Source organism: Methylobacterium sp. WL6 (genome assembly GCF_008040095.1).
Taxonomy (GTDB): Bacteria; Pseudomonadota; Alphaproteobacteria; order Rhizobiales; family Beijerinckiaceae; genus Methylobacterium.
The window spans coordinates 1-57,287 of record NZ_VRVH01000005.1; the positions used below are offsets into that span (position 1 = coordinate 1).

Annotated in this window: 51 protein-coding genes and 4 pseudogenes (1 of these 55 running past the window's edge); 21 read left to right on the top strand and 34 right to left on the bottom strand. The window is 66.5% G+C overall.

Annotation, left to right across the window (positions count from 1 at the left end; translation table 11 throughout):
- Positions 1–142: pseudogene (locus tag FV230_RS30470) on the top strand (amidase); the annotation flags it as partial.
- Positions 143–969: 827 nt separating this feature from the next.
- Positions 970–1,362: a response regulator gene (locus FV230_RS01405; RefSeq protein ID WP_147840939.1), complete on the top strand. Its 393-nt coding sequence runs from the start codon at positions 970–972 to the stop codon at positions 1,360–1,362.
- Positions 1,363–1,410: 48 nt separating this feature from the next.
- On the opposite strand, the gene FV230_RS01410 is transcribed toward FV230_RS01405, so the two are convergent.
- Positions 1,411–1,806: a MucR family transcriptional regulator gene (locus FV230_RS01410; protein ID WP_147840978.1), complete on the bottom strand. Its 396-nt coding sequence runs from the start codon at positions 1,804–1,806 to the stop codon at positions 1,411–1,413.
- 375 nt (positions 1,807–2,181) lie between these two features.
- Positions 2,182–2,592 carry a hypothetical protein gene (locus tag FV230_RS01415; RefSeq protein ID WP_147840940.1) on the bottom strand — a complete coding sequence of 137 codons (411 nt, stop codon included), beginning with the start codon at positions 2,590–2,592 and terminating at the stop codon, positions 2,182–2,184.
- A 413-nt stretch (positions 2,593–3,005) separates the two neighbouring features.
- Here FV230_RS01415 and FV230_RS01420 point away from each other — a divergent pair, with 413 nt between their 5' ends.
- Positions 3,006–3,572, top strand: coding sequence for a MucR family transcriptional regulator (locus FV230_RS01420; RefSeq protein WP_147840941.1), 567 nt, complete (start codon positions 3,006–3,008; stop codon positions 3,570–3,572).
- A gap of 424 nt (positions 3,573–3,996) precedes the next feature.
- Here the strand turns inward: FV230_RS01420 and FV230_RS01425 are convergent, their stop codons facing one another.
- Entirely contained in the window at positions 3,997–4,239 is a 243-nt protein-coding gene (locus FV230_RS01425) for a hypothetical protein (RefSeq protein WP_147840942.1), read from the bottom strand.
- 11 nt (positions 4,240–4,250) lie between these two features.
- Positions 4,251–4,502: a hypothetical protein gene (locus tag FV230_RS01430; protein ID WP_147725128.1), complete on the bottom strand. Its 252-nt coding sequence runs from the start codon at positions 4,500–4,502 to the stop codon at positions 4,251–4,253.
- A 123-nt stretch (positions 4,503–4,625) separates the two neighbouring features.
- Here FV230_RS01430 and FV230_RS01435 point away from each other — a divergent pair, with 123 nt between their 5' ends.
- The 3 genes from FV230_RS01435 to FV230_RS01445 are packed head-to-tail and all read left to right on the top strand — an operon-like array spanning position 4,626 to position 6,642.
- Positions 4,626–4,865 (top strand): hypothetical protein, encoded by a 240-nt coding sequence (locus FV230_RS01435; RefSeq protein ID WP_147840943.1) that lies wholly within the window; start codon positions 4,626–4,628, stop codon positions 4,863–4,865.
- Positions 4,862–5,314: a S24 family peptidase gene (locus FV230_RS01440; protein WP_147840944.1), complete on the top strand. Its 453-nt coding sequence runs from the start codon at positions 4,862–4,864 to the stop codon at positions 5,312–5,314. Before FV230_RS01435 ends, FV230_RS01440 begins: the two co-directional genes overlap by 4 nt.
- The gene (locus FV230_RS01445; RefSeq protein WP_147840945.1) at positions 5,311–6,642 is read left to right on the top strand and encodes a Y-family DNA polymerase; all 1,332 of its coding nucleotides are present in this window, start codon (positions 5,311–5,313) and stop codon (positions 6,640–6,642) included. Before FV230_RS01440 ends, FV230_RS01445 begins: the two co-directional genes overlap by 4 nt.
- Here the strand turns inward: FV230_RS01445 and FV230_RS29330 are convergent.
- The 3 genes from FV230_RS29330 to FV230_RS01465 form a co-directional block, all read right to left on the bottom strand.
- Entirely contained in the window at positions 6,597–7,103 is a 507-nt protein-coding gene (locus tag FV230_RS29330; protein ID WP_187275341.1) for a hypothetical protein, read from the bottom strand. The two genes, FV230_RS01445 and FV230_RS29330, sit on opposite strands and share 46 nt — an antisense overlap.
- 253 nt (positions 7,104–7,356) lie before the next feature.
- Positions 7,357–7,896 (bottom strand): hypothetical protein, encoded by a 540-nt coding sequence (locus tag FV230_RS01460; RefSeq protein ID WP_147725139.1) that lies wholly within the window; start codon positions 7,894–7,896, stop codon positions 7,357–7,359.
- Positions 7,896–8,384 (bottom strand): hypothetical protein, encoded by a 489-nt coding sequence (locus FV230_RS01465; protein WP_147840948.1) that lies wholly within the window; start codon positions 8,382–8,384, stop codon positions 7,896–7,898. Before FV230_RS01465 ends, FV230_RS01460 begins: the two co-directional genes overlap by 1 nt.
- 809 nt (positions 8,385–9,193) lie before the next feature.
- Between FV230_RS01465 and FV230_RS01470 the strand changes: the two genes are divergently transcribed.
- From FV230_RS01470 to FV230_RS01480, 3 genes are all read left to right on the top strand, one after another.
- Entirely contained in the window at positions 9,194–10,738 is a 1,545-nt protein-coding gene (locus tag FV230_RS01470; RefSeq protein ID WP_147840949.1) for a chromosome partitioning protein ParA, read from the top strand.
- 33 nt (positions 10,739–10,771) lie between these two features.
- Positions 10,772–11,266 carry a hypothetical protein gene (locus FV230_RS01475; RefSeq protein ID WP_147725143.1) on the top strand — a complete coding sequence of 165 codons (495 nt, stop codon included), beginning with the start codon at positions 10,772–10,774 and terminating at the stop codon, positions 11,264–11,266.
- 72 nt (positions 11,267–11,338) lie between these two features.
- Positions 11,339–11,785: a hypothetical protein gene (locus tag FV230_RS01480; protein ID WP_147725144.1), complete on the top strand. Its 447-nt coding sequence runs from the start codon at positions 11,339–11,341 to the stop codon at positions 11,783–11,785.
- 79 nt (positions 11,786–11,864) lie between these two features.
- Here the strand turns inward: FV230_RS01480 and FV230_RS01485 are convergent, their stop codons facing one another.
- Positions 11,865–12,110, bottom strand: coding sequence for a hypothetical protein (locus FV230_RS01485; RefSeq protein ID WP_147840950.1), 246 nt, complete (start codon positions 12,108–12,110; stop codon positions 11,865–11,867).
- 470 nt (positions 12,111–12,580) lie between these two features.
- On the opposite strand from FV230_RS01485, the pseudogene FV230_RS01490 reads away from it, so the two are divergent.
- Positions 12,581–12,790, top strand: a pseudogene (locus tag FV230_RS01490) (DUF4113 domain-containing protein); the annotation flags it as partial.
- An 86-nt stretch (positions 12,791–12,876) separates the two neighbouring features.
- Here FV230_RS01490 and uvsE read toward each other — a convergent pair.
- From uvsE to FV230_RS01505, 3 genes are all read right to left on the bottom strand, one after another.
- Positions 12,877–14,031: a UV DNA damage repair endonuclease UvsE gene (gene uvsE / locus FV230_RS01495; protein WP_187275342.1), complete on the bottom strand. Its 1,155-nt coding sequence runs from the start codon at positions 14,029–14,031 to the stop codon at positions 12,877–12,879.
- Positions 14,028–15,044: a DHH family phosphoesterase gene (locus tag FV230_RS01500; protein ID WP_210248607.1), complete on the bottom strand. Its 1,017-nt coding sequence runs from the start codon at positions 15,042–15,044 to the stop codon at positions 14,028–14,030. Before FV230_RS01500 ends, uvsE begins: the two co-directional genes overlap by 4 nt.
- Before the next feature lie 650 nt (positions 15,045–15,694).
- Positions 15,695–16,603, bottom strand: a complete 909-nt coding sequence (locus tag FV230_RS01505) for a Ku protein (RefSeq protein ID WP_187275343.1) — start codon at positions 16,601–16,603, stop codon at positions 15,695–15,697.
- Positions 16,604–16,808: 205 nt separating this feature from the next.
- Here FV230_RS01505 and ligD point away from each other — a divergent pair, with 205 nt between their 5' ends.
- Together ligD and FV230_RS01515 are read left to right on the top strand one after the other, a co-directional pair.
- Positions 16,809–19,316: a DNA ligase D gene (gene ligD / locus FV230_RS01510; protein WP_147840953.1), complete on the top strand. Its 2,508-nt coding sequence runs from the start codon at positions 16,809–16,811 to the stop codon at positions 19,314–19,316.
- Positions 19,317–20,119: 803 nt separating this feature from the next.
- Complete coding sequence (locus tag FV230_RS01515) at positions 20,120–22,771, top strand: EAL domain-containing protein (RefSeq protein WP_147840954.1); 2,652 nt, start codon at positions 20,120–20,122, stop codon at positions 22,769–22,771.
- A 666-nt stretch (positions 22,772–23,437) separates the two neighbouring features.
- Here the strand turns inward: FV230_RS01515 and FV230_RS01520 are convergent.
- A complete protein-coding gene (locus tag FV230_RS01520) occupies positions 23,438–24,460 on the bottom strand; it encodes a zinc-binding alcohol dehydrogenase family protein (RefSeq protein ID WP_147840955.1) in 1,023 nt (340 codons plus the stop codon).
- A 94-nt stretch (positions 24,461–24,554) separates the two neighbouring features.
- On the opposite strand from FV230_RS01520, the gene FV230_RS01525 reads away from it, so the two are divergent.
- Complete coding sequence (locus FV230_RS01525) at positions 24,555–24,809, top strand: hypothetical protein (protein WP_147840956.1); 255 nt, start codon at positions 24,555–24,557, stop codon at positions 24,807–24,809.
- A gap of 68 nt (positions 24,810–24,877) precedes the next feature.
- On the opposite strand, the gene FV230_RS01530 is transcribed toward FV230_RS01525, so the two are convergent.
- The 10 genes from FV230_RS01530 to FV230_RS01575 form a co-directional block, all read right to left on the bottom strand.
- The gene (locus FV230_RS01530) at positions 24,878–25,231 is read right to left on the bottom strand and encodes a Rieske (2Fe-2S) protein (protein WP_348642117.1); all 354 of its coding nucleotides are present in this window, start codon (positions 25,229–25,231) and stop codon (positions 24,878–24,880) included.
- Positions 25,203–25,907 (bottom strand): ABC transporter ATP-binding protein, encoded by a 705-nt coding sequence (locus tag FV230_RS01535; protein WP_147840957.1) that lies wholly within the window; start codon positions 25,905–25,907, stop codon positions 25,203–25,205. Before FV230_RS01535 ends, FV230_RS01530 begins: the two co-directional genes overlap by 29 nt.
- Positions 25,900–26,727 carry an ABC transporter ATP-binding protein gene (locus tag FV230_RS01540; RefSeq protein ID WP_147840958.1) on the bottom strand — a complete coding sequence of 276 codons (828 nt, stop codon included), beginning with the start codon at positions 26,725–26,727 and terminating at the stop codon, positions 25,900–25,902. Before FV230_RS01540 ends, FV230_RS01535 begins: the two co-directional genes overlap by 8 nt.
- Positions 26,724–27,752, bottom strand: coding sequence for a branched-chain amino acid ABC transporter permease (locus FV230_RS01545; protein WP_147840959.1), 1,029 nt, complete (start codon positions 27,750–27,752; stop codon positions 26,724–26,726). Before FV230_RS01545 ends, FV230_RS01540 begins: the two co-directional genes overlap by 4 nt.
- Positions 27,749–28,621, bottom strand: coding sequence for a branched-chain amino acid ABC transporter permease (locus FV230_RS01550; RefSeq protein ID WP_147725164.1), 873 nt, complete (start codon positions 28,619–28,621; stop codon positions 27,749–27,751). The genes FV230_RS01545 and FV230_RS01550 overlap by 4 nt, the downstream gene beginning before the upstream one ends.
- 73 nt (positions 28,622–28,694) lie before the next feature.
- Positions 28,695–29,858 (bottom strand): ABC transporter substrate-binding protein, encoded by a 1,164-nt coding sequence (locus FV230_RS01555; RefSeq protein ID WP_147840960.1) that lies wholly within the window; start codon positions 29,856–29,858, stop codon positions 28,695–28,697.
- A gap of 37 nt (positions 29,859–29,895) precedes the next feature.
- Positions 29,896–31,119, bottom strand: coding sequence for a 2Fe-2S iron-sulfur cluster-binding protein (locus FV230_RS01560; protein ID WP_147840961.1), 1,224 nt, complete (start codon positions 31,117–31,119; stop codon positions 29,896–29,898).
- Positions 31,116–31,982 (bottom strand): FAD binding domain-containing protein, encoded by an 867-nt coding sequence (locus FV230_RS01565; RefSeq protein ID WP_147840962.1) that lies wholly within the window; start codon positions 31,980–31,982, stop codon positions 31,116–31,118. Before FV230_RS01565 ends, FV230_RS01560 begins: the two co-directional genes overlap by 4 nt.
- Positions 31,979–34,282 carry a xanthine dehydrogenase family protein molybdopterin-binding subunit gene (locus FV230_RS01570; protein WP_147840981.1) on the bottom strand — a complete coding sequence of 768 codons (2,304 nt, stop codon included), beginning with the start codon at positions 34,280–34,282 and terminating at the stop codon, positions 31,979–31,981. Before FV230_RS01570 ends, FV230_RS01565 begins: the two co-directional genes overlap by 4 nt.
- A gap of 65 nt (positions 34,283–34,347) precedes the next feature.
- Positions 34,348–35,622 (bottom strand): amidohydrolase/deacetylase family metallohydrolase, encoded by a 1,275-nt coding sequence (locus tag FV230_RS01575; protein ID WP_147840963.1) that lies wholly within the window; start codon positions 35,620–35,622, stop codon positions 34,348–34,350.
- A gap of 122 nt (positions 35,623–35,744) precedes the next feature.
- Here FV230_RS01575 and FV230_RS01580 point away from each other — a divergent pair, with 122 nt between their 5' ends.
- Complete coding sequence (locus tag FV230_RS01580; RefSeq protein ID WP_147840964.1) at positions 35,745–36,266, top strand: MarR family transcriptional regulator; 522 nt, start codon at positions 35,745–35,747, stop codon at positions 36,264–36,266.
- A 38-nt stretch (positions 36,267–36,304) separates the two neighbouring features.
- On the opposite strand, the pseudogene FV230_RS01585 reads toward FV230_RS01580, so the two are convergent.
- From FV230_RS01585 to FV230_RS01595, 3 genes and pseudogenes are all read right to left on the bottom strand, one after another.
- Positions 36,305–37,464: pseudogene (locus tag FV230_RS01585) on the bottom strand (M20 family metallopeptidase).
- 66 nt (positions 37,465–37,530) lie between these two features.
- Positions 37,531–37,788, bottom strand: a pseudogene (locus FV230_RS01590) (class II aldolase/adducin family protein); the annotation flags it as partial.
- Between the two features lie 150 nt (positions 37,789–37,938).
- Positions 37,939–38,919: a LysR family transcriptional regulator gene (locus FV230_RS01595; protein ID WP_147840982.1), complete on the bottom strand. Its 981-nt coding sequence runs from the start codon at positions 38,917–38,919 to the stop codon at positions 37,939–37,941.
- A gap of 100 nt (positions 38,920–39,019) precedes the next feature.
- Between FV230_RS01595 and FV230_RS01600 the strand changes: the two genes are divergently transcribed.
- Entirely contained in the window at positions 39,020–39,763 is a 744-nt protein-coding gene (locus FV230_RS01600; protein ID WP_147840966.1) for an SDR family oxidoreductase, read from the top strand.
- A 453-nt stretch (positions 39,764–40,216) separates the two neighbouring features.
- Here the strand turns inward: FV230_RS01600 and FV230_RS01605 are convergent, their stop codons facing one another.
- The 9 genes from FV230_RS01605 to FV230_RS01645 all read right to left on the bottom strand — a co-directional run bounded on the left by FV230_RS01605 (position 40,217) and on the right by FV230_RS01645 (position 49,656).
- Positions 40,217–40,921 (bottom strand): FAD-dependent oxidoreductase, encoded by a 705-nt coding sequence (locus tag FV230_RS01605; RefSeq protein ID WP_246694682.1) that lies wholly within the window; start codon positions 40,919–40,921, stop codon positions 40,217–40,219.
- Positions 40,922–41,557: 636 nt separating this feature from the next.
- On the bottom strand, positions 41,558–43,039 hold the full coding sequence (locus FV230_RS01610) for a PAS domain-containing protein (RefSeq protein WP_147840967.1): 1,482 nt from the start codon (positions 43,037–43,039) through the stop codon (positions 41,558–41,560).
- A 460-nt stretch (positions 43,040–43,499) separates the two neighbouring features.
- Positions 43,500–43,682, bottom strand: coding sequence for a hypothetical protein (locus FV230_RS01615; RefSeq protein ID WP_147840968.1), 183 nt, complete (start codon positions 43,680–43,682; stop codon positions 43,500–43,502).
- A 564-nt stretch (positions 43,683–44,246) separates the two neighbouring features.
- The gene (locus FV230_RS01620; protein ID WP_147840969.1) at positions 44,247–44,999 is read right to left on the bottom strand and encodes an amino acid ABC transporter ATP-binding protein; all 753 of its coding nucleotides are present in this window, start codon (positions 44,997–44,999) and stop codon (positions 44,247–44,249) included.
- Positions 45,000–45,028: 29 nt separating this feature from the next.
- Positions 45,029–45,877 (bottom strand): amino acid ABC transporter permease, encoded by an 849-nt coding sequence (locus FV230_RS01625; RefSeq protein ID WP_147840970.1) that lies wholly within the window; start codon positions 45,875–45,877, stop codon positions 45,029–45,031.
- The gene (locus FV230_RS01630; protein WP_147840971.1) at positions 45,874–46,620 is read right to left on the bottom strand and encodes an amino acid ABC transporter permease; all 747 of its coding nucleotides are present in this window, start codon (positions 46,618–46,620) and stop codon (positions 45,874–45,876) included. Before FV230_RS01630 ends, FV230_RS01625 begins: the two co-directional genes overlap by 4 nt.
- 40 nt (positions 46,621–46,660) lie before the next feature.
- On the bottom strand, positions 46,661–47,491 hold the full coding sequence (locus FV230_RS01635) for a transporter substrate-binding domain-containing protein (protein WP_246694683.1): 831 nt from the start codon (positions 47,489–47,491) through the stop codon (positions 46,661–46,663).
- Between the two features lie 130 nt (positions 47,492–47,621).
- On the bottom strand, positions 47,622–48,791 hold the full coding sequence (gene solA / locus FV230_RS01640; protein WP_147840984.1) for an N-methyl-L-tryptophan oxidase: 1,170 nt from the start codon (positions 48,789–48,791) through the stop codon (positions 47,622–47,624).
- A gap of 319 nt (positions 48,792–49,110) precedes the next feature.
- Positions 49,111–49,656, bottom strand: a complete 546-nt coding sequence (locus FV230_RS01645; protein ID WP_246686458.1) for an XRE family transcriptional regulator — start codon at positions 49,654–49,656, stop codon at positions 49,111–49,113.
- A 353-nt stretch (positions 49,657–50,009) separates the two neighbouring features.
- Here FV230_RS01645 and FV230_RS01650 point away from each other — a divergent pair, with 353 nt between their 5' ends.
- The 6 genes from FV230_RS01650 to FV230_RS01675 all read left to right on the top strand — a co-directional run.
- Positions 50,010–51,317, top strand: coding sequence for an MFS transporter (locus tag FV230_RS01650; protein WP_243983876.1), 1,308 nt, complete (start codon positions 50,010–50,012; stop codon positions 51,315–51,317).
- 120 nt (positions 51,318–51,437) lie between these two features.
- Positions 51,438–51,836, top strand: a complete 399-nt coding sequence (locus FV230_RS01655) for a Rid family detoxifying hydrolase (protein WP_147840973.1) — start codon at positions 51,438–51,440, stop codon at positions 51,834–51,836.
- A complete protein-coding gene (locus FV230_RS01660; protein ID WP_147840974.1) occupies positions 51,833–52,402 on the top strand; it encodes an MOSC domain-containing protein in 570 nt (189 codons plus the stop codon). Before FV230_RS01655 ends, FV230_RS01660 begins: the two co-directional genes overlap by 4 nt.
- Before the next feature lie 3 nt (positions 52,403–52,405).
- Positions 52,406–53,353 (top strand): PDR/VanB family oxidoreductase, encoded by a 948-nt coding sequence (locus FV230_RS01665; RefSeq protein ID WP_147840975.1) that lies wholly within the window; start codon positions 52,406–52,408, stop codon positions 53,351–53,353.
- A gap of 50 nt (positions 53,354–53,403) precedes the next feature.
- Entirely contained in the window at positions 53,404–54,606 is a 1,203-nt protein-coding gene (locus FV230_RS01670) for a Zn-dependent hydrolase (RefSeq protein ID WP_147840976.1), read from the top strand.
- A 1,013-nt stretch (positions 54,607–55,619) separates the two neighbouring features.
- A protein-coding gene (locus tag FV230_RS01675) for an efflux RND transporter permease subunit (RefSeq protein ID WP_147840977.1) crosses the window boundary here: on the top strand, positions 55,620–57,287 show its 5' portion. The gene runs 1,530 nt beyond the window's last position; 1,668 of the gene's 3,198 nt are visible here — the first part of the coding sequence; it begins with the start codon at positions 55,620–55,622; its stop codon lies off the right edge, out of view.

Consider the following 57,287-nt stretch of genomic DNA (forward strand, 5'->3'; position numbering starts at 1 on the left):
CTGCGCCCGCACCGGGCTGACCCGCAACCAGGCCTACATGCTGTGCTCGCTCGCCGGAAACCTGCGCATCACCCAGACGGTCGACGGCAACAAGGGCGTCCACATGCTCATGCCCAAGACCGCCCTGACGACCAAGGCCTGAACGGGGCCATCACCGCGCGACCCGCGCGGGCGACCGTCACGGTGCGGGTCGTCCGCGCAGGTCGTCCGCGCAGGTCTTGCGTGGAGATCTTCCGCGCAGGTTGATCGCCGATCACAGGCCGGGTCCGCTCGCGACCGATCGGGGTCGAGAACCTCGAAACGCGGGGACCGTGCCGCGTCGGCCGGATCGCGCCGACGGTGGGAGGCGGGCGTTCTCCGGAGGTTCCCGCGTGCGGTCGCGAGGTAGATGCGGGTCCGACGTCCCGCGCTCGCGATCTCCGCGGCTGCCGGCTGCCGGCTGCGCCGCGAGCTGCCGGCCGAGGTCGCAGCTCCGGGCGCCCGACACCCGACATCCGACGCGAGCATCCCACCGTTCGCCGTCCTTCTCGAAGGTGAAGAGGGGGAGCTGTGGAAGTCGAGGTGCGATTGGTCGCAGAGATCTGCCACACCGCCGGAACTCCTGTGGCCTGCGCGCCTTCAGACAGGACACGAGCGAGGGCACCATGAGTGACGACACAGCGACCAAGACGGAGGCCACCGGCGCCCAGCCGCCCGGTCATCCGCTCGATCCCTCAAAGGCACCGCCGCCCCTGGCTGAGAGCGCGGGACCAACCTCGCCCGGGTTGCCCGATCCAAAGCCAGACCGCACGCCTGAGAGCGGCGGTTACGACGGCAAGCCGCCGTCCACTAGCTCGAGCAACTCGAAGGGCGGCTATGGGGCAGGTTGAGGCACGGAGCAGGTTCGCGACTCAAAGTCGTGAACCTGGCAGGTGAGGCGAGATCCGCGTCAGTTGCGTTCCTGAGAATTGGAGCACGGGAACGCAGCCCATGGTAGAGTCTAAGGCGCGAGCAGCCGTGTTGGTCGTGGAGGACGAACCAGTCCAGCTCATGGCGATGGTCGCGGCACTGGGTGATGCCGGCTTCGAGGTGGCCGAGGCAACAGGCGTAGATGCTGCGGTTGCTCATCTCGACGCTCGACCCGAGATTGTCGCGATGATTGCGGACGTGGATCTGGCCGGCGAGCCGTTGACCGGGTTCACGTTAGCGAAAGCGGTCGCGGCACGATGGCCGGAGGTCGCGATCCTCATCGTATCCGGGTTGGCGTCGCCGACCGAGGATCAGCTGCCGATGGCTGCACAGTTTATGCGCAAGCCGTTCTCAGACGAAATGTTGGTCAAAGCCACGCGACGGATCATATCGGCGCGCGGCATGGAGCTTTGAGGGTCGCCTCGTCGGTTCGCCGATCGAGGCGACATCGAGCTACGCTGCTCAGGCGGCTGCGCGACCTGGCCGGCCCAAACCAATATTTTTTGCGAGAGCAGACCGGGCCTCCGAGTACGAGGCGGCCGTCGTCGGATAATCGTCCGGCAGTCCGAACTTCGCACGGTAGCCGCGCGGGTCGAGCCCATGCTTCGTGAGGTGTCGCTTCAACGTCTTGTATGATTTTCCGTCGATGAAGCTGACGAGCCCGTCGGGCCGGATCGACTTGCGGATCTGTGCCGCGGTGGGCTTCTCAACTTCTTCGTCCGGAGTGCTGACACCACCAGCCGCTGTCACGCTCGCGATGCCGTTGAGGGTCGCATGAACGGTGCGGATCAAAGCGGGAAGTTCAGTTGCCGGCACGCGGTTGTTGGACACGTAAGCCGCTACCAGTTCGCCCGCCATTGCGAGCATGTCAGGGTTTAACCCCAGGTTTTCTTGCGTCACTTCGATTGTCCTGTATGTACGCTACTGGCGTGAGATCTACCGATCTCTCGTCCAAATCAAGGCATGACTCGCACAAGATCGTGCGATCCTGCCGTGACCTGTACGCATGATCGACGGATAAGGTTTCCAGGAGAAGGCAGCCTGGCGCCCCATCGGGGCGGCCCCAGCTGCTTTCACCACGCTTCGCAGCAGCGCGGCGTCACTCAAGGTGCAGCCGTGGAGAAAGACTTCATCCGGAAAATGGGGTCAGCCGGGGCCGATGCGCATTAAAAAAAGCCCCGGCCGCGTCTGCGGTCCGGGGCTCATTATCATGCGCAAGCCTGCCGCTGCAGTTCAGTACCCGTAGCCGTAGTACCCGCCGCACGAGCCTGGGCCATACCCATAGGCGCCGTACCCGTACGTGCCACCGTAACCGCAGTTTCCATAGTAGCCGCTTAGGCCGTAGCCGACGCCCAAGCCAAGACCGACGCCCGCCAGACCGTAGCCAAGTCCCCGACCATATCCGCCGCGACCGTAGCCACCCGCGAAGCCGCGGCCGGCAAACCCACGTCCGACAAAACCGCCGCGGGGTGTGCCTATACCGCTGCGAAAGCCGCCGCCGCCGCCGCCGAAGCCGCCACGGAAACCACCGCCACCGCCGTGGAAGCCGCCACCGCCACCGCCGAAGCCGCGGGCATCAGCGGTCACCGGCGTGAAAGCCAAGGCTGCAATCAGAGCCGTTGACGCAAAAGCAATTTTCTTCATTCCGTGAACTCCATAGCCGACCCATCAGAATCGGCCTGTTATAAAGGAGCAACTGCTAGACCTTGCGATAGTTCTCGCGACAGCGTGTCCTACGACACACGAAAATGTATCGGAGTGTTTCTTAGGGCTTCGCTTGGCTTTGGCGTTCAAAGCTTGGTCTTAGAGCCTGATGGTGTCGCGGTTGGCTCCACCGTCGGGTGCGCGATCCGTAATCGGGTTGGGATGGCACCCAAATGAGGAGATGCATAACGCTCAAGCGACGGGAGTTCCTTTGGCACGACATAGTCCCCCCGCCGATGCGCTCAGCTCGGATATGACAGTGAGTTCGACCGGAATTTCGTAAAGCGGAGGTGCGTTTCCTATGCGTATGCTTTGACGATCTACCTCATCGGGTGGAGCGGTGGATCCTCTTGATGGAAGGGATCGTCGTGGACGAAAAACTCGAAGCTCAACCCTATAACTTCATCGAACTCGCCGCCGACCTCGTCGCGGCTTACGTGTCGAACAACAACGTGCCGGTGTCGGAGTTGCACAATGTGATCGCCAGCGTGCATGCGGCTTTGTCCGGTCTCAGCAATGGGGCGGCTGCTGAACCTGCCGGCCCCGAGAAGCCGACCGCGGCACAGATCCGTAAGTCGATCACGCCGGACGCGCTGATCTCCTTCCTCGACGGCAAGCCCTACAAGACGCTGAAGCGTCACCTGACCGTGGCCGGCCTGACGTTGGAGCAGTACCGTGCACGCTACGGTCTGCCGTCGGACTACCCGTCGACCGCCGCAAGCTATTCCGCTCAGCGGTCCGAGCTGGCGCGCTCGCTTGGCCTTGGCCAGCAGAGGCGTAAAGCAGCTCCCAAGGCTGCCGCGGCCGACGAGACAGTCTCCGAGGCGCCCAAGACCCGTGGTCGGAAGCCCAAGGCCGCAGGGGCGTCCGGGGCGGCTCCGAAGGCACGCGGGCATAGGAAGGCCGCCGAGACGGCCTGAGGCCGCTCAGCGCCTCGTTCCGGCACACCGCGGAATCCGTCGCGGTGATGTGCTTCTAACCGAGTGCTGCCATCCTACACCCGGGCCACGTTGCGTATCAGCCTCGCTGGTGAGATCCGGGGTTCCCCCGTCCCGTGAACCGATCGGGGCGGGGCTGAACCGTCTGCTCCCGTGTGAAGGCTCGAAGTCTTCAACAGCATTGTCTTGCAAGGCAGCCCTTCCGTGCGCGCAGGCAACTGCGCGAAGCCTTGCACGTTGGGAATGGCGCTCTGTGGCGCTTGAGGCATCCCATGTTGTTGATCGCGTCCCTTGTCGCCGGCACCTTCGTGCTCGCGAGTTCCTTTTCCCTGATCGCCGTCCTGACGGACTGAAGACACACTTGCGCCGCTCGGGATCAGGCGGCCGGGCAGAGTCGGCTCACACCTCAACTGCCCTGCAAGCTTTCCGCAAAATCGTCCGGCACCTCGCCGAACTGGCCAAGGATCGTCGCGCTCTCCAACTCCCCGGTCTCATCGTCGGCGACGATCTTCAGTGCCGCGATGCCGGACATCGCCTCGGCCTTCTTTACCGCGCCGTTCTCTGTCGGCGCCACCTCGCGGTCGCCGGGCACCAGGCGCTTCCGCTCGATGATGAAGGCCTGCCCCACGGACGTCGTCTTCGCGCAGATGGTGCGTCCCCTCAGCCTTGTCTCGGCGGTCGATTGTCGAGCACGTCCCTAAACGGCTTCGAGAGAACGTGCCGGCCCGTTCCATCGTAGACCTCAACCGTCCAAGTCGACCAATCGCGTCGCGTGCTGCCAAGCATCACGTCCAGGACGACGCGCTCGGCATGCGCGCGCATCAGCGCCCAGGTCGGCAGCCGCTTGCCCAGCCGATCGGCGATGAGGTCGTGCCCGTCCGTGCAGTGGAAGCGGTAAAGCGGTGTCGGCATTGGCCTTCTACCCCGCCCTCCACAGCATCCCACCGCTTCGCGCCCGGCTGTGATCGCCATGGTTGAACCGTCGATCCGCTTGCTGTCTGTTCCTTGTATGTTCTTGGACAACTCGGAGCACCGATGCACCCCCAGCCCTACGAACCGCCTGTGGAGATCCGTTCAACCGAGGCCGAGGCGATCGCATGGGCCTACCGGCTGGTTGCATGCGGCGACGCCTGGGCCGCGCTGGTCCGGGCGATCGAGGACGCGCTGTCCGACCTTGCGGAGGCCGAGCGCCGGACCGAGCAACGCGACCGGCTGATCTCGTACGGCTACGTCCGAGCTGGCGTGGCCGCGGCGCCGGCGAGCGACGCCGCGTGAGCCCCTACGCGGTCGATGAAGTGATCCTCGGCAGCACGGATGCCGTCCGCGTGCCGGTCATCGGGCAAGCACTCTGCGCCGGCTTCCCGTCGCCCGCCGACGACTTCCTCGAAGGCGCGCTCGAGCTGCCGCGCTGGCTCGTGCCGAACCCGCCGGCGACCTTCCTGATGCAGATCCGCGGCGAGAGCATGCGCGGCGCCGGCATCCACGACCGAGACCTCGCCTGCATCGACCGCAGCCTCCGGGCCGAGGACGGCAGCGTCGTCGTCGCGGTGGTCGACGGGCAGCTCTCGTGCAAGCGCTACCGGATGGCGGGCAACCGGGCCCGCCTCGACTTCGACAACCCGGAGATGCCGGCGTTTGCCGTCGACGAGTACGGCGAGGTCGAGATCTGGGGCGTGCTGCGCTTCTCGATCCGCTGGCACCTCGCCCGCGGGCGGCTGTCGTGAGTGGTCCGGCGCCGCGGCTGCGCGACCGGATCGGCGGCGGCCGCGCCATCGCGCTCATCGACGGCAACAGCTTCTACTGCTCGTGCGAGCGCGTGTTCGACCCGAAGCTCGCTGGCATTCCGGTGATCGTGCTGTCCAACAATGACGGATGCGCCATCGCGCGCACCAGCGAGGCCAAGGCTCTCGGGATCAAGATGGGCGATCCCTACTTCAAGATCCGCGAGCGCTGCCAGGCCCAGGGGGTGCGAGTGTTCTCCTCGAACTACACCCTCTACGGCGACATGAGCGCCCGGGCGAACGCGATCTACCGGGACTTCTCGCCGACCATCGAGATCTACTCGATCGACGAGAGCTTCCTCGACCTCTCGGACGTGCGGGCCGATCGCCGCGTCGCGCTGGCCCGCGACCTGCGCGCCACGGTGCGCGCCTGGACCGGCATCCCGACCTGCGTCGGCATCGGCCCGACCAAGACCCTGGCCAAGCTCGCCAACCACATCGCCAAGCGCATCGCGCCGCTCGACGGCGTCTGCGACCTCACCGATCCGGCCGAGTACGACCACTGGCTTTGCCGCATCCCAGCCGGCGAGGTCTGGGGCATCGGCCGCGCCTCGCTCGCCAAGCTCGAAGCCATGGGCGTCGACAGCGTAGCCGATCTCGCCGACCTCGACCCCCGCCCGGTGCGCAAGGCGCTGACGGTGGTGGGCGAGCGCATCATCCACGAGCTGCGCGGCCTGTCCTGCCTGCCGCTCGGCGCGCTGCCGGCCCAGCGCAAGGGCTGCGCGGTGACCCGCTCGTTCTCGACCCGGATCGAGGACCGCGCCACGCTGGAGCAGGCGGTCTCGGCGCACGCCACGCGGCTCGGCGAGAAGCTCCGGCGCGAAGGGCTCGGCACGAACCACGTCTCGGTGTTCTACCATACGAGCGAGCACGACCGGGGCGCACCGATGCGCTCGGTCTCGACCACGGTGACGTTGCCGGAGGCCACGAACGACACGCTGGCGCTCATCAAAGCCGCCCGCCTCGGCGTGGCGAGGACTTGGCGCGAGCCCGGCGACCGGCCGTGGCGGTTCAGCAAGGCCGGGATCGTGACCACCGACCTGATGCTGCTCGACGCCAGCCCGCGTGCGCTGATCGGGCAGCTCGACCGCGCGCGCTCCGGGCCGCTGATGGCGGCGATCGACGCTTGCAACGCCCGCTTCGGCCGCGGCAGCGTCGTTCCGGCCCGCGCCGGCCTCGTCGGGAAGCGGACCTGGAGCACGAAGTTCGAGATGCGCACGCCGCGCTACACGACGCAGGTCGGCGAGCTGCCGATCGCGGTGGCCGGCTGATGGAGCGCCTGTGTGACTTGCGCGGGCGCCGGCTCGTCGTCGAGTGCCCGCCGTGCAAGCGGCGCGGCACTTACGACTTGGCGCGTCTCCGGCAGCGGTTCGGCGAGCACGCCGACCTCTACGACGTGTATCTCCGCCTGACCCAGACGTGCGGTCATCAGCAGGCGGCAGGCACCCGGCAGCCGAACCAGTATGGCCGGACGTGTCGCGCTGCGATCGGCGTCGAGGGCGGGGACGGGCGCACGGGCTTGCCGTCGCGCACCTGAGCAACGCCCTATGCCGGGATGTGCAACCTCGACCGCCTCGCGGTTGGCAGCTACGATCTCGTCCTCGACGGCGTGATCGTCGGCAATGTGGTCCGGGAGGTCTCGGCCGATGGCGGTCATCGTGCCTGGCACGTGGAGCTGCTCGACGACCCGCCGCCTGATCGCCGCCCGAGCCCATTTCGTGAGATCGAGCACACCTCTCCTACGCTTGATGCCGCGACGGCATAGCTCGGCGGCGCGGTGGTCTCAGGTTCTCTTGAGGCAGCGTAGCGCACGAAGGGGAGGATCGGGCTGAGCCTCGGCATCGTCCTCTCGGCGGTCTTGCGCAACGCCGGGGTGCAGCGCGATCCAACTTCCAAAGGATGAGACCCCTTTGCCTCGTTCTTCCCCGGCTAGGCCCCGCTGGGCCCGGCCGAGGCGGGATCATCACGTCGCAGCCACAGCGTTGCTAGGCAAGGTCAACGACGATATCGCCCAGTTCGTCCTTGAGGCAGGCGTGGACGCGACGCAGCCATAGCTGGGCTTCAGCTTCGCCGGCTCTGGCCTCCTCGGCTTGCTTCTCCGCGAGCTTGGCTCGGGCTTCCGACAGACGGGCGAGTTCGTCGGCCTTGTCGGCTCGCAGTGTCGCAGCCTTGGCTGCCGCCTCCGCAGCTTGCGCACGCCGCTCGGCATCCTCGGTCTGCTTCACGCTCCGTCGGATGATCGACTGGGAGCGAAGCGAGACTTCCTGAGCAAAATCGCGTGCCCGGCGTACACGCGCTCCAACATCTCGGATTAGGTCGAGCGCGGCGGGCCAATCGACGACTGTCGGCTCGGCGAACGTCTCCTGCGAACCCGGCATGCTGGGCTCGGCGAAAAGGGGCACGACCTTCTTGCCCGACGTCACGTCGGCAGCCCATTTCGTGCTGCTGCGTGCAGCATCGCTGGGTTCGGCCTCGTCTCCGTCCTGGCGCGCATCGACGGTCCGGCGCTGAGCGTTGATCGACATCAGGCGGTCCGCTTCGCAGACGCTTCGACACTGAACTCGTTCGCGATCGTGTCGTAGACCCGCGACAGCCACTCTTCCGCAATGCGCGCGCGCTCCTCCGCCGCCTTCACACGCTCGTCGGCGGCATTGAGCAACACGTCGGCGCGGCTCTGGATGTCGGCGGTTCGCGCTTCGGCGGCGCGAACCCGTTCAGCGGCCAGCTTGAGATCCTCGCGGGCGCGTTCCAGCAGCTCCTGGACCCGCTGCTCTTGTTCCTGCGCCTGGGCCTCGACCTCGCGCGCATGGGTCGCCGCATGCCGAACGCGGTCGATCAGCAGCGACCAGTCCTGCGGCGACGACCGGCGCGTCGGCGGCTGGCCGCCGCCGATGTCATCGAGGGGGCCGACCAGCCGCAACACCTTCGAGAGCTGAGCGTCGGACCCCGGTTCGCCGACCGGGACGTCCAGCGGCGAGAGGCTTTCCCATGAGAACTTCTTCGCCGGGTCCATTGGACTATCTCACTATTTGCTTAGGCTCGGACCACGCCAGCCTGCTCAGTTAACAGATCGTTCGCAATGGTTAACAGAAGCTTAACGCAGTGGCTATCGCTGATGTCGCGGGCGTTCGCGCCGTCGGCGTTGTCAACTTAGTCGAAGGCGACCGCCATCCACTGCAGCAAAGCGTTCTCGACGGCTCGCTCCAGCCGGCCTGCGTGAAGTCGCTATGCTTAGGATGGCTTGGTACTGAGCGCCCCTCGAAGGCATTCACAGAACCGAAACATAGAGGCAGAAGCCTTCGCCTTGCTGTGTCGGGTTTGCCACAAAGCGGGCTTAAGTGGATCGGTCCGTTTCGAGGGCCGCCGCCGGCGCCCGTGGCATCCGCTTGCGGGCGTCCGTTCAGCCGGCCGCCCCGGTGACCTCGACGGGGGCTCTGCGTCGCTTGGGACGGCTGACAGCCGGCGCCTGCTCACCATCAACGGCAGCTCCCTTGTGGCCGAGATCGTCATCGCGCGACGTGGGCGCCGCCGCCGCAGATGTCAGCGCGATCGCCCACTGTACATCGGAAAGCATTCAACGTTCCTTATAGGAAAAAAACGAACAACCCATCCATGAGAGGACGCATTCTCATCCGAAAATTTCTGCGCGCATTCGACTAGACGCCGAAACTGGACGTTTGAACGAGCTTGAATCAAAAAACAACGCTCGATGTCGATCCGAATGTCCCCGCCGCATTTGGGATTCGCCTTTGATAGATTTGCGTGATATAAATCTACTTATGCCTATAATAGGCATTTAATGCGTATAGGATCGTCTTCGCGATGGCATGGTCATCTTTTCGGAACGTGCTGGCCTCGCCGTCGTCTGGCTCGTTGCTGAAGGATGCGCCGGTCGATGAGGTATCGAGACAGCCCAAGCCTGACATCGCCCTGCCCAAAGCGAACCTCGATGCGTTCGATAGCGCAATGAAACGGACGAGCGCCGCGCGCGCAGAGAAGCCATTGTCTCTCGACTCGATCGGCCAGCGCGATGAGGTCGTAAGGCAGCGCATCAATGCGATGATGGATCGCCTGGAGGACTTGAGGACATTGGAGGAAGATTTCTCCTCCATTCTCGAGCCGATCATCAGTATTAGCGATGAGCTGCCTCGCGCAAGCATGCGCATCGCCGAACTCGAGACGTCGCTTGCGCAGGAATTCCAATCGAGCCGAACGATCAGGCTCGAAGTCGCGGAGCTTCTCACCCGGTCGGCCGGTCTGGCCACCGAGCTCTCCGATGCCCTCGCGCGAGCCGATCGATCTGAGAACCAGTTGCGCGCCGCGGACGCTACGATCGCCGACCAGCGTGTCGAGATCCGCGACAAAGCGCTCTCCATCGAAAACATGGAGCGGCAACTCTTCGCTGAAGCCGAACAGGTGAAGGCTTTGAGCGGCGAGAACAAAGCCCTGCGGCTGGAAGCACAGGCCGCCGACAGCGCGCTCGCACGATCGGAGCATGAGCTGCTCGGCGCCCGCGAGAGCCTTGGTGTCCTCGATGCGGACAACCGCCGCATGACGACGCTCAACGAGGAGCAGGCCGTCCAGCTCTCGGAACTGGAGAGCCGCCATCGAAGCTTGGAGGCTCTGGCTGACGTGGAGCGCCATCGCTTACGGGCGGCCGAGAGCCAGCTCGCGAGCGAGGTCGCCGCGCGAGAAAGGAACGAGGCTCAACACGAGACGGACCTCAGCTTCTTGCGCACCGAGCGCTCAGGATTGGCCATGAAGCTCGAAGCCGCGACCAATCGAGCGGAATCGAACGAGCAGCTGCTCGGCCAGGCACGCAACCAACTCCGTGAGAAAGATGAGGCGCACAGGATCGCGGATCGCAATTTCAAAGAGGCTAGCATCGCGCGTACCACTGCGGAGAGGCGCTTGGACTCCCTTCAGACCGATCTGGCGCGTCAGACCGAACGGTTCCTCGACATGCAGCGGTTGCGCGGTGAGCTCGAATCGCGCTGCGACATGCTCGGCAAGGCGCTGGCGGCCCGAGAGGCGGCGGTCGAGCAAGCCGGCATTCGCAACGCTGCCCTCGTCGAGCGCATCGAGCAGATGACCCATCGTCAGGAAGCGGCGCGCACCGAGTTCGAGTTGGCAAACCGGCGGTTGACGGAGGACTTGCAGAACGAGCGCTCGGAGCGCGCTCTGGTCCAAGGCGCCTTGGACATCGCCCGGGAAACGCGTGTATCGCTTCAGAAGCAGTACGAAGTCCTCAAACGCTCGGGCCGAGGATGGCGGGCCGGGGAAGAGGATGCGTCTCCGGTTGGTGCCGAGCCAACGTCGGAGCCCGTCAGCAACGTCCGGCCGTTCAACGCAGCCGTTCAAAATTAACGATCAAATATTCATTGCGGAACAAGGTTTAGGATGAGCGATCCCGCCTCCAAAGACATGCCGTTCTCTACGGGTCAGTCGATGATGCTTCGTGCATGGCAATCGAACGCGACGAAGCCTGGAGAAAAGGTCGTCAGCTTCCTCCCCTCATCGGAAGGTGGGTCTGGAGCAATGTCGGCAAACCCGGAGAATGCAGGAGGGCCGCCCCTGAGGGAGTGGTCGGCCGCCGTCGATCTCATCGAAGAGGCGAGCGAAGCGATCCGCATCGGTGAGCAGCGAGCTGCGGAATTGGAAGCCCAGCTTACGCATGTCACCACCCAGGCATCGGAGGAGATGCGCCGTCTGAATCAGCAGATCTCGCTCACGGAGCAGAAGCTTTCTCGTGCCGAGGAGCGCGCGCGTCTGGCCGAAAGCCGGGCCCACGAAGCTGAGGCGTGGCTCGTCCGGCTTCACGACGCGGCAATCACGGCTTTCGGATCGAGGGCCGCACAGAAAGCCGCGTCCCTCAATGGCGAACCCTCTGACTGAAACGGACTCGGTGCAGTGTTCAGGTCGGACCCGACGTCCTCGTTTACGGCTACTTCCGCCGATCATGCTCAGGTGGGCTCGTCGAGCCTTGCTACACCGTTGCATTTTGCCAAGGTCAACCCGGGTGTCGTCCTTGAACTGATTGCGCAGGCCGAGACAGAAATTACCAGTTTCGAGCTTTGGCGCAACAAGATCCATTCCGATGCGTGCCTGCTGCTCGCTCGCATCAAGCAGGAACGCCTGGACTACGCCACGCAAATCAGGAACCTGGACCATGAGGTCAGGGTTTTACAGGAGAAATCCACCGAGGCAGAGCGTGTCGCCTATATGGCGCTCGTTGAGCTGGACGGCGCACTCCGTCTCTGCGAGATGGCAAATGCAAGAATTCTAGAAGCTGAAGAAAGGGCAGAAGCTGCCGAGAGGCGCGCTGAAAGCGCCGAAGGTTGGCTCGAGAAGGTACAGGCCGCCATTACGTTCGAATTAATAGATCAGCCGCGCGAGCGCCATGGCGGCGAATGAACGCTTCATAAAATTAAGATATTTATACAAAAACTATCATTCGCCTCTGTCTTGCCTGTGGCCACTTTGAAGGCCGACATCAGATAACGTGTTTTAAGGCTGGCTTCTCTGAAAATTCTGCCACGATAGTTTCGTGGACCCGCGCCAGCCACTCCTCGGAGATACGCGCACGCTCCTCGGCCGCCAGCAGTTTTTCGTCGGCAGCCTTTAGCAAGGCGTCGGCACGGCTCTGGATATCGGCAGAGCGTGCCTCGGCAGCCCGGACACGCTCAGCGGCATCCCGGACATCCTGCCGGACACGGTCGAGCAATGCCTGAACGCGCAATTCCTGTTCCTGAGCCTGCGCCTAAATATCACGAGCATGCTGGGCCGCCTGACGAACCCGATCGATTAGTTTTGACCAATCCTCAGGTGGCGAACGAGGGTCAGAGGTAATCTCCGTTCCAACGCTGTCGAAGTGACCGACAAGCGGTAGCACCTTCGCGATATGAGTGCCGACAGCATCCCCTTGATTAGACGCATCAAGAGCTGAGAGGTATCCGAAAGGGAATCTCTTTACCGGTTTCATGGATCTCCTTGGCGCGACGCGGGCGCCATTTAGATAGGCCGCGATTATTGATGATAGTAAATTTAAACTATCTAGTGTCCGGTTTGCAAGTCACGGCGTCCTAGCTCCGGCCGATCTCCACACAGCTCTCCCAGCCTTGCGCCGTACCAAGGCCTTCCGCTGCCGACGGAGCTTGACCTCTAGCATGGGACCCCAGCGCCACGCGTTCTCGATACCGCGCAAGACCCTCTCCTGTTCGCGCATCGATCGGCCAACTCGACCGCGAGCGCTCCCGGCCGCTAATGGCGGCGATCGACGCCTGCAACGCCCGCTTCGGCCGCGGCAGCGTCGTCCCCGCCCGGGCTAGACTCGTGAGGAAACGGACATGGAGCACGAAGTTTGAGATGCGGACGCCGCGCTACACGAGCCAGGTCGGCAAGTTGGCGATGGCGTACGCGCGACCGGCGGTATGGCGGGCCGTCGCAGCAGGGTCGTCTTGTCGTGAAGTGCGCACCTTTGAGGTGGCGTCCCGGGATTTCCGGGGTCATTCCGCGGCTTCAGCGCGCCCCTCGTCGACATCCGCCTCATCGTCGGCGTCGACGCCTTCCTCCAGCTGCTCCTCGTCGTCCGTCGCTGCCTGCGGGGTGATCCCAAACCGGGCGGCGACATCGGGTGCGAAGCGCAGCAAATCGGGGCGAAGACGCAGGAGGCTGAGGTCCTTGGATTTCCCTTCCAGCATCACGTCGAAAACCAATCCCTCGGCCATCCGCATGAACGTCGCGAACTCGAAGGGGTTGGTGAAGTCGGCGTGACCCGTCCAGACCGGGGGCCGCAACACCGTCTTCACCCGTGCCGTCGCCTTGATCGGCGCCTTCAACACCTCCTTCGACTTACCCCTGGCTTTTCCGGCCTTGGCCGCCTCTCGTTGCTTGGGGGTGATCTTTTGCTTGATCTCGCGCAACTCGGTGCGCGGCGAGGAGAAATGCATTTTCGGGCGGACGCCAGCGGGCCACGTCGCAAGGAAGCGCTCGAAGGTCTCGCGCATGTCCAGCCGCTCGGGATTGAGGCACCAGAAATGCTGGTAGTCGAAAATCAACCGCACACCGGTACGCTCGTGGATCCAGAGCACGTCCGCCGCCGAGAAGCGCAGATCATCATTCTCCAGCACCAGACGGCGCTTCACGTGCTCCGGGCAGAGGTTCCAGCCGTCGACCCAACGCGCCCGGCTCGCCTCGTGGTCGTCGTAGACGCCACCGACATGGGTGATCATCACCGCCTCGTCGTCCAGCTCCATCCGGTCCAGCATCTCGGCTTGGCTGGAGAGATCCCAGATGCTCTTCTTCGTGAGCTCGGGGTTCGGAGCGTTCAGCAGCACGTACTGCGAGGGATGGAACGACAGCCGGATGTCGTAGGCTCGGGCCTTTGCGCCGAACGCCCGCAGCTCGGCATCGCTCTCCGCCACCATGTTGTGAAACCGGGGCATGTCCGGGTGGGTCGCATAAGGCGCGATGTCCGACGACATCCGGTACATGTCGAGGTTCTTGGACTTGAGGTAGTCCAGGACGTGGTCCAGCAGTTCGAGGGAGCACCTGAGGTGCGGATCCTTCTGCCAGCGCCGGGTGTCCTGCGACTTTAGGTCTGGCCGCCCCATCACCTTGACGGGAAAGCCCAGCCGCAAGGGACGATCATTGCCGGTCATGCCTGCACCTGTGCCTGGGGAAACCCGAGTCCCTGGATGAAGTCGTTCCAGTCGGCGTTGCGCAGCGCCCCGCCTGTCGCCTGGGCGTGGCCGTTGCCGTAGCGCCCGTCGGCGTTGGCCGGACGATGCTCGGCGAGGAAGGCGATGAGATCGCGCCCGCTGGCCGACCGAGCGGCGAAATGCACCCAGCCGGGGCGATAGCCCGCGTTCGCGGCGATCACGATCTTGTCCTTCAGGCGCCCCCGCCATTGCTGGGCGATCAGGGGATGGATCTGGCACGGGGAGTCGAGCGATATCAGCGCGACGTCGCCGCCGATGGCGGGCGGCACGCGCTTGGCCGTGTCCATGGCCGCCCGGACCTCGGTCTTGGCCGCGTGCAAGGCTAACGCATCGGCATCGTCGCCCTTGGTGATGCGTTTTGGGCCGTCCGATGCCAGCAGAAGTCGTAACGCCGGCCCTGCGTCGGCCGCCGCGGTTCGGCGGGGGGCGTTGACGAGCGACGTGGCATCGCGAAGGGCCGTCTTGCCCCAACGAGCCTGGGCCTCGGCGATCTCCGGGAAGTCGAGACCCTCGGCCATGTCGCCGATCAGGCCCACCGCCGCCAGCCATAGCAGGTCGGCCTGGTCCCCCATGGCGCCAACGGCCCACCAGGCAAGCAGGGCGGTGGTCGGCTCAGGGGCGAGGCCGTTCCCGCTGATCGTGATCGCGGCCCTCGGTTCGCCGGTCGGGACGTGGTGGTCGATGACGAGTGTCGGGCAGCCCGACAGCACGGGGTCGGCTCGGGTGCCGAGGTCGGCCAGGATCAGTCCGCCGGGCTCGTGCTCGCCCAGCCGGTCGGCGACCTGGGGGTCCCACGGTGACTCCCCCTTACCGACAACGACCGATACCGCCTCCCATCCCGCTTGCCGGAGGGCTCGGACCAGTATGGCGGCCGCGGTCAGACCGTCCGCATCGAAATGGCTGACGATCAGGATGGGTTTCTCTTTGTTGAACTTGGCGAGGGCGGCCTTCATCGCGTCCCGTGCCGACCCTCGTGTATCGCCATGCGATGACAGGCTTCCGACCATTCGAGACCTCACTGACCCACCCGTCATTTCATACCCCGTGGCCCCGTTCGAAGGCCGGCCCCGAAATCCTTTGATGCAAGCCAGAGATGCGCATCGCCCGGCGAGGCAACGTCCGAGTTTCGGAACCGATGGCAGGCCAATCAGAGAATTCTGTTCAAAGATTCCATTGCCCGGGGTGCAAGCGCACAGGCGATCGGCCGTCGGCACCATACGGCCTCCCAAACGGCATCGGCCTGCTGATGTCCGGGGTCGGAGGATGTTAGGATCTGGTCGGAATCACGTCGAAGGGCTCTGGGAGCCATGCCTGGTTCGCCCTGCCGGTTTTCCGGCAGCTGCGATGCCCTTGGACCGGGAAAGCCCTGTCGCCACTGTATCGCGGCCGCGATTGCGCAACGTGCCGCCAGTCTCCGTGAACGCATCGCCGCGAACCGAATGGAAGGACGGCCGCCATACGCCAACCGACCGGAACAACTGTCGAATCCAGATCGATCGCTTCATGGTTCGCGCATCGGGTTAGCAACCGCAGCGAAAGCGGCCGCCGGAGAGTCGGATTGTCGGTCAAGAGCGTCGACCGGCGAGGTCGGTCACACGCCGGGTCAAGCGGCCTTCCGGGTTTTGCCGGCCAAAGCCTTGCCCGAAATGCGCTTCCTTGAAGCCGTCGAGGCCTTCGCCTTGGTCTTCCGCGGCTGCACCTTCGCTGATCCCTCCCCATTCTCGGACCTGATGCTGCGCTTAAGGGCCTCCATCAGGTTCACGACGTTACCGGAGTTCGGCGCACCGGCCTTCGCCTTGCCTTTGCCCTTGCCCTTCGCCGGCTTCGGTGCCTTGCCCTTCACCAGGGCGATCAGCGCCTCCTCGTAGCGGTCCTCGAACTTCGACGGATCGAACTTTCGGGTGGAGCGCGCGATCAGCTCCTCGGCGAGCGCCCGCATCTCGGCCGTGGGATCGCCGTCGGGCATGTCCTCGAAGTAGGCCGTCGGCGAGCGGACCTCGTCCTCGTATCGCAGCAGCGTCGCGAGCAGGCCCTTGCCGTACGGTTCGAGCAGGACCACCCGCTCGCGCTTGTAGATGACGATGCGGCCGAGCCCGGCCATGCCTTTCTTCCTCATCGCATCCCGGATCACGGCGAAGGCCTCGCGCGAGACCTTGTCCTCGGCCGCCAGGTAGTACGGCTTGTCCAGGTAGCGCTCGTCGACCTCCGCGCGCCTGCAGAACGCCTCGATGTTGATCGTGTGCGTGCTCTCCAGGGCGATCTCGCTGAGTTCGTCGTCCTCGATCGGCACGAGGTCGTCCTTGGCGATCTCGCATCCCTTAACCTGATCGTCGCGATCCACGGTGTCGCCGGTCACGGAATCGACCATCAGCTGCTTGAGACGGTTGCCGGTCTCGCGGTTGATCGTATGGCACTTCAGCTCCCTCGACGAGCTGACTGCCGGATACAGTCCGACCGCACAGGAGACGAGTGAAAGTCGAAGATGACCTTTCCAGTTGGCGCGGGCTGCCACGTCCGTCTCCTGTGTCTGTCGAAGTATTTCCGGCCGCCGATGCCTTCGCGCCGCGAAGGTCGGGAGCTTGACGGTTCAACGAGAGTCCAACTCGACTCGTTCCTCCACAGGCGCAGCTGTGGATAACCTGCCCATTATTGTAGATGGCCCTGCCGAAGGAGTCGGCCCAGGAACCCGAACGGGCCGTTCCGGTTCTCACAGGACGATGACCGAGCTGCTCAGATCCTATCGGGACAAGCGGGATTTCGAGGCCTCGCCCGAGCCCAAGGGCAAGCGCGGCCGCAAGGCGGCGAAGGCGCGGTTCGTCGTCCAGAAGCACGACGCGCGGCGCCTGCACTACGACCTGCGGCTCGAGATGGACGGGGTGCTCAAGAGCTGGGCGGTGACGCGCGGACCGAGCCTGTCGCCCGCCGAGAAGCGGCTCGCGGTCCAGACGGAGGATCACCCGGTCGACTATCTGGCCTGGGAGGGCGCGATCCCGAAGGGCCAGTATGGCGGTGGGACCATGATCGTCTGGGACACCGGTTCCTGGGAGCCCATGGGCGATCCGGCCGTTGGATTGGCAAAGGGGCACCTCGATTTCGCCCTGCACGGCGAAAGGCTCGTGGGCCGATGGCATCTCGTGCGCATGAAGGGCCGCGGCGGCGAGAAGAAGCAGCCGTGGCTGCTGATGAAGGCCGACGACGAGCACGCCCGCCGCGACGGCGACATCCTCGTCGAGCACGAGGCCTCGGTCCTGTCGGGCCGGACCAACCGAAATCTCGCCGAGGGCGGGGTCGTCAGAGCCGATCATGCGGCCCGCGCCGAGGTCGCTGCCGAGCGGAGGACGAAGCCGCCCGCAAGCCGCTCCAAGGGGGCCCGCCAGGCGATCCTGCCGCCCTTCGTCGAACCCGCGCTCGCGACCCTCGTCGACGACGTACCCATCGGCGACGGCTGGCTGTACGAGATCAAGCACGATGGCTACCGCATGCAGGCCCGCATCGACGGCGGCTCGGTGAAGCTTCTGACGCGCTCGGGCCTCGACTGGACCGCGAAGTTCGAAGCCGTGGCCCAGGCCCTGAAGGGTATGAAGCTGCCCTCGGCCCTGATCGACGCCGAAATCGCCGTCGAGACGGAGAGCGGGGTCTCCAGCTTCTCCGCCCTGCAACAGGCGCTCGCCGCCGGCGATACGGGATCGGCGGTCGTCTACGCCTTCGATCTGCTCTACCTCGACGGCAGGGATCTGCGTGCCCTGCCCCTGGCCGAACGCAAGGACCTGCTGCTGCAGGTCCTCCACGACGCCCCGCCGGGCGGCCCCATCCGGTTCAGCGAGCATCTCACCGCCGATGGCGAGGCCATGGCGCGCCACGCCTGCAGGCTCGGACTGGAAGGCATCGTCGCCAAGCGCGCTGACGCGCCCCACCGCTCGGGCCGGACCGATGCCTGGCGCAAGATCAAATGCAGCTTGTCGAAGGAGTTCGTCGTCGCCGGCTACATGCCGTCCACCACCGCGTCCAGGTCCGTCGGGTCGTTGATTCTCGGGACGCACGAGGACGGCACCCTCGTCCACGTCGGGCGGGTCGGCACCGGCTTCCGCGACGCGGTTGCGCGGGATCTCTGGACGCAGCTGGAACCGCTGCGCATCCCGGCGGCGCCCTTCGCGGCCGAGCTGCCGCCGCCGGCGCGCCGCAACGCCCGCTGGGTCGAGCCCCGGCTTGTCTGCGAGGTCACGTTCCGCGGGTGGACGGGCGACGGCCAGCTTCGGCACGCGTCCTTCAAGACTCTCCGGAGCGACGTGCGGCCTGAGGAGGTCGTACGGGAGAAGGGGGCCGCGGCCGCGAAGCCTCGTATGCGGAAGCCGCCGGTGAAGGCCACGCCGCTGACGCATCCGGATCGCGTGCTCTGGCCCGACGTCGGCCTGACCAAGGAGGGTCTCGCCGAGTATTACGAAGAGGTTGCCGACCGAATCCTGCCGCACGTCGTCGACCGGCCGCTGTCGCTTCTCCGGTGCCCGGATGGCCTCGGATCCTGCTTCTACCAGAAACACGCCTGGGCCGGTCTCGACGACCGCCATATCCGGTCCGTGGACGGGGAGAACACCGTCGTGATCCGGGATCAGGATGGCCTTCGCGCCCTCGTCCAGTCGAGCGTGCTGGAGATCCATCCATGGGGGGCGACGGTCTCGGACCCGAATCGGCCGGACCGGCTGGTGTTCGACCTGGATCCGGGCGACGGCGTCGCGTGGGACGATCTCGTCGCCGGCGCGCTGGAGGTGCGCGAGCGGATGTCGGCCTCGGGCCTCGCCAGCTTCGTGAAGACCACCGGCGGCAAGGGGCTGCACCTCATCGTGCCGATCGAGCCGAAGGTCGGCTGGGACGAGGCGAAGGCCTTCGCGAAGCGCATCGCATCCGAGATGGCGAAGGACGTCCCCGACAGCTTCGTCGCGACCGTGTCGAGGAAGGCCAGGGAGGGACGGATTTACGTGGACTACCTGCGCAACCAGCAAGGCGCGACCGCCGTCGCGGCCTTCTCCACCCGGGCGCGCCCCGGGGCGCCCGTATCCGTTCCCATCGATTGGAACGAACTTCCGTCGCTCGGCTCCGGGGCGCGCTTCGACGTTACAAGCCTGCTGGGGCGCCTGTCCGCATTACAGCGCGATCCCTGGACTGGGTTCGAACGGGCGGCTCGTCCGCTCGAGGTTGCTGGGCGCCGACTCCGTCGACGGACCTCGTAGGCGAAACCTGACGCTTGGTACCCATTCACGAGGGGCGTTTGGGTTGGCGACCAGACTTTGGGCCTTCGTCCCGAAGCGGATGTTCCACCGTCGACCCAAACTCGCCGCCCAAGGCTGCTCGCGCCGGGCCCGAAAGCGGTCATTCGGCCAACTGCCGTCCTTGCAGCAGCGAACCCAGCAATGGCCGTTCGCCCGTCCGCAGCCGCGTTCGAACCGGAAAAGAAGTGGCTCGGCCGGGTGCGATCATTCGATCGCTATCGGCGTTTCGCTCAGGAGGCCTGGGACATCCTGCCGGATCGCGTAACGATGCGTGTGAGGGACATCACGCTCTGGATCAGTGCCGATTTGGTCCAGGAGCCCTACCAGCATGGGCAGATCCAGAGCTTGGACACAGTCAGGAAGCGATCAAGGAGCTGGTGTACCGCAAGCGATATTTCGTGAGCGATGGCGACGTCGACGAGGATGCGGCGGAGGAACGAGCAAGGTGTCTTAGAAGAGACCTATCTTCCTTCTTCCCCAAGCGGATATTGAGACCAGTATCATCCCCTTCACGCCGGGTAAGAAAACATATGGCTCTCCGACGAAGCCAGGCCCGATCGAAACGACGCCCTGTTCGCTCGACGAAGATCCCGCGAATGTCCCTGAGCGTGAAGGGGTTAAGCCGCCGCTGGCACCTTTCGTTCGCAGGCGGGCTCAAGAGGGCTGTGACTCGGGGATAGGTCTGTTCTCGGCGTACAATTGTCGGCAGCGATCCAGGAAGGATTAAGGATCGATTAAGCCGCCGTGAGCGAGACATCGCGTAAATGTTGGTTTCAAAAATGGTGGATCGCCCGATCCTGGAGTTCACGCTGATGAACACCCCCTTGTTGCGATCTTCCAATGAGGCCGAGCGCCTTGCCGCCCTGCGTGACCTGAACATCCTTGATACCGCACCGGAGACCCAGTTCGATGCGATCTGCCGTACGGCGCAGGTCTTGTTCGGAATGCCGATTGCCCTGGTCTCGCTCCTCGACGAAGACCGCCAGTGGTTCAAGGCGCGCTGCGGGCTGAGCCACGACGCAACGTCCCGGGACGTCGCATTCTGCAACCATACCATCCAGGCCGACGAGGTCCTCATCGTCGAGGATGCCCGTGACGATGCCCGGTTCAAGTCGAACCCCCTGGTCACGGGGGAGCCGGGCATCCGCTTCTATGCCGGCGCACCGCTGATCCTGAGGTCCGGCATCCGCGTCGGATCACTCTGCATCATCGACACCGAGCCGCGACGCTTCTCGAGCGAGCAGGGCCGCCAGCTCCGCGACCTGGCCGAGGTCGTGACCGCGAACCTGCGCGTCTACCAGGATCGTACCGAGCATCGCCGCGTGGCGGCGACGCTGGCGGATACCGATGATGCGTTGCGCGACGCCCGATCCCGCTACGCCTCACTCGCCGATGCCCTGCCGCAGATGGTGTGGACCGTCTCGCCCGAGGACCGCGTCACCGCCTACCGGAACGCGAGCTTCCGTGCCTACTACGGCGAGGCCGACGGTTCGCGCGGCCGGGCCCACAGCCGCAATCATCCGGGTGACGTCGACCGCATGTCGAGCGCCTGGGAGGCCGCGGTCTCGGGCAAGCAGGCTTTCGAACTCGAAGGTCGCCTCAGGCGGCATGACGGCGACTACCGCTGGCACCGGATCGTCATGATCCCGCTGAAGCGCAGCGGAGAGGTGATCGAGTGGCTCGGTACGGCGCTCGATATCGACCACATCATCGCGGCACAGACCGCGCTGAAGGCGACCGGAGACCTCCTGCGTCTCGCCCAGGAGGCGGCCGAGGCGGGCATCTGGGAGTGGGACATGCGCGACGACGTCGTCCGGCTTTCATCGATGAGCGCCCGCATGCACAACCTTCCGGTACCGGTCGGCCAGGACGCGATGGAGATCCCGCTGGCCGATTGGAAGGTGCAGGTCCATCCCGACGACCTTCCTAAGGTCTGGGACGAGGTAAAGCGCGCCATAGCCGATCGGACCACGTACAGCTGCGAGTTCCGCATTGCCAATCCTGCGGTCCCGGCCGAACCGCGATGGATGCAGTCTTTCGGTCGCATGCTCGACGACGCGGCCGGCGAGCCCGTCCGCTGCGTCGGCCTCCAGATCGACATCACGGATCGAAAAGTCTCCGAGGCGCGCATCGCCCACGTCGCGAGTCACGACAACCTCACCGACCTACCCAATCGCGTGGTCTTCCACGCGACGCTCGAAAGATCCCTCGCGGATCTCGGAAACGGTCAAGCCGCGCTGCTCTGCCTCGACCTCGACCGCTTCAAGACCGTCAACGACACGCTCGGACACCATGCCGGGGACAGGCTCCTACGCGTCGTCGCCGACCGTTTGAGGGACTCCGTCGGGAATGAGGGCGTCATCGCGCGCCTCGGCGGGGACGAGTTCGCGATCATCCTGCCGGGGGTCGGGCTTGAGACCGCGCAGGCGCTCGCACGGACCGTCATCGACGCCATCGGCCAACCGATCCATCTCGGCAGCCAGGTGGTGACCATCGGCGCGAGCATCGGGATCGCGCTCGCACCGGAACATGGACTGGAGGTGGACCTCCTGCATCGCCATGCCGACCTCGCCCTCTACCGGGCCAAGGGGGCCGGACGGAACAGCTCCCAGGTCTACACCAAGGGAATGGACGAAGCCCTGGAGGACAGGAACAAGCTTGAGTTCGACATGCATCTCGCCCATCGCAAGGCGGAGTTTCGGCTGTATTACCAACCCGTCGTCGCACTGACGGACGGGCAGGTCCGTGGCTTCGAGGCCTTGATGCGCTGGCCGCATCCGATCCGCGGGATGGTCTCGCCGACCGAATTCATCCCGATCGCAGAGGAGACCGGCCTGGTGGTTCCCCTCGGGACCTGGGCTCTGGAGGAGGCCTGTCGCTTCGCCGCGTCGTGGCCGATCCAGGCGCGCATCGCCGTCAACGTCTCGGCGGTCCAGTTCCAGCAGCCCGGCCTTGAAGCGGCCGTTGCGAACGCCCTTGCGGTCTCCGGTCTCGCGGCCAACAGGCTCGAACTGGAGATCACAGAGAGCCTGATGATCCAGGATGGCGACGCGGTCATCGCCTGCCTGCATAGGCTTCGGTCCCTCGGCGTTCGCATCGCCCTGGACGATTTCGGGACGGGGTACTCCAGCCTGAGCTACCTTCGGCGCTTCCCGTTCGACAAGATCAAGATCGACCGGTCGTTCGTACGCGAGATCGACGACCCCGACGCGCAGGCCATCGTCCGCGCCGTGGTCAGCATCGGCGAACGTCTTGGGACCGCGATCACCGCCGAGGGTGTCGAGACTGAGGATCAACTTGCCCTGGTGACCCAAACGGGATGCACGGAGGTTCAGGGTTTCCTGTTCGGCAAGCCGATGACGCCCGAGCAGGCCCTGGCTTTTATGAGAGAGCAAACCCCGCGGAAGGCGGCGTGAAGCAGCCGTCATGCTACAATCGCAAGATCAATGCCTGCTTGAGGACCGGACGCGACTGTAAGCAGCCAGGCCGTTTCCCACCCCGAACGGTCTTCTAGTTCCGACTCGGCCCGGCTGACATACCCGGCTTGCCTCGGCTTCCGATGAAGACGCTCGGACATGCTGGTGCTGTGCTGCGCCAACCGGGACATCACGCGGACTTCCGGCCGGGTTCGCGGGAGCCCGTGGCTAGGCGGTGGTTAGGCGTCAGGACTTCGTGTGGCGCCTTGACGGTGATGGCGACCTTCTGACCGACGAATTCAATACTATCGGCGCACCGGCGTGTGTTGCGCCCCCGCGACCGCTTCGGGCGCCTTCCCACGTGGCAGCCAGCGCGGCGGTACGGCCGCGCTGGCCCGACCCGGCTCAGCGCAGGAGCTGGAGGATGCCCTGGTTGGTGCTGTTGGCCAGCGACAGCGCCGAGATCGCCAGCGACCGGCGCGTCGACAGTCCGTGACCTATGTTATCTCGATCGACCGGATTGCTTCGGCAACCTTGCGGCCTTGCAACGCCAGGATATCCACCTGACGCAACTTCGCGACGATTTCTCCAGCCGTATGCTGCTTCCGACCCATGATGACATCCTCCACATGGCTCGGGAGGACCACTTTTCAGGGGCAGGCCAGCTTAATCGTCGAAGCCTTCCAGAACGACTTTGCCCTTCGCGCGACCGCTCTCGATCAGTGCATGAGCCCGCGCGAGGTTGGTGGCATTGAGAGGTCCGAACGACTCATTGAGCGTGCTGTGGAGTTTTCCCGCGTCGATCAGGCGGGAGACCTCGGTGAGGATCTCGTGCTGCCGCTCCATGTCTGCCGTTCCGAACAGCGAGCGGGTGAACATCAGCTCCCAGTGAAGCGACAGGCTCTTTGGCTTGAGCGGCATCACGTCGAGGGTTGCAGGATCGTCGATCAGGCCGAGCCGCCCCTGCGGCGAAAGCAGCTCGATGATCTGAGGCAGATGCGCATCGGTCCCTGTCGTCGCAAACACGAAGCCCGGTACGCTGACCAGACCCAGGGCCGCTACCTCGGCGGCGAGCGGCTTGGAATGGTCGACGATGTGGTGGGCGCCGAGATCCCGGCACCATTGTGCGGTCTCGGGGCGCGACGCGGTAGCGATCACCGTCAGTTCGGTAAGCTGCCGGGCGAGCTGAATCGCGATCGACCCAACGCCACCCGCGCCGCCTATGATCAGGAGCGCAGTCGCGGCGCCGGGCACTGGCTTGGAGACGTCGAGACGGTCGAACAGCATCTCCCAGGCGGTCAGCGCTGTGAGCGGCAATGCGGCGGCGGCCGAGAAGCCCAGGGTGTCGGGCTTCCGCCCGACCAGGCGCTCGTCCACGCATTGCAGGGTAGCGTTGCTGCCAGGTCTATCGAGGGCACCGGCATAGAACACCGCGTCGCCGGGCTTGAACAGGCGCGCCTCGGGACCGACGGCCGTGACGATTCCGGCCGCATCCCAGCCGAGAATCTTCGGCGTGCAGGCCTGCTGATAGACCCCCTGCCGCACCTTGGTGTCGATCGGGTTCACGGAGACGGCGTGGACGCGCACGAGCAGGTCGCGGCCGGTGGGGACGGGATCGGCGAAGGTCGTGTCCACAAGCGCGCCCGGCGCCTCGATTGGTGAACCTTCGGTGTAGGTGACGGCACGCATGGCTCTCTCCTAACGCTTGGTTCGATGTCGCCCAGGGATGAAGGGCCTTCAAGCCAGCTCATATAGGCCGGGAAACGGATCGGATGAGTGCCGGGTGGGGGCTGCCGCCATTGACGGCGCCGTGGGACCGAACGGCTCAAGCGTCGTTCACGCCGGCATCGGACGACGGCTCGGCATATCGACATTGATCGACCCCCACGAGGCAGTCGCGGCCCACGTCGCCATCATGCCGCCGGATCGCTCGCGGGCCCGCCGCCTTGAAGGGGGCTTCATTCCAAGCCTGGGCGTCGGCGGGCGTGTCGAAAGCATCGGGGGCAACGACGGCATCTCGTGGAACGCCTGCGATTGAAGGCCGAGGATGCCCTGACTGTCCGGCGCGTTTCCATTACTATAGATCCGCGTCGTACATTCCATGCTTCAGGTCGGATCGATAGTTATCCAGAGTTCGTCAATTGACTGATCTACGCGATAGAGGCGAAGCGCACGGAAGGACCAGCCCGGCGAGACCGCTCCTGATGCGAGGTCAAAGGAGGCTAGGTGCCTCGGACAATGGATCCGGCCCGCCGCGCAGCGTCCGAGCGACAAGTCGGCGCCTTCGTGAGGGCAGGCCCGCTCCGCCGCGACGAGCCTTTCGCCGTCCCGCATGAGGATCAGATGTCGCCCTCTCACGAGGATCGGTATCGGTGCGGCCTCATCGCTAAGGTGGAGAGGACCGAGGTGCATCCGCACGGGCCGTTCCGGGTCAGCCACCGAGGTAGGCGTCGCGAACATGCGGATTGGCGATCATGTCGGCGCCCTTGCCCGCGAGCACGATGCGGCCGGTCTCCAACAAGTAGGCGTAGTCGCAGAGTTCCAAGGCCGCGAAGGCGTTCTGCTCGACGAGCAGGACCGTCGTCCCGGCATCGCAGATCGCGCGGATCACCAAGAACATCCGCTCGACGATGTTGGGGGCGAGCCCCAGGGACGGTTCGTCGAACAGGACGAGCTTGGGCCGCGCCATCAGCGCCCGGCCGATCGCCAGCATCTGCTGCTCGCCCCCCGAAAGGGTTCCGGCCGCCTGCGCCCGGCGCTCGGCGAGACGCGGGAACTCGCCGTAGATCCGGGCGAGGTCGGCGGCGATGCCGGCCTTGTCTCGCCGGAGATAGGCACCCATCGCGAGGTTCTCGGCGACGCTCATCTGCGGGAAGACCCGGCGCCCCTCGGGGCAATGCGCGATCCCATGGCCGAGCACGCGGCGCGGGTCGGCTCCGGTAATGTCGCGGCCCTCCAGGCGGATCGAACCCGAGCGGGCGGGGACGAGGCCCGAGATGGCGCGCAACGTCGTCGACTTGCCGGCCCCGTTGGCGCCGACCAGTGCCACGAACTGCCCAGCCCGGACCTCGATCGTGAGACCTTTCAGCGCCGTCACGTGTCCGTAGCCGCAGACGAGGTCGCGGATCTCAAGCATCGCTCGTCTCCCGTACCGCGGCGGCTCGGTGGGCGGCCTCGCGGGCCGCACTGCCCTGGCCGAGATAGGCTTCGATCACCGCCGGATCGGTGCGGATCGCCGCTGGCGGCCCTTGCGCGATCAGGCGTCCGTGGTTCAGCACGGCGATGCGGTCGGAGACCGCCATGACCATCGGCATGTCGTGTTCCACCAGCAGGATCGTGATGCCGTCGTCGCGGATGCCGCGGATCAGGCGGACGAAGACCTGGGTCTCGGAGGCGTTCATGCCCGAGACCGGCTCGTCGAGGAGCAGCATCGTCGGGTTGCTGACTAGCGCCAACGCTACGCCGACGAGGCGCTGCTCGCCATAGGCGAGCGCGCCCGCCTTCTCGCCGGCGCGCGCGGCGAGGCCGACCCGATCGAGCAGTTCGAGTGCCCGCCCCCGCGAGGCCCGCTCCGCGGCGCCGTCTCGCCCGAGCAGGGTGTCGAGCAGCCTCGGATGGTCCCCGGACGCCCCACGTCGGTGCAGGCCGATCATCACGTTGTCGAACACGGTGTCGTCGGGAAACACGCTGGTGCGCTGGAACGTGCGCGCAAGCCCAAGCCGGACGATCTCGTGGGGCTGGAGGCCGCCGAGCGGGGTGCCACGGAAGCGCACCTGCCCGCGGCTCGGCTTCAGGAAGCCGGTCATCACGTTGAAGGCAGTGGTCTTCCCGGCCCCGTTCGGGCCGATCAGGCTGACGATCTCGCCCGGATGGACGTCGAATTGCAGGTCGGCGATGGCCACGAGGCCGCCGAAGCGCACCCCGACATGGTCGATCGCTAGGAGCGGCGCGCTCATGGGTGCACCTCGGCGGCGAGCGGGGCGGGGGCCGGCCCGGCGCGCCGGCGGACGAGACCGGCCAGTCCCGGCACGATGCCCTTCGGTACCACGAACAGGATCGCGATGAGGACGAGGCCGTAGACCATCCACTGCGCTTCGGGCGCCATCACGGGGCGGAGCGCCACCGGCAGCATCCCGAAGATCACCCCACCAATGATCGGCCCGAGCAGGGTGCCCTTGCCGCCGCCGACCACCATGATCACCATCGTGACGGTGGTGGAGAACTGGAACACGTCCGGGTCGATGATGCGCAGATAGTGCGCGTAGAGGCTGCCGGCGGCGCCCGCCATTCCCGCCGAGATCACCGCGGCGATGGTGAGCGTGCGGGTCGCGTCGATGCCGACCGAGAGCGCGAGCGACTCGTTCTCCTTGAGCCCACGCATCGCCCGGCCGAAGCGCGAGCCGACGAGGCGGGCGACGATCAGGTAGCAGAGCGTACCGACCGCGAGGACGAGGTAGTAGTTCTGCAGCTTGGTCTTCAGGGTCCAGGTGCCGAGCCCCGGCAGGCCGAGGGTGAAGGCCGGGATGCCGGTGAGCGCGAGCGGCCCCTGGGTCAGCTCGACCCAGTTCAGCGCTACGAGCCGCACGACTTCGGCGAACGAGATCGTGACGATGACGAAGTAGGCGCCGCGCACCCGGAACGACAGCCGCCCCACGAGCCAGCCGCACGCGCCCGCCGCCAGGATCGCCAGGGGAAAGCCGATCGCTGCCGGCCAGGGCGCGTGCACGACGCGGAGGCCGAAGCCGAGGTCGACGTCGAACCCGAGGCTCGTCAGGGCACTGACGTAGGCGCCGATGCCGAAGAACGCGATGTGCCCGAGGCTGAGCTGCCCGGTGAAGCCGAGCAGCAGGTTCAGGCTCATGGCCGCGATGATCAGGATGCCGGTCGTGATCATCGCGTTGACGAGATACGGGTTGGTGCCGAGCGCCAGCGGCAGCAGGCCGAGGCTCGCAAGGACGGCGAGGGGGGCGAGCCGGGTCATCCGATGCGCTCCGCCTTGGCGAACAGCCCGGTCGGCTTGAACACCAGCACCGCGATGATGATCAGGAAGCCCATCGCGTCGCGATAGCCCGAGGAGATGTAGCCGGCGCCGAGTTCCTCGGCGAGCGCCAGGATGAAGCCGCCGATCGCGGCGCCGGTGATGTTGCCGAGGCCGCCGAGGATGACGATGGCGAAGGCCTTCAGCTCGGCCATCCCGCCCATCTGCGGAAACACCACGTAGACGGGGCCGAGGAGCGCGCCCGCGGCGGCGGCGAGGCTCGACCCTATGGCGAAGGTCGCGGTGTAGATCAGCCGCACGTTGACCCCCATCAGGGCGGCGGTGTCGTGGTCCTGGAAGGCCGCTCGCATGGCGAGCCCGAGCCGGGTGCGGTTGATCAGGACGTAGGTGAGCACGATCAGCGTCAGCGCCGCGCCGAGGACGAACAGGCGGAGCCACGAGACGGAAACCGGCCCGATCTGAAGCGGTGCCTCTGGAAACGGCGTCGGGATCGCCTTGGCGACGCCGCCGAACAGCCAGAGCGTTCCCGATTGCAGCACGATGCCGGCCCCGATCATCACCAGCATCGTCGTGTCGATGTCGGAGCCGCGCAACGGCCGCAGCAGCACGAGCTCGATCGCGGCCCCGAGGACGAGGCCCCCGAGGATCGCCGCCGGCAGCGCCAGGAAGAAGTTCAGTCCGAGCGCGGCCACCGCGAGGTAGGTGAGGTAGGCCCCCACCGTGTAGAGCGCCCCGTGGGTGAAGTTCACGACGTTCATGATCCCGAAGATCAGCGTCAGCCCGATCCCGAGGAGCGCATAGGTGCCCCCGAGGACCAGGGTGTTGAGGAGGTGCTGGTAGAATTCGGCCATCGGGCAATCCCTGTCCGTCGCGGGCGGGCCCGGCCGGGCTCGGTGCCGGCCGGGATCGATCGGGCTGGCGGCGTCAGAGGGTCGGAACCGCGACCTTCCCGTCCCGGATCTCGATCAGGTAGACGTCGGGCTTGCTCTGCCCGCTCTCCTTGCCGGCGGGGCCGGCCTTGATGAAGCGGATCGGGCCGTTGAGCCCGGTGAAGTCGACCGACCAGAACGCCTTGGTGATCGCGGCGGGCTCGGCGGACCCCGCCTTCTCGATCGCCTGCGCGATCGCCCGGATGCCGTCGTACCCGCGAAAACTCTCGGTGACGCCGGCGAACTGGAAGCCGCGCTTGTTCCATTCGCCGATGAAGTAGGCGGTGGCCTGCGGGTTCGGGGTCTTCTCGGGGAACCAGGGCAGGAAGGTCGTCAGGTGCATCGTGCCGTCGGCGGCGCTGCCGGCCTGTGCGATGATCTGGTCCGGGTTCTGCGATCCGCCGGTGGTGATGACCCGCTTCTTGAGGCCGAGCGCGGCCATCTGCTTGAAGATCAGCACCAGCTGGTCGACGGCGCTGGTGATCATGATGGTATCGCTGTCGGAGGCCTTCAGCTTGGACAGCTGGGCACTCATGTCCTGCGCCCCCTGATCCATGGTCTCGACGAGTCCGACGGCGACGCCCTTGCCCTTGAGCATCGTGCCGAAATCGGCCGCGGCCCCACGGCCGAAATCGTTGTTCAGGATAAGGAAGTCGACCTTCTTCAGCCCAAGCTTGGCGACCATCGGCGCAAACGTCTCGGCCTCCAGGGACGAGGGCGGCGAGATGCGAAAGACGTACGGGTTGCCGGACGTGGTGATCTTGCCGGACGAAGAGGTCTCCACCAGCATCGCCGTCTCGTAGTCGGCGAGCTTGGGCATCACGGCCAGCGTCAGGCTGGAGCCCCAAGCGCCCATCAGCACCGGGGTCTTATCGCTGGTGATCAGCTTCTCGGCCACTGCCGCGGCCTCGGTGGGGTTGCTCTTGTTGTCCTCGATCACGAGTTCGATCTTGCGCCCGAGCACGCCGCCCTTGGCGTTGATCTCGTCGGCTGCGATCTTCGCGCCGTTGACTACGTAGGTGCCGGATGCCGCGAACGCTCCGGTGAGCGGCTCGTTGACACCGATGTGGATCGCCTGCGCGTAGGCCGTGCTCGATGCGAGGACCAGCGACAGGGCCAGGGCGTGTGTCAGGGCGGGCGCGAGGGTCTTGCGGGTCATGTCGATCTCCGGGACGTCATGGGGCGATTGGCGAAGGTCAGGGCCGCGGCCCGCGCCACGCGGCGAACCGCCGGCGCAGCGGATCGAGCAGCAGGCCGAGGATCAGGCGGATCGGATGGAGGTCGGCCGGCGGTGCGGGCGCCGCGCCGGACAGCCGGGCCTCAAGGTTGCGCGCGAAGTCGGCCGTGAGCCGCCCCGCAAGGTCGCGCACGAGCCCGGGGCGGCCAAACTGCGCCAGCGGCCCCTTCAGGGTGTAGCCGACAGCGAGCACCACCCGCGCCGTGCCGGGGGCCTCGCCGGGTTCCACCCGATACCGGATCTCGCCCTCGGTGGCGGAGCGTCCACCCGCGTCGCTGCCCGCCCCCAGGATCCGGCCGGTGCGGGCGGGCACGTCGCGCCAGATCCGCGCCCGACCCGCGAAGCGCGCTGTGATCGGCCCGATCCGTACTTGAAGCGCACCCTCCACCGCATCCGGCCGCGGCGTGCCCAACAGTATGGCGCCCGGCAAGCAGGCGGCGACGGCCTCCACATCCCCGAACAGGGCGAACACAGCCTCGGGGGCATGGGCGGCTGCGAAGGTCTGCGCGAAGCCATGCGCGGGCTCGAAGTCGTCCGCGACATCGAGGATCGCGGCGGGTGCCGCGACCGATGGGCGGGCGGCGGCGGTCGTCGACCCTGCGGCGGCGGTCGTCCCGGTCCTGGCGCCGACAGGCCCGAGCGCGCGCACGGCATCCGCCCCGCCATGCGCCGCGGCGGGAATGCCCCTCGCCCGGCGCTCGGCGATCACCGCGCGCACGGCCCGGACGATGCCGGCGTAGCCGGTGCAGCGGCAGAGGTTGCCCGAAAGCCCGGCGCGGATGCGCCGCTCGTCGGGCTCGGGCAGGCGGATGACGAGGTCGCGGGCGGCGACCAGCATCCCGGGGGTGCAGTACCCGCACTGAAGCGCGTGTTCGCGGTTGAACGCGGCGCGCAGTTCGGCGGCGATCGGATCGTCGTCGAGGCCCTCGATGGTGGTGACGACGCTGCCTTCGCAGGCGCCGCCGAGGGTCAGGCAAGCGCGGGCCGGCTCGCCGTCGAGCAGCACCGTGCAGGCGCCGCAAACGCCGTGCTCGCAGCCGAGATGGGTACCGGTGAGGTCGAGGGTGTCGCGCAGTAGATCGGCCAGGTGCGTGCGCGGCTCGGCCTCGGTGCGAACGGCACGGCCGTTCACCGTGAGCGCCAGCGGCATCCGGTCGTCGCGGGCAAGCGCCGCCGTGCTCATGCGGCCTCCGTCAGGCGTAGGGGTGCGGGACGTGCCGCCTGCGCCACGGCGCGGGCGAGCACGGTGACGTGGACGTGGCGGTCGATCGCCTCGGACATACCCGCCTCTCGCAGGGCGTCGTCGGCTGCCCTCGCGTCGAAGCGGTCCGAGAAATCCGCGCCGATGCGGCCGCCGAAGAGCGGGCGGGCGTCGGCCAGCAGGAGCGGCGCCTGCTCGATCGCGCCGATCACCATCCGTCCATGTCCGGCTTGTCGGTCGATCAGGACGGCACCGATGGCGTGGGCGAACTCGCCGATCTTCGAACAGTGCTTGACGTAGCCCCAGGCGGAGCCTTGCGGGATCGCGGGGATCCGCACGGTGACCAGCATCTCGCCGGGCTCCAGAGCCACGTCGAGGGCGCCGCGGACGAAGGCGTCGAGGGCGAGGCGCCTGCGCCCGGACCGCGAGGCCAGCTCGACCTCGGCCCGAAGCGCGATCAGCGCCGTGACCCAGTCGGCGGCAGGGTCGGCGTGGACGAGGCTGCCGCCGACGGTGCCGCGGTTGCGCACGGGACGATAGGCGATGGCAGAGGCGACGCGCGCCATGGCGCCGCCGGTCACGTCCGGCACCCGTCCGTCCTCGATGTCGGCGTGCGTGACGCAGGCGCCGAGCACCAGGGTCGTGCCGTCGAGGTCCGCCCGCCGCAACTCGGGAACACCGGTCACGTCGAAGACCCGGTCGGGCTCGACGAGCCGCAGGTTCAGCATCGGCCCGAGGGACTGGCCGCCGGCGATCAGCTTGACCGAGCCGTCGGCCTCGGCGAGCCGCTCGAGGAGCGCAGCGAGGTCGGCGGGACGTTCGTAGGCGAAGCGGGCGGCCTTCATGCGGCGGCCCTCGCGCCGACGGCCGTCCGATGGCGGGCGGCGAGCACGGCTTCGACGATGCGGCGCTGGCTCATCGGCGACCGCAGCATCTCGACGCCCAGCGGCCCGAGCGCATCGTTGATCGCGTTGGCGAGTGCCGCAGGCGGCGCGATGGCGCCGCCCTCGCCGATGCCTTTCACGCCGAATTGCGTGTAGGGAGAGGGCGTCTCCATGTGGTCGATCCGGGGATCGGGCACCTCGGCGGCGCCGGGCAGGAGATAGTCCGCGAAGGTCGAGGCGAGGGGCTGACCGCGGTCGTCGAAGGCCATCTCCTCGTAGAGCGCTGTGCCGATGCCTTGCGCGAGCCCGCCGCAGATCTGGCCGTCGACCACCAGCGGGTTCACCAGCACGCCGCCATCCTCGACGATGACATAGTCCAAGATCTCGACCGCGCCGAGGTCTGGATCGACGGCGACCACCACCGCGTGCGCGGCGTAGGAGAAGGTGCCGGAATCGCGCTGTGGCTTGTAGCCGGCGGTAACCTCGAGGCCGCCCGGGTTCACGTCGGGCGCGAGATCCTGCGGCCGCCGGTACCAGGTGCGGGCGATCTCTTCGAGCGACACGTCGCCCGTCGGGCCGATCACCCGTCCGGCCGCGAACCTACAATTCACAGGCTCGGTCTGGAGCAGGTGCGCGCCGATGGCGAGCGCCCGGTCGGCCAGTTCCCGGCAGGCGGTGGCCACCGCGCCGCCAGCCATCACCATCACCCGCGAACCCCAGGAGCCGGTGGAATAGGGCGTCATCGCGGTGTCGCCGTGGACGAGACGGGTTCTCGCGACGGGCACGCCCAGGATCTCGTGGGCGACCTGGGCGAGCGTCGTCTCGAGGCCCTGGCCGTGGGAATGGGCGCCGATGCGCAGTTCGAGGCCCCCGTCCGGGGTCAGTCGGGCGCCGGCTTGCTCGTGGCCCGGCACCATCGGAATGCCCCAGCCCGAATAGACCGAGGTGCCGTGCGCCGCCTGCTCGCAGTAGATCGACAGGCCGAGGCCGACCCGGCGCCCGTCCGCCTCGCCCGCGGCCTGCCGGGCGCGCAGGGCCGGCAGATCGACGGCGTCGAGCGCGCGGGCGAGCGCCTTCGGATAGTCGCCGCTGTCGAAGTGCTTGTTCGTGATGTTGTCGAAAGGCATCTGCTCGTGCCGCACGAGGTTCTTCGCGCGCACCACCCACGGCTCGATGCCGGCTTCGCGGGCCACCGCGTCAAGGACGAGTTCCAGCGCGAAGCAGACGCCGGTGCGCGCCACCCCGCGATAGGGCAGGATCGGGCACTTGTTCGTCGCCACCGACCACGTGCGGCAGCGGTAGCTCGGGAAGTCGTAGGGGCCGGGCAGGATGCTCGCGACCTGCGCCGCCTCCAGGCAGGCCGAGAACGGATAGGCGGAGTACGCTCCGGAATCGACGGTGGCCTCGCAGTCGATGCCGCGAAGCGTTCCGTCGCGGTCGGCATAGGCGGTGATGCGGTAATGGTGCTCGCGGCAATTGGCGTTGGCGGTGAGGTGCTCGCGCCGGTCCTCTAGCCAGCGCACAGGATGGCCGCAGCGCAAGGCGAGCCATGCGAGGCAGATCTCCTCCGCGAGCAGAATGCCCTTGTAGCCGAAGCCGCCGCCGACATCGGGCGCGACGATGCGGATGCGGCCCTGCTCGATCCCGAGGCACTCGCTGAGGCCGTTGCGCACGATGTGCGGCATCTGGCTGGCGGAGTGGACCACAAGCTGGTCCATGCGATGATCGAGATGCACCACCGCGCCGCGCCCCTCGAGCGGAGCCATGCACTGGCGGGCGGTGGAGATCGTGCGCGAGACCTGGATCGGCGCATCGAGCGCAGCGGCGAAGTTCACGTCGACCTGCGTCTCCAGGAAGACGTTGTCGCCCCAGTGCTCGTGGACGAGCGCCGAAGCTGGTTCGCGGGCGGCGAGCATGTCATGGACGGCCGGAAGCTCCTCCAGGTCGAGGACGACCGAGGCGGCGATGTCCTCGGCCTCGGCCCGCGTCGGCGCGACGCAGAACGCCAGCAGCTCGCCGACTTGCCGCACCTTGCCCGTGGCCAGCACCGGCTGCTCCGAGACCTTGAAGCCCGGCAGCCCCGAGACCGCGCGGATCGGCTGCACGCCGTCGAGATCGGCCGCGGTGAACACCCGGTCGCGATAGCCCTCCGGCACGTGGATCGCCCGGATGCGGGCATGCGCCAGGGGGCTTCGTACGAAGGCTACGTCCTGCATCTTCGGCATGCGGATGTCGCCGACATACTGGCCGCGCCCGCGCATCAGGCGGTCGTCCTCCTTGCGCGGCAGGCGGGCGCCGACGCCCTCACCGAGGATCGGGCGCGCCGTCACGCTGCGATCGCCTGCGGCAGGATCGGTGAATCCGCGTCGAAGCGCTTGCCCGCGCGCAGGCAGAAGGCCGGCTGGAGCAAGCGCTGTGCGATGACCTGCGTGTCCTCGTTGTCGCGCAGGAGAAAGCGGCCGCGATGGTCGTGGAGCACCGACACGTCGGCGGCGAATCCCGGTGTCAGCGCGCCGATCCGGTCGGACAGGCCCAGCATCTCCGCCGGGTGCGAGGTCACCATCGGCACGACCTGCTCCAGGGAGAGGCCGAGCGCCATCATCGAGCTCATCGCTTGGGTCAGGCTGAAGCGCGCCTGACCGAGGAAGGGATGGTTCTCGTCGTCGTGGTGCTCGTCGGGGGTGCCGGCGGGCTTCGGCACCTCGGTGTTGTAGCCGTGCATGTCGGCACCGAGGGTGTAGGGCATCACGCCCGCCGGCAGGGAGGCGCGGGCGACCCGGTAGGAGAAGTGGCTGCCATGGCCGACGTCGACCCGCAGGCCCGCATCCATTGCCGCGCGGATGATCGGGTGGACGACGCCGTCCTCGTTGATGAAGCCGCCCGGATGCCGGGTGAAGGGGTGGGCGAGAAAGTCGCCGGGGCGCAGCAGCGGGATCACCCGCTCCATGATGGTATTGGCATCCTCGCCATTGGCACCGCTCTCGGGCAGGCCCCAGAGCTGACCGAAATGCACGTAGAGCGGCAGGTCGGAGCGGCGGCTGATCTCGGCGGCCATCTCCATGACCTTGATGCCCCAGCGGGCGAACCCCCCGATCTCGGCATGGCCCTTGATGCCGCGCACGAGGTCGCGGTTCTCGGTGGCCGACTTGACCGTCGCCTCGATGTCGACGCCGTCGGGGCTGTAGAGGTTCGGGTAGAAGTGCCCTTCGAGGCCGCCCACGAGGTAGGCGGAGAGGAAGGCGTAGACCCGCGTCTCGGCTTTCTCCGCGACGAAGTGGCGGAAGCCCGGCAGTGTCATGCAGGAGGGGCCGCCCTGATCGATCACCGTGGTCACGCCGGAGCGCACGCCGACCATGTCGGGCGGCAAACCGAAGCGGCCGGTGACGTACTGGTAGACGTGGCCGTGGGTGTCGATCATGCCCGGCAGCACCAACTTGCCGGAGACGTCGATCACCTCGGTCGCTGCCGACGGGACGACGGACTCAGCGACCGCCGCGATGCGCCCGTCTCGGATCGCCACGTCGCGGATGCCGTCGATGCCGGAGACCGGGCAGATCATGCGTCCGCCGCGCAGGAGCAGATCGAAACGGGGATCGTCCATGGGACTGCCTCATCGTCGGAGCGCCGGTCGGGCCGACGCTCTGGTGTATCGAAAAGCGAAGTGTGCTTCGTAATTGTCGGTATGCAGTCCGCGTGCCAGACTGGTTCGGAGGATGGATTGCGATGGACGACAGGATTGCCGACGACAGGGCCGGCGACCACGAGGAGACGGATGCCGCGGCGGCCGCCGCACGCACCTGGCCGCTGACCGAGCGCCCCGGCTTCCTCGCGCGGCGCCTCCACCAGATCCACGTGAGCCTGTTTTCCGAGCGCTGCGCTGCGTTTCGGATCACACCGCTGCAATACAGCCTGCTGTCGCTTCTGCGGGATCTCGAGGAGGCCGACCAGACGACGCTGGCCAACGCCGTCGCGCTTGACCGCACGACCACGACGGGCGCGTTGAAGCGGCTCGCCATCCGCGGGCTGGTCAGCCGTTCGACCTCCTTGGCGGATCGCCGGGCGCAGGTCTGTCGCATCACCGCGGAGGGCAAAGCGCTCCATGCGGCGATGGAGCACGCCGCCCACGAGGCCCATGCCCTGACGATCTCGGCGCTCGCCCCTAAGGATCAGGACCTTCTGGTCGGACTCCTGAGGCGCGCCGTGGCGGGCCACGATCATCGGCGAGGCCACCTCGATCTTGGGTAGTCCAGGCCGGCCGATCGCCGGCCCGACAGGCGCGGCCGCTAAGCTTCCATGATCGTCACGGCCAGCGCGCGGGCACGCGGGACGAGGCTCTCCACCTCCCGGTACTCCTCCGGGGAATGGGCCCGGCCGCCGACGGGTCCGACCGCACAGTGAGTCGGGCAGCCGACGCTGGCGGTGAATCCGGAATCGGCGCAGCCGCCCGTGAACGCGCCCGAGACCGTCGCGCCGTAGCGCACGCTCGCTCCGGCATAGGCCTCGAACAGGGCGCGCGAGGCCGCATCCTGCAGCGGCAGGAATTCCCCGCGGATCGTCAAAGCGGCCGAGGCGCCGGGAAGCATGGCCTCGGTTACGATCGCCGCGATGCGTGCCATGGCTGCTTCGCGATCCTCCGGGCGGACGTAGCGCAGGTCCATCTCGCAGGTGGCGAGCGGCGCGACCGTGTTGACCGACTGGCCGCCCGAGACGAGTCCGACGTTCACGGTGGTGCCGCGTTCGAGGTCGGTGATCGCATGCAGCGCGATCGTCTTGTGGGCGAGTTCGCCGATGGCGCTGGTCCCGCCCGCGGGGTCGGCGCCGGAATAGACAGCCTTGCCATGCACCGTCGACGCCATGAACACGCCGCCCTTGCGGCCCGTCACCACATCGCCCGACGGACGCCCCGGCTCCGAATTCAGCACCGCGCGCGCGCCGCGCGTCGTCTCCTCGATGATCGGGCGGCAGGCCGGCGACGCGGTCTCCTCGTCGCTGGTGAACAGGCCGACGAGCGGAGACGGTGCCCCGCCCACCCGTTGGAAGGCGGCGAGGCGGAAGGCGTTCATCGCGAGCCCGGCCTTCATGTCGGCGACGCCCGGGCCGTAGGCGCGACCATTCGAGACCCGGAACGGCCGCCGCGCGGCCTCGCCGGTCGAGAACACCGTGTCGCGGTGCCCCATCAGCACCGCCGGCCGATTGGCGGCTCCGCGCCCGGCCACGTGGGCCTTCAGCGCATCGCCGTATCCTGCGATCGGGATCGTGGCGACGGACACACCATGCTCGGCGAGAACCCACCGATCCGGGCAGCGACGGCATCGACGCCGGCCTCCTCGTAGGAATTGGAATCGATGTTCACGAGAACCGCGAGCAGGGCCAGCATCGCGGCCTCCCGTGCTTCGAGCCAGCGGACCGTGTCGGCGCCTCTGTCGGACAGCGCAACTCCCATCGGGCTGCCCCGGCACTTGGGACGGATGGATCCGCCGCCGGCCGTGCCTTCGTTCCTTCCGCCGCGTCAGTCCCGGTACGCCGGCTCCTCGCGATCCAGGATTCTCCGGATCGCGGACAGGGGCAGGCGGGCGGATTCGGGATCGCCGGCGCGCATCTGGCGGGCCGTGGCTTCGGCGATCGCGGGATCCACGGGAATGACCTGGCGCCCGGTCGAGAGCGCCAGGGTCTGCACCTCGGCAGCCCGCTCGAGATCGTAGAGGTCGTCCCAGGCTTCCGCGATGGTCGGCCCCAGGACCATCACCCCGTGATGCTTCATGAAGAGGCAACCGAACCTTGATCTTGCTTCCGGAAGAAGACCTTCCGTCAGCGACTCGAGCCGGTCGCTTCGTGTCCGGCGAAGGCTCCCCGCAAGTGGATCGCTATCGAGCGCGATGGCCTTGCCGTCAGCCTTCGAGCTCGGTCGCCATCGAGCTTAGACGGGCTTACCAACACGATCCTGGGACATGCGGCCCACATGAGCTGCCACTGTCACGTCCCAGGGCGCCGGGGTTCGAAAGATTTCGCCGAGGAAGGTCAGGAACGCCTTCACGTTTGGATTGCCCCGGCGGCTCTCCGGCCACAGGGCGATCATTGCGTGGCGGTCCACGGAATACTCATGCAGGATCGGGATGAGTTCGCCGCGTTCGACGAAGGGAGCCGCCAGATAGGTCGGCGAGATGCCGATGCCGCCACCCGCGACGAGGGCGGATGCAACGGCGTCGCTGTTGTCGGTGACGATGCCGGCGTTGGGTACGATCTCCAGAATGCGATCCCCGGCTCGAAAAGGCCAGCGTAGCGCTTGGCCAGTGCTCTGGAAGCGAAAGTTCACGCAGTCGTGGTCCACGAGTTCGTCCGGATGCCGCGGGGTTCCGCGCCGGACCAAATAGGCCGGGGATGCGAATGCGCAGACACGGTGTGGCGCCAGCGTTCGAGCGATCAGTCGGCTGTCTCCGAGATCCCCGACGCGGATGGCGACGTCGATGCCGTCCGCGATCAGGTCGGCAAAGCCATCGCCGAGGCGCAGGTCCACCATCAGCTTCGGGTAGCGCTCACGGAAACGGGGCAGTGCCGGAGCAATCAGGTGCAGCCCTACCGGCAACGGCGCCGTGACCTTCAAGGTCCCGGCCGGTTCCGAGCGGGCCGCCACCGCCATCTGCTCGATCTCCTCGGCATCGCGTAGCAGGCGAAGCGCTCGCTCGTGCAGGTCGCGTCCTTCCGAAGTGAGCGTGAGCGACCGGGTGGTTCGGTGGAAGAGGCGCAGACCAAGATGCTGCTCTAGGCGCTGGACGCTTTTGCTCACCGCGGAGGGCGAGATCGAGAGCGCGCGCGCTGCCGCGGTATAGCTCCCCAGCGAGCCGGCACGAGCGAATGCGATGAGGCCGGTGAGCCGGTCGAGCCCAATTTGTGCCGTCATGGCGTAACTGAACCGCCATGCGGCAGAATTATCAAGCCCAAAGCGAAGATCTAGGTTTTGGTCCCCGGCGACCGACGCCTGGAGCACGAGGATCAGGACCATGAACGACATCAGCTCGCTTGCGGCTTCCACCCTTCAAGATCGCACCGTCGTCATCTTCGGTGGCACCTCCGGCATCGGTTTGGCCTCCGCGATCCAGGCCAAGGCCGCGGGCGCCAAGGTCATCGTCGTCGGGTTCAACCCTGAGGGCGCGGAGCGGGTCGCGACGGAGAACGGCTTCAATGGCTGGCGTGCGGCCGACGTGACCAAGCCCGAGACCATCGCACAGGCCCTCGTGGACATCCCGCACGTGGACCACCTCGTCCTCCTCGCCGGCACCTTCGTCGCCGGCAAGGTCCTGGATGCCGAGGTCGAGTACTTGAAGCGCGCCTTCGACGAGCGGATCTGGGCGGCCGTCCATACCCTACGGACGCTCGGTGAACGCCTCGCTTCCGATGGCTCCGTGACCTTCATCTCGGGAGCGCTGGCGGATCGCCCGAGCGCCCAGGGAACGGCAGTGCTCGCCGCCGCCTCGGCCGCGATGGAGGCTTTTGCCCGGGGTCTGGCGCTGGAACTCGCGCCGATACGCGTGAATACGCTCTCACCCGGCACCACGGACACGCCGCTTCTCTCCCATACGCTGGGCACGCATCGCGACGCCTACGTCGCCGCCCTCACCGAGAAGCTCCCCCAGCGTCGTCTCGGCACGGCGGAGGAGGCTGGTGCAGCGGTCGTCTTCCTTATGAGCAACGGCTTCATGAACGGCGAGACCCTCCACATCGACGGCGGCGCACGGCTGGTCTGACCGCCCGGCCAAACCTCGCCGAAGTCTGCCTGCCGAAAGTCGTTGCCCGAACGAAGGTCTGCTTCATAGCTTGAGTTCCCCGAAGCGGATCAACCCCCAATCCATTCGACCTGGACGGAGGTCATCCTCCACCAAGCTACCGAGAAGCGGACCTCCCCAGGGTCCGGAAGGGTCGAGAGCGGAACGTCCGAGGCGGCTAGGTTTCCGCAAGTCTACTCTTGGAACGCAGACCCGAGAAACCGGACGTGAGCGCGGAATGCGACGCATGTCGGCTTTTCGCCCATTCCGATCGGTCGTGAACGCCGGACGGCATTCGACCGCCGATGCCCTGGGGGCGCGGCGGTCCGCGCGGCACGAAAGGACGGAGGGCCGGCGCCACGCCGACCCGGCGGCTTGATCCCTGAACCTAGCGCCTGACCTTGCCGCGGTTCGCGATCGGTTGCCGGACAGCCGCTAGGCAGCCTCGCGCGCAAGGGTGGGCAGGTCCGCCCCGGCCTCGATCTCGGCCGCCGAGGGAAGACTTCCGAGGCCGAGCAAGTGCAGGAAGGCGGTGAAGGCACTGTTGCGGCCGATGCTGCAGGCGGCGGTCACTCTGTCGCCGGTGACGTAATAGGCGATGAAGTCGAGGGCGGCGGGGTCGCCCTGAACGATGATCCGGTCGAAACCTTTGGCGTATCCACCGTAATCGAGCCGCTTGTCGCCCTGGTTGCTCCAGAAGAATGGAGCACCTGCGAACACGCCGCTTCGGCCGAGGATGGCATGGGCCACATGGGTGCCGTGCTGCTGCGCGAGACGCCAATGCTCGATCCGTGCGGTCTCGCCGCTCGCCCTCTCCGGGAAAGCGGCGATATCGCCTGCGATCCAGACGCCGTCCGCGAGCTTGAGGTCCCCGCCGACCTCGAGACCGCCGCCCTCGCCGGGCTCGACGCCTGCGATCAGGCTGCTTTCCGGATCTGCACCTGCGCCGACGAGAACGATGTCGGCCGGGAGGCGCCGTCCGTCCTTCGTCTCGACAGCTTCGACAGGACTGATGCCAGTGATCCTGACGACGGAGCCGGTCTCGAACGTGACGCCGTTGTCGGCATGGTACTGCTTCAGCGCTGCGCCCACCGCCTCGCCGAAGCGCTTGGCGAAGGGCACCTCCTCGCGCGCCAGCACGGTTACGGACAGCCGGCGGCGACGATACTGACGATGCCCCATTTGCGCCGAGCTACGCCTTCCGAACGCGCCGCATGAGCGGCGATGGCGGATGAGGCGTAGATGCCGACGCTGCATACGACTGCGGCCAACAGCAACAGCTGCTCGTCGTGGAAGTCTCGAACGCAAGTCACAATCGAATGCATGTCGACTTCACTGGTGATATCAGAGTCGGAAGTGTCCGGTGATCAGAGGTGGCCATCGCACCTGGCTGCGGTGGCTTTACTCGCGCCTTTTTATGGTTGCGCCTTTAGGTGTGGACCGAGCAGAGTTTTGCCGTGTCGGATCAGGAGCTCGACTTCCGCTAGGGCTCGCACGGAGATGTCTTTCAGGTCGTCGGTGGAGGGACCAAAGCTCGCGTGCATCTGCAACGAAGACGTCCAAAATCTTTCGATGCCCGATCGTAATGTCTCCCGTCGAGCGCGTAGGCCTTGGAGCAGCAAGCGAACCGGCACTGCGTTGGTGGATCCGTTTTCCTGATCGGCATCCACGATCGTATCACGTGCGCTTGAGCCGACGACCGACCGCGTCGGCTTGGACCATCGGACAAGAGAAGCGAACTCAGCGCTCATCTCGTCCGCGCCTGGGACGACGTCTCTAGACAGCCGCTCGTGATGCCTGGCGAACCTTTCGGGTGGCTTGATCGACCTGCTCGCTTGCCCGGGCGATGTCCTCCATGCTTCCGGCGATCGTCGTCACCCCGTGGGCGGCCGTATGCATGCTTCCCGACATCTCCCGGGTCACGGCGGACTGTTCCTCCACAGCAGCGGCGATGGCGCCCGACACCTCATCGAGCGAGCGTATCGTTCCCTGGATGGAGCCGATGGCATCCACGGCTTCGCGTGCGGCGGCCTGTGTGGCGGAGATCTGCTCACGGATCTGGTCGGTCGCCTTGGCGGTCTGCTCAGCCAACGCCTTCACCTCGGAGGCGACCACCGCGAAACCTTTCCCGGCCATGCCGGCGCGCGCTGCTTCGATGGTCGCGTTCAAGGCCAAGAGGTTGGTCTGCGCGGCGATGCCCTGGATCAGTGTCACCACGTCGCCGATCTGCGCCGCCTGGCCGCTCAGCCCGGCGACGATGCTGCCCGTGCGCTGTGCCTGCTCGACCGCCTGGGCGGCCATCCGCGCGGCATGGCTCACCTGCTGGCTGATTTCGCCGACCGAAGCCGATAACTCCTCCGCGCCCGAGGCGACGCACTGGATGTCGTTGGACACCTGCCCCACCGTGCCGGCGGTCTCGGCCGTCTGACGGGTGACGTTCTCGACGGCTTGGCCGATCGCGTCGAGATCGGTGCCGATCGCCTGCTGCGCTTCGGCGCGACGCTGCCGCTCGTGCACCTGGGCCGTGATGTCGGTCGCGAACTTCACCACCTTGATCGGAACCCCATCGCGATCACGGATCGGATTGTATGTTGCCTGGATCCAGACCTCACGCCCCCCCTTGGCGATCCGCCGGAACTCGCCCGACATGAACTCGCCGCGTCCCAGCTCAGCCCAGAAGTTGCGATAAGCCTCCCCCGTCCGTTCGTCCGCATCGACGAACATGCTGTGCCGCTGCCCGCGGATCTCATCGAGCCGGTAGCCGACGGCAGCGAGGAAGTTGGCGTTGGCCGTCAGGACGGTGCCGTCGAGAGAGAACTCGATCACCGCCTGCGAGCGGTTGAGGGCAGCAAGCTGGCCTTCATGGTCGATCGCGCGCTGAACCTGCGAGGTGATGTCGGACGCGAACTTGACGATCTTGCGAACGCGGCCGGCGCGGTCCAGCACCGGATTATAGGTCGCCTGAATCCAGATCGCACGACCATTGTTGGCAATGCGCTTGAACTCGCAGGTCTGGGACTCCCCTTTGCGCAATGCGTCCCAGAACGCGTGATAGGCCGGCGCGTCGCGCTCTGCCGGCGTGACGAGCTTGCGGTGGTTCTGCCCCTTCAGTTCCGCCAGCGTGTAGCCAACGAGGCCGAGGAAATTCGCATTGGCATCGAGGATCGTGCCATCGGGGGCGAACGCGATGCGGGCGCGCGAGCGGTCGATGGCCTCGAACAGCGCACGGAAAGAGCTATCGAACAAGCGCACCAACAGACTCCCAGCCGGAGGGTCTACGACCTCTTCGACTTGAATTGTAATTCTTGCCGTAAATTATAGATTAATTTCTCGATCAAACTGCCTATTTGTCGCATATGCGGGATATTGGATTACAATCTAGGGGCCGGCTGGAATCACTGGAGATATGGTGGGGCCCCCTGTGGGATTTGCCCTTTTCGCGCGTATCCGCTTCTTCCAACCCGTCCCATGCGAACTTCAAGTTGGCCGCGTTCCATCAATCGCCGTCCGCGCCCCTGACACATCAGCGCCCCGCCGCCTTATCAACAGCGCCAAGCGGACCGCCGCGCGACATTTCCAGCTTTGCGCAAAGGAAAGCGCTCGAGAGCATGCCGGCAGCAATCCACCGAAGCTGAATAAACACGCGGATGCTGGTGACCGCGTAGAAAGATCATCTCCGACGTCCTCGATAGAAAGCGCTGCAGGCACCATTCAGAGCCTAGCGAACCCGCGACGCCGCAGTGATCGGCCCGAACTCGGTGCCCAGGAGGGTGACGGCGTACGACACGCGTGCCCCCGCCCCTTGGCCGCCCTGCGCGAACGCGTCGGCGAGCCCGACGATATCCAGCGTCTGGGACAGCCGAGGTGCCACCAGGCCGACGGTCACGACTCTGGCGTCCATCGGAAGTCCTGCCGCCGGATGTGACGCGGCACTTCCCGCGCGGCCTGGCTTCTCAAGTGTATGACCGATTCGCACAATCAATCGCCGCGCGGTCCGGAGCCGGACTTGTGCTTCTTCCTCACTACATCGGGCGCAGAGACCCGATGTTGAGAACGACTGAACTCGGACCCGTGCCGCCTGGCAAGGACGTCTTCCTGCTCACCCGTAGCCGCGACAGGAAGGATTTGTCGCTTTGCACCGTCGCTCCTGAGATGGCCATCATGTGTGCGCAGGATCATGCTCTATGTTCAGGCTAATGCTCTATTTCTATGAAGACAAGTTCGCACATCAGCATGTTGTCAGCGACAAATATCCGGATGCCCGCAATGCCAGCCATCTAACCCGGAAAATGCCGCTCCGCTTTCGGCCATTTCCTGCCGCCCACGACAACGGGGGCTTACGTCCGCTTTCCGGCAGCCACGATGTCGTCTCGAACGGATGGGTTGGGCCGCAAGCCGCCGATCACCTTCCTATCGGGTAGGGGGGCGATGCCAAGAGTTTGTCTGCCTCTACTCGGATAGGCTCTCAAAGAACTTGCGATAGGAATCGTCGTGTGCGCGGGTCGACAGCGGACGAGAACAGCGACTCGGGCGGCCCGTGCTCGACGATCACACCGCGATCGGTGAAGTAGACGTGGTCGGCGACCTCGCGGGCGAAGTTCATCTCGTGTGTGACGAGGATGCAAGTCATGCCCTCCTCGGCGAGTTCGCGGATGGTGACCAGCACCTCCTTGACCGTCTCCGGGTCGAGCGCGGCTGTGACCTCGTCGAACAGCATCACGTCAGGCCGCATTGCGAGCGAGCGGGCGATGGCCACCCGCTGCTGCTGCCCTCCCGACATCTCGCCCGGATAGGCCGCTTCCTTGCCGGCGAGCCGGACCTTGGCGAGGAGGGCGTGCGCCCGGACCTCGACCTCGCGCCTGTCCTGGCCGAGCACGTGGATCGGCGCCATCATAACGTTTTCCAGCGCCCTCTTGTGCGGAAACAGGTTGTACTGCTGGAACACCATGCCGACCTTGCGCCGCAGGGCGAGCTTGTCGAGCTTCGGGTCGGCCACCTCGATCCCATCGACCCGGATCGTGCCGGAGGTGAGCGGTACGAGAGCGTTGATGCAGCGGATCAGCGTCGACTTGCCCGAACCCGACGGTCCGATAATGCAGACGACCTCACCCCGGCGCACGGCGAAGCTGATGCCCTTGAGGACCTCGGCCTCGCCGAAGGACTTGTGCACGTCGAGCAACTGCACGATCGGCAGATCGGCGGGCGGAACACTCAGCATCGGGGACGCACCATCGGACACGCGAGGCCTCACGCCGTCTCGAAGCGCCGCTCGAGGCGCGCGGTCAACCGGTCGATCGGGTAGCAGTAGAGGAAGAAGCACAGCAGGGCGAAGCCGTAGAGGGGCGCGAACAGCTCCGGCCGGCCTCCTTCCGCCGCGTGTACCTGCGCCGTCAGCGTCAGCATCTCGGTGACGCCCACGATCGAGGCCTGAACCGTGGCCATGGCAATCAGGGCGTAGACGTTCATCCAAGGCGGCAGCATCCGCTTCAGGCATTGAGGCAGGATGATGCGGAACAGCGTCTGGCGCCGGGTGAAGGCCAGGGACTCGGCTGCCTCCCACTGGGTGGCCGGCACCGAGCGCACGGCGCCGCGCACGATCTCGGCGACGTTGGCCATCACCGGAAGCGCGAACCCCACGGTCGCCTTGATCCAGTCGGGCAGCGGCACCCGCACGCCGAGCACCGTGACCTGGAACGGCACAAGAAACATGACGAAGAACAGCAGCACCAGCCAGGGCACGTTGCGGAAGAACTGCGTCAGGGCCCAGGCGATGCGGCGCAGGATCGGGCCCTCGCTCAAGAGGCCGAGCCCCAGCCCGACGCCCGCGGCCGTGCCGAGAAGCATCGCGATGAGCGAGATCGCGACGTTGAAGGCAAAGCCCGTCAGCAGCAGCGGCGCCCAGCGCAGGACGACCTGGAACGGCGACAGCACCGCGTCCGGCCCCTGCGCGAAGGCCGGCGCCACGAGGACGAGCCCGGCGAGCCCGGCCCCGAGGAGCCCGGCCCGGACCGGCCCTACGGCGAACCGAGCCCGCGTGCGCGAGACCCGGAACGGCAGCAGCACCGGCAGGTCGCTCGCGGTCTGCGGCGGCCTCACCGGCTGTAGCCCGGGATTTGCAGAGCCCGCTCCCAGCGATGCATGATCCAGACGAGGACGCCGACGAGGACCGCGTAGGTCGCCAGCAGCACCATCATCATCTCCAGCACGTTCTGCGACTCCGACCAGATCTGCTTCACCGCGTAGAGTGTCTCGGGTACGGCGATGGCGTAGGCCAGGGTTGTGGTCTTCAGGAGGTTGATCAGGTTGTTGTTCAGGGCCGGCAGGCAGACCCGGAGGGCGAGCGGCAGCACGACGTAGAGGTAGGCCTTGCGTCGGGTGTAGCCGAGGGACTCGGCCGCCTCGACGGTGGTGCGCGGCACCGCCTCGATGCCCGAGCGGAAGATCTCGACGTTGAAGGCCCCGGCGAACAGGGCCAGCGAGACGATGGCCCATTGCACGTTGTCGAGGAGGGGTACGCGCAAACCGTCGGCGGTTCGGGCCGCCGGCAGCAGGGTGCCGAGCCCGAAATAGAAGAAAAAGATCTGCACCAGCGGCGGCGTGTTGCGGAACACGACGACGAAGCCGTTCACGACGCTGCACAGGAAGCGGGACGGGCCACCCTGGATGAATGCCCCCACGGCGCCGATGACGAGGCTCACCAGGATCGTCGTCACCGTGAGCAGCAGGGTGATCTTCAGACCGTTGACGTAGCGATGCCAGTCGTAGGGGTCGTAGAAGACCGTCAAGTTGAAGCCCGTGGTCTCGTAGAGGGACCGGAACCAGTTCGGAACGGCGTCCATCGTGTTCCTCAAGACGGCCCGTCGAACGGCCAAGCGCGGCTCAGTTGGTCGCGTTCTTGTACTTCTCGTGCATCGCCTTCGAGTATTCCGTCGGCTCGATCCCCCACTTCTTCTCCTCCTCGACGACGAAGCCGGACTTCATCCAGTCCTTGGTCGTCGTCTCCAAAAGGGCCTGCAGCGAGCTGTTGCCGAGCGCTACGGCCATCATCCAGGGGGCGTCGAGGATGCCCTTCAGCGGCAGGGCGTAGTCAGCCTTCCAGTCTGCGTCGAGAAGCTTACCCTGCAGCATGCTCTGGTCGTAGACGTAGCCGACGCAATTGCCCTGCTTGAGCGCGAAGAGCGGCTTCTCGGAACCGTCGAAGGCGACGATCTCAGCGCCGTAGGAGCGGGCCACGTCCTTGTTGTACCAGGCTCCAGAGGTGGCGCAGAGAGGCTTTCCCTTGAGCTGCGCCCAGTCGGTGATGCCGGCGTTCTTCGGCAGCATCACGTTGACGAAGTCAGAATAGTATTGCGGGTCGATCGCCTGCACTACGCGGCGTCGCTCCGGTTTGTCCGAGAGCGTGGCGATGAGGAGATCGACCTTGCCCTGCTGCAGGAACTCGATCCGGTTCGAAGAGACCACCGGCACGAGTTCCAGCTTCACACCAAGACGCTTGGCGACGTCGGCGGCGAGGTCCGGTTCCAACCCGATGATCGCCCCGCTCGGATCTCGGAAGCCGAAGGGGCGGTAATCCGCCTTCACACCGACGACGAGCGTCCCACGTTGCTTGATCGCCTCGATCCCGTCCGCCGCGATCGCCGAGGAGGCGGAAAGCAAGGCGGCGGCCGCGAGCAGGCGAGAGCCGAGGAACGCCGAAGTCCGCATGCGCATGGAACGATACCTTGTGCTTGGTAAATCCGGGTCACCGGAGAGGAGACCAGGGCTCGACGAGCGCTTTTCGGGGAGACTGCCGTTTCCGGTTAAACCGGGTCAAGCAATCCATAGGCCATCGCTCCGGGGATCAGCCGAACCGCGCGAGCGAGTACGGCGCGAGATCGATGCGGCCGTCGGCCCGAACCATCTCGTTCGCCACGGCCTCGCCGATCCCCGCCGAGTGCTTGAAACCGTGCCCGGAGCAGGCCGAGACAACCAGGACCCGGTCCATCCGCGGGTGGCGGTCGATGATGAAGCCGCGGTCGGGCGTCACGGTGTAGAGGCAAGCGGCGGCCTGGGTCACCCGTGCCGTCGCACCGGCGAGCCGGCCCGCCACGTGATGCTGGTACATGGCGGCGGATTCGTCAGAACTTACGGTGCGATCGAGGGCTTCGGCCGGCGTGGCAATCTCGTACTGCTCGGTGGCAACCTTGACTTGGGCCTCGCCCGGCAGGGGCGGGAAGCCGTAGAGGTAGTCCGTGTCGCCGGCGCCGTGCATCCAGATGAAGACCGGCGCGCCGGGGCCGTAGGCCGAGGCGTCGTCGAGGGCGTACCAGTGCAGGAGTTGCCGGTTAACCGTAAGCAGGTCCGTGAAAGGTGCGCCGAGAAGAGGCGCGGTCCAGGTCCCGGCCGCAACCACCACCTGATCGGCCAGGACGACGCCGTGGTCGGTCTCGATGCGGACCCCGCCCGGTTCCTGGAGAATCGAACGCACCGTCGTCCCGGTTCGGATTGCTGCGCCGAGTTCGCCGGCTCGGCGCAGTTGCGCGGCGATGCAGCGTTCGGGGCGCACGTAGCCGCCGCCCGGCTCGTGATAGGCCTTCTCGTCGCCGGTGAGATTCCGGAATTGCGGGAAGCGGCGCGCGACCTCGTGCCCGTCGAGGACCTCGTGGGGAATCGCAAAGGCTTGCGCGGCGTCGATCGAGCGTCCGACGAAATCCGGCTTGCCGTGATGGGAGGAGATTCCGCTGCCCGGCCCCATCACCAGGGCGCCGCAGGCGGTCAGCAGCGTCTCGCCGGTCTCCGCTTCCAGGGCCCGCCAGATCCGGTGCGAGGCCAGGACGAAGGGGACGTAGTCGCGGCCCTCGCCGACGGCCTGACGGGTGATGCGGCTCTCGCCGTGGCTCGATCCCAGAGTGTGCGGCGGGGCGAAGCGATCGATCCCGACCGCCTTCGCCCCGCGCAGCCTCAACTGATAGAGGGCTGCGCTACCCATGGCCCCGAGGCCCACGACGGCAATGTCAAAACGGTCTTCCATCCTTGGAGGCGCTCCGTCCGCACTCGAGCCGCTCTGTGCTTCGCTTGAGGGCAAATCCATTGCGAGGCGATGCGTCTGGCCGCATGGTACGCCCAACGCGCCGATGGGGCGGCAGCTGCCGGGTCGCTCCACCGCTGAACCGAGCGGGGATCGGCTCATCCACCGTGGAGGCGGCGGGCGCCTAGCAGTATCGTCCGGTGCGACATCGGCCTGCCGCACCAACACGCTTTCAGGAAACGGACGGACTGTCGCTCACGCCGGCCGGTTACGCCGAACCTAAACGTCGCATGCGAAAACCCGGGCGTCCGACACCGGCTCGCTACCGAGCGCGGGACGGATCGATCACCAGGATATACTCGCAGGGCTCCTTGCCGAGACTCGTGAAGGCGTGCCCGGCATCGGCTTCGAAGTACAGGCTATCCCCCGTCTCGGCGACGACGGTCCGATCGCCGATCACGGCGCGCAGGCGGCCGCGCAGGATGTAGATGTATTCCGAAACGCCGGGGCGATGGGCGGTAAACTCGCCTGTGCTGCCACCGGGCGGCAGGGTGTTCAGCACCAGATCGATGCCTCGGCCCGGCAGGACCGGGGACAGGCACCGGCGTAGGAAGCCCGACTCGTCATCCCGCAGCACGGGCTGCCGGCGCGCCGGAATCAGCAGCACCTCGCGTTCGGTCGTGGGTGACATCAGGCGCGAGAAGGTCACCCCGAGCGCCTCGGCCAAGCGCGAGAGCACGACAGTCGACGGGACCGCCTCGGCTCTCTCGATCTTCGAAATCATCGAGCGGCTCACGCCGGACCGCGTCGCCAGCGCCTCCAGAGACAGGTGAAGCTCCCTGCGGCGGCGACGGATCTCCTCGGACACGTAAATCTGAGAACTCGTCTCCGTCCCGCTCTGCCCCGGGGCGACCATCTCCCTCACCGACATGCCGTCATCCACTCCCATCCTTCCGGTACCCCGGCAGCATGGCCGTGCGGGTCAGCTTTGCCCCTGAATAGTTGATCAGCGGGACGTTTGCACGAGCCCCGCGCCCCGGTGTTCCGACCCTCGCAGCCCCCCGGGCATCGTCGCCCGAGATGTCGCGCTCCTGCGCCACCGTCCTGCCGCGTCCTCGCCGAAAGATCCACACTCAGCTGGCATGCCGATTGCCTCCACGTGAGTGGAAATTTCTCCAAGTCGGTGGAGGGCTGAACATCATGGCCAGTGCGGCGATCGCGATGGAGGCGGAATCCGGTCTCGACCAGAATGAGAGCTCGCGCGCGGACCAACGACAGATCGTCTGGTCGAGCGTGATCGGCACGACCGTCGAATGGTACGACTTCCTGATCTACGGCACGGCCAGTGCCTTGGTGTTCAACAAGCTTTTCTTCCCGAGCATTGATCCCGTCGTCGGGACCATCGCGGCTTTCGGCTCCTATGCGGTCGGTTTCCTTGCTCGCCCCTTGGGCGGCGCCGTCTTCGGCCATTTCGGCGACAGGATCGGCCGCAAGGCCATGCTGTCCCTGACGATCATGATCATGGGCCTCGGCACCTTCCTGATCGGCTGCCTTCCGACCTATGCGCAGATCGGCGTCTGGGCGCCGATCCTCCTCGTCGCCCTTCGGCTGGTTCAGGGTATCGGGATCGGCGGGGAATGGGGCGGTGCGGTCCTGATGGTGGTCGAGAGCGTACCGGCGCATCGGCGCGGCTTCTTCGGGAGCATCGTTCAACTCGGCTATCCCCTGGGCGTGATCCTCTCCATCGGAGCCTTCGCCTTGGCCGGGCTCATGCCCGAGGCCGAGTTCCTTGGCTGGGGCTGGCGCCTGCCGTTCCTGGCCAGCGCCTTCCTCGTCGCTGTCGGGCTCTTCATCCGGCTTCGTCTGCATGAGACACCTTCCTTCCAGCGCGTGAAGCAGCGTGCCGCCGTCGCGAAGATCCCGGTGGTCGAAATCCTCACCGAGCATCCCCGCACCTTCCTGAAGGCTGTCGGCCTGAAGGTGTCGGAGATCGCCTATGTCAGCATCGTCACGGTGTTCTCGATTTCCTACGTGACGGGGCAACTCGGCCTGCCTCGTAGCGTCATTCTGAACGGCATCCTCGTCGCGGCCATCATCGAGCTCTTCACGATCCCGGTCTTCGGATGGCTCTCGGACCGCTTCGGCCGGCGCGCCCTGTTCGTGGCCGCGTGCCTGTTCTCGATCGTCTTCGCCTTCCCACTATTTCAGCTTCTCGACACCCGAAACCCGACCATCATCACACTGACCGTCGCGGTAGCCCTGAGCTTCGGCCAGGGCATCATGTTCGGTACGGGGGCGGCCTGGATGTCGGAACTGTTCGACGCACGCCTGCGCTACAGCGGTGCCTCGCTCGGCTTTCAGGTCGGGGCTGCCCTCAGCGGTGGCTTCACGCCACTCATCGCCGCAGCCCTACTGACCTGGAGCAGCGGTGCGACCTGGCCGATCTCGATCTACCTGATCGTGCTGGCCTGCGTGACCCTGACTGCCGCGTTCCTTTCGCCAGAGACCGCGCGGCGTCAGATCGATTGAGCGGCCGGACCCGGGTGGTTTTTGACACAGCGGGAAACCGCCACCCACAACTCCTTCACAGTGGATAATTTTCTAGTATCGTAGATGGATTCTGGAGCCTGTCGGCTTCGAGGAGGATGGATGAATAGGACGATCATCAAGACGGACAAAGCTGCTCCGGCGGCCGGTCCCTACGCCCAGGCGACCCGTGTCGGCGATCTGGTCTTCGCTTCCGGGCAGCTCCCGATCGACCCGGAAACGGGTGGATTTCCCGACGGCATCGCGGCGCAGACGCGCGCCTCGCTGGCCAATCTCGCAGCGGTTCTAGAGGCGGGTGGCGCGAGTCTGGCGAGCGTGGCCAAGACCACCGTGTTTCTGAAGGACATGAACGACTTCAGCGCCATGAATGCCGTCTATGCGGAGCACTTCCCTGGCGATGCCCCGGCGCGCTCGACGATCGAAGTCGCACGGCTGCCCCGCGACGCCATGGTCGAGATCGAAGCCATCGCCCTCGCGACCCGGCCGGAGACCACCCGATGACGGACGCATCGGCTCCCCGCATGGTTGAGGCGTTCTCGCACCCAGCCGGCGCGATCGCAGTCGGCGTCCCCGGCGGAGCCGTGGGATGGCAGGGCGTCCTGCTCAACATCCATACGGCTTCAGCAGCGAGCTACGAGATGGAGGAGCATACCGAGGCCCGGTGCGTGGCCGGACGCGGCATCGAGGGCGACCGCTACTATCTCGGTTCCGGCACCTATTCGCCCAAGCCGGATACCCGCGAGGTGACTCTGATCGAGCAGGAGGCGCTGGATGCGATCAACCGAAACGACCCGCCCCTGCAGAGTGGCCCCATGCACATCGCGCCCATCGATCACCGCCGCAACCTTACCGTCCGCGGCGTTCCCCTGAACCACCTCGTGGGACGACGCTTTCGCGTCGGTGAGGTGATCTTGCGCGGCGGACGGCTGAACTTCCCCTGCAGATACCTTGAGGAACTCCTCGGCCAGCCTGTCTATCTGCCGCTGTACAACCGCTCGGGCCTGAATTGCGGGATCGAGCGAGGCGGCATCATTCGCGTCGGCGATACGATCGAGATGGTAGACTAGCTCGTGAGCGCGCGCCTGATCATGAAGTTGCAGGTTGCGGCGGCCGTCGCGACGACGTCCGACGTCTTGCATCTCACCCTGGTTCATCCGCGTCGGCCGGAACTCCCATCCTGGACAGCGGGTGCCCATATCGATCTGCGGCTCCTCGACGGCCGCGTGCGCCAGTACTCGCTCTGCGGCGATCCTGCCGAGCGCGGCCGATACGAGATCGCGGTCAAGCGCGAGGATGCGGGTCGCGGAGGTTCGACCTGGGTGCACGGCAACCTCACCGCGGGTTCGGTTGCTGACGTTTCCGCGCCTCGCAACAACTTTCCACTCGCCCCCGCTGCACGCCGCCACATCCTCGTTGCGGGTGGGATCGGCGTAACGCCGCTCCTCGCCATGGCGCGGACACTTGCCAACGAGGAGGCTGACTTCGATCTGCATTTCTGCGCACGCTCCGCGGCCGACGCGCCCCTTCTCGCACCTGTCCGCGCAGTCTGCGGTGATCGCCTTCAGCACTGGTTCTCCGATCAAGGACAGCGCTTCGATCCAGCACGGCTGGGTGGCTCTGCTGCGGACACCCACGTCTACGCTTGTGGCCCGCGGCGCCTCACCGAGGCCGTCCAGGCTGTTCTTGGCAAGAAGGGCTGGCCGCCGGAGCAGGTCCATGTCGAGCATTTCGCCGCCCTTTCGGACGAGACCTCCAAGCCCGAGCCGTTCGAGGCGCACATCGCATCGACAGGCGCCCTGCTTCACGTGCCAGCGGATCGTTCCCTCCTCGACGTCCTGCGGGAGCACGGCATCTCTCAGCCCGCCTCGTGCGAACTCGGGGTCTGTGGCGCCTGCGAGTGCGGCTATCGCGACGGTACGGTGATCCATCGCGATGTCGTTCTCTCGGTCGGGAAACGGCGGGATCGAATGACGCCATGCGTCTCGCGTGCTCGGGGCGGCGTGACCCTCGATCTCTGAGAGAGGGTGGGGCGATGACCACCGAACGCGATCATTCGCATGGACCGAGCATGACCGAGATCGATACCGAAACGTTTCTGGCCGACCTGTACGAATTGCGCGAGATCGGCCGGTTCCGCACCGGCGTCCACCGGCCGACCTTCTCGCTTGAGGATATGCAGGCGCGCCGCTGGCTGATGACCCGGCTCGAAGAATGCGGTCTTGAGGCGTCGATCGACGGCATCGGCAACGTGCTCGGTCGTCATCGCGGCCCGGGACCCCACCTCTTGGTCGGCAGCCACATCGAGACCCAGAACGAGGCCGGCTGGCTCGACGGGGCGCTCGGCGTCGTCGCCGGGCTGGCGCTGGCGAGGGCCGGGCTGCCCGTCGACGTCGTCGCCTTCGCCGACGAGGAGGGGCACTTTTCCGGCGGCTTCCTGGGAAGCCGCTCGGCGATCGGTGATCTGACGGAGGGTGAGATCGACGCCGCCTGCAACCGCACAGACGGCACGCCCCTGCGGATGGCCCTCGAATCCGCAGGGCTCGCGGGCCTTTCCCGGATGCAGCTGGATCCCGCCCGCTACCGTGGCTTCCTGGAACTGCATATCGAGCAGGGCACGCAGCTCGAAGCCGCCGGCCAGCATCTCGGCGTGGTCAGCGGCATCGTGGCGATCTGGCAGTTTCAGATCCTATTCGAAGGCAACCAGGACCATGCCGGCGGCACCACAATGATCGAGCGCAGGGATGCCGGGCTCTCGGCGGTACGCCTCCTTGCGGCGGCCGACCGGGAATTTCCGAAGGTCTGCGGCCCGCGCAGCACCTGGACGACAGGACGGATCACCCTGGATCCCGGCGGCTACAGCATCATCCCGGGCCGGGCCGAGGTGGCCTTCCAGTTCCGAGACGTGTCGATTCCAGTGCTGGAGCGGATGGAGGCTTGCCTCGAAGCGCTGGTGCGCGAGTCGAACCGGCGGGAGCGTTGCACCGCCACGCTCACGGCCCTCTCGAAGGCGATCCCCGCCCCGTGCGACCCGAACCTGATGCGTGCCCTTTCGGAAGCGGCCGAACAGGTCTGCCCCGGCCGCTGGCAGGTGATGCCCTCGGGGGCCGGACACGACGCACAGAACGTGGCCCGCATCCTGCCGGCCGCCATGCTGTTCGTCCCATCGATCGGCGGTATCAGCCATCACTGGGCAGAGGATACCTGCGACGCAGACCTAGTTTCCGGCGTGCGCGCCCTTGGAGTGGCGGCGAAGCAGGTCCTCGCCAAGTGATTTCGCCCACCGTTTCTGGAAGCCCCCGTCAAGACTCCAGCCGCTGACCCGTCCTGATGTTTAGGCAATGACGTCGATGATCGGCGATAGAACCAGCTCGGACTGACCGACGCGGTGCCGTGCGAGCGCCTGCGACGCGCGGTTATGGCCGTATTCATGCAGGATCGCGTCGACCTGATCCCCGTCGGGCTGGAGATGGTGGCGTGGCGGCTACCTGAGGCTGGACGATGTGCGTGCGGCGCTCGTGATCCATGACGAGGTTCAGGAAGGCGTTTTCGCAGAAGCCTTCGCCGATGGCCGCTGGTCAGCGCGTACCGTTGCCGTGCCCCAGGCCGGGGGAGACCGATGGCGGAACGTCAGGCCGGGCCAAGCCCCTGTTGACGCGAGCGCTGCCGGGTTGGAAGCGATCGGCTGCCGGACCATCCGGATCCGGCGGCCGGGACGGGGGGCAACGCCAGGAGGATGGCCTGGTTTTGGACATCACAGGGTGGGATGTCGGGCGACAATCCGGGCCGGCTGCCGGTTGGGCAGCAACTCCGATGGCGGAAATGGCGTTCACCGTCCGAAAACCGTGGTGCGGTCTCATCGACCAATAAACGTCCGCCCGGTCTCGCTCCAGACCGCGGCGTCTACCGCATCGAACGATGAGCCGCCGGTCCGGCACCCGTGTCGTCCGAGATCCGCTGTGAATTCAAAGCGGGTGTGGGTCAGTCCCACCGCGCCCTCATTCAAGAGAAAGCTCGGGTTGCCGCAGCGGCAGCTTAAATCGTCAGGTCGCATTCATCGCTCGGCGTGCCATAAAAGTACGCTACGAATCGTATTCAGTGCCGTCAACGACAGCAGAGTTGACTGCACTGACCATCAATAGAGGATTGTATCTCCTTGTTTCTGGTGGCCTCGCGCGCGTGACGTCATCAAATTGCCGCACTGGCCCGATGAATGCATGATGCGATATGCTTCTGTACGCGGCCGTCGAGCCCCGCCCAACGGATTGATCGAGGCGAATTCAAGGTATGGCGGCGATCGTCCGACTGGCCCTGCTGCGGCCCTACACCTTCGTCGTGATGTCGATCCTGATCCTGATCTTCGGGGTCATGGCGATCGTGCGCACCCCGACCGACATCTTCCCCCGGATCGGCATCCCGGTGATCAGCGTCGTCTGGCAGTACACCGGGTTGCAGCCCGACGACATGGCGGGACGCATCGTATCGGTGTTCGAGCGCTCGCTGACCACCACGGTCAACGACATCGAGCACATCGAGTCGCAATCGGTCCCGGGCTACGGGATCGTGAAGATCTACTTCCAGCCCGGCGTCGACATCACCGCAGCCCAGGCGCAGGTCACCTCCATCTCGCAGACGCAGCTCAAGCAGCTGCCGCCGGGCGTCACGCCGCCCCTGATGCTCGCCTACAACGCGTCGAGCGTGCCGATCATCCAGCTCGCCCTGTCCAGCGACAGCCTCTCGCAGACGGCGCTCAACGACCTCGCGCAGAACTTCATCCGGCCTCAGCTCACCACGATCCCCGGGGCGCAGCTGCCCTACGCCTACGGCGGCGCCGCGCGCCAGGTGCAGATCGATCTCGACCAGTCGGCGCTGCACGCCCACGGCCTGTCGGCGGCCGACGTCGGCGCGGCCTTGGCCCGGCAGAACCTGATCAATCCGGTGGGCACCCAGAAGATCGGGAGCTTCGAGTGGATCGTCGACCTCAACGATTCACCCAAGAGCATCGAGGCGTTCAACGACCTGCCGGTCAAGGTCGTGGACGGCGCCGTGGTCTTCATGCGCGACGTCGCACACGTGCGCAACGGCTCGCCGCCCCAGACCAACGTCGTCCAGCTCGACGGCAAGAAGGGCGTGCTGATGTCGATCCTCAAGATCGGCAACGCCTCGACCTTGGACATCATCGCCGACGTCAAGGCGCGCCTGCCCGCCATCCAGGCGGGCCTGCCGACGGGCGTCGACCTCAAGTACGTGGCCGACCAGTCGGGCTTCGTGCGCGAGTCCGTGGTGGCGGTGGTGCGCGAGGGGGTCATCGCCGCCGCGCTGACCGGCCTGATGATCCTGGTCTTCCTGGGCAGCTGGCGCTCGACGCTGATCATCACCGTGTCGATCCCGCTCGCCGTGCTGTGCTCGCTGATCGCGCTCTCGGCGCTCGGGCAGACCATCAACGTGATGACGCTCGGCGGGCTCGCGCTGGCCGTCGGCATCCTCGTCGACGACGCGACCGTGACCATCGAGAACATCAACCGGCACATGGAAGAGTTCGGCGAGGACATCGTCACCGCGATCACCCGCGGGGCGCAGGAGATCATGCCGCCGGCCACCGTCGCCCTGTTCTGCATCTGCATCGCCTTCGTGCCGCTGCTGGCGTTGGGCGGCGTGGCGGGCTTCCTGTTCCGGCCGCTGGCGATGGCGGTGGTATTTGCGATGATCGCGTCCTACGCGCTCACCTATACCCTGGTGCCGACGCTGGCGCGCTACCTGCTGACCGAGCACGCCCACGGGCAGGATCCGGCGAACAAGCCCGGCCCCTTCGCCCGGTTTCAGCGAGGCTTCGAGCGCCGCTTCGAGGCCCTGCGGCAGGCCTATCTCGGGCTGCTCGGCTTGGCGCTGTCGCGCCGGAAGTCGTTCGCTGTCGGCTTCCTCACGGTGGTCGGCCTGTCGTTCGGCCTCGTCCCC

Bases quoted from the DNA above. Each gene is read 5' to 3' on its own strand.
- FV230_RS01405 (WP_147840939.1), top strand. From the start codon at position 970: ATGGTAGAGTCTAAGGCGCGAGCAGCCGTGTTGGTCGTGGAGGACGAA.
- FV230_RS01410 (WP_147840978.1), bottom strand. From the start codon at position 1,806: ATGGCGGGCGAACTGGTAGCGGCTTACGTGTCCAACAACCGCGTGCCG.
- FV230_RS01415 (WP_147840940.1), bottom strand. From the start codon at position 2,592: ATGAAGAAAATTGCTTTTGCGTCAACGGCTCTGATTGCAGCCTTGGCT.
- FV230_RS01420 (WP_147840941.1), top strand. From the start codon at position 3,006: ATGGAAGGGATCGTCGTGGACGAAAAACTCGAAGCTCAACCCTATAAC.
- FV230_RS01430 (WP_147725128.1), bottom strand. From the start codon at position 4,502: ATGCCGACACCGCTTTACCGCTTCCACTGCACGGACGGGCACGACCTC.
- FV230_RS01435 (WP_147840943.1), top strand. From the start codon at position 4,626: ATGCACCCCCAGCCCTACGAACCGCCTGTGGAGATCCGTTCAACCGAG.
- FV230_RS01460 (WP_147725139.1), bottom strand. From the start codon at position 7,896: ATGTCGATCAACGCTCAGCGCCGGACCGTCGATGCGCGCCAGGACGGA.
- FV230_RS01465 (WP_147840948.1), bottom strand. From the start codon at position 8,384: ATGGACCCGGCGAAGAAGTTCTCATGGGAAAGCCTCTCGCCGCTGGAC.
- FV230_RS01470 (WP_147840949.1), top strand. From the start codon at position 9,194: ATGGCATGGTCATCTTTTCGGAACGTGCTGGCCTCGCCGTCGTCTGGC.
- FV230_RS01475 (WP_147725143.1), top strand. From the start codon at position 10,772: ATGAGCGATCCCGCCTCCAAAGACATGCCGTTCTCTACGGGTCAGTCG.
- uvsE (WP_187275342.1), bottom strand. From the start codon at position 14,031: ATGACCGGCAATGATCGTCCCTTGCGGCTGGGCTTTCCCGTCAAGGTG.
- FV230_RS01500 (WP_210248607.1), bottom strand. From the start codon at position 15,044: ATGAAGGCCGCCCTCGCCAAGTTCAACAAAGAGAAACCCATCCTGATC.
- ligD (WP_147840953.1), top strand. From the start codon at position 16,809: ATGACCGAGCTGCTCAGATCCTATCGGGACAAGCGGGATTTCGAGGCC.
- FV230_RS01515 (WP_147840954.1), top strand. From the start codon at position 20,120: ATGTTGGTTTCAAAAATGGTGGATCGCCCGATCCTGGAGTTCACGCTG.
- FV230_RS01520 (WP_147840955.1), bottom strand. From the start codon at position 24,460: ATGCGTGCCGTCACCTACACCGAAGGTTCACCAATCGAGGCGCCGGGC.
- FV230_RS01530 (WP_348642117.1), bottom strand. From the start codon at position 25,231: ATGTTCGCGACGCCTACCTCGGTGGCTGACCCGGAACGGCCCGTGCGG.
- FV230_RS01535 (WP_147840957.1), bottom strand. From the start codon at position 25,907: ATGCTTGAGATCCGCGACCTCGTCTGCGGCTACGGACACGTGACGGCG.
- FV230_RS01540 (WP_147840958.1), bottom strand. From the start codon at position 26,727: ATGAGCGCGCCGCTCCTAGCGATCGACCATGTCGGGGTGCGCTTCGGC.
- FV230_RS01545 (WP_147840959.1), bottom strand. From the start codon at position 27,752: ATGACCCGGCTCGCCCCCCTCGCCGTCCTTGCGAGCCTCGGCCTGCTG.
- FV230_RS01550 (WP_147725164.1), bottom strand. From the start codon at position 28,621: ATGGCCGAATTCTACCAGCACCTCCTCAACACCCTGGTCCTCGGGGGC.
- FV230_RS01555 (WP_147840960.1), bottom strand. From the start codon at position 29,858: ATGACCCGCAAGACCCTCGCGCCCGCCCTGACACACGCCCTGGCCCTG.
- FV230_RS01560 (WP_147840961.1), bottom strand. From the start codon at position 31,119: ATGAGCACGGCGGCGCTTGCCCGCGACGACCGGATGCCGCTGGCGCTC.
- FV230_RS01565 (WP_147840962.1), bottom strand. From the start codon at position 31,982: ATGAAGGCCGCCCGCTTCGCCTACGAACGTCCCGCCGACCTCGCTGCG.
- FV230_RS01570 (WP_147840981.1), bottom strand. From the start codon at position 34,282: ATGCGCGGGCGCGGCCAGTATGTCGGCGACATCCGCATGCCGAAGATG.
- FV230_RS01575 (WP_147840963.1), bottom strand. From the start codon at position 35,622: ATGGACGATCCCCGTTTCGATCTGCTCCTGCGCGGCGGACGCATGATC.
- FV230_RS01580 (WP_147840964.1), top strand. From the start codon at position 35,745: ATGGACGACAGGATTGCCGACGACAGGGCCGGCGACCACGAGGAGACG.
- FV230_RS01595 (WP_147840982.1), bottom strand. From the start codon at position 38,919: ATGACGGCACAAATTGGGCTCGACCGGCTCACCGGCCTCATCGCATTC.
- FV230_RS01600 (WP_147840966.1), top strand. From the start codon at position 39,020: ATGAACGACATCAGCTCGCTTGCGGCTTCCACCCTTCAAGATCGCACC.
- FV230_RS01615 (WP_147840968.1), bottom strand. From the start codon at position 43,682: ATGGACGCCAGAGTCGTGACCGTCGGCCTGGTGGCACCTCGGCTGTCC.
- FV230_RS01620 (WP_147840969.1), bottom strand. From the start codon at position 44,999: ATGCTGAGTGTTCCGCCCGCCGATCTGCCGATCGTGCAGTTGCTCGAC.
- FV230_RS01630 (WP_147840971.1), bottom strand. From the start codon at position 46,620: ATGGACGCCGTTCCGAACTGGTTCCGGTCCCTCTACGAGACCACGGGC.
- FV230_RS01635 (WP_246694683.1), bottom strand. From the start codon at position 47,491: ATGCGCATGCGGACTTCGGCGTTCCTCGGCTCTCGCCTGCTCGCGGCC.
- solA (WP_147840984.1), bottom strand. From the start codon at position 48,791: ATGGAAGACCGTTTTGACATTGCCGTCGTGGGCCTCGGGGCCATGGGT.
- FV230_RS01650 (WP_243983876.1), top strand. From the start codon at position 50,010: ATGGAGGCGGAATCCGGTCTCGACCAGAATGAGAGCTCGCGCGCGGAC.
- FV230_RS01655 (WP_147840973.1), top strand. From the start codon at position 51,438: ATGAATAGGACGATCATCAAGACGGACAAAGCTGCTCCGGCGGCCGGT.
- FV230_RS01660 (WP_147840974.1), top strand. From the start codon at position 51,833: ATGACGGACGCATCGGCTCCCCGCATGGTTGAGGCGTTCTCGCACCCA.
- FV230_RS01670 (WP_147840976.1), top strand. From the start codon at position 53,404: ATGACCGAGATCGATACCGAAACGTTTCTGGCCGACCTGTACGAATTG.